The 56,506-nt window shown below is 61.5% G+C and carries 51 protein-coding genes and 2 pseudogenes (1 of these 53 only partly in view); 26 read left to right on the top strand and 27 right to left on the bottom strand.

Features of this window, described 5'->3' with window-relative positions; translation table 11 throughout:
* Nucleotides 1–111: 111 nt before the first annotated feature.
* From DL86_RS18925 to DL86_RS16720, 4 genes are all read left to right on the top strand, one after another.
* Nucleotides 112–780, top strand: a complete 669-nt coding sequence (locus DL86_RS18925) for an acyltransferase (RefSeq protein WP_084572985.1) — start codon at nucleotides 112–114, stop codon at nucleotides 778–780.
* A 230-nt stretch (nucleotides 781–1,010) separates the two neighbouring features.
* On the top strand, nucleotides 1,011–1,994 hold the full coding sequence (gnd, locus tag DL86_RS16730; protein WP_036264071.1) for a phosphogluconate dehydrogenase (NAD(+)-dependent, decarboxylating): 984 nt from the start codon (nucleotides 1,011–1,013) through the stop codon (nucleotides 1,992–1,994).
* Nucleotides 1,995–2,002: 8 nt separating this feature from the next.
* Nucleotides 2,003–2,722 carry a 6-phosphogluconolactonase gene (gene pgl, locus DL86_RS16725; RefSeq protein ID WP_036263706.1) on the top strand — a complete coding sequence of 240 codons (720 nt, stop codon included), beginning with the start codon at nucleotides 2,003–2,005 and terminating at the stop codon, nucleotides 2,720–2,722.
* A 419-nt stretch (nucleotides 2,723–3,141) separates the two neighbouring features.
* Complete coding sequence (locus tag DL86_RS16720; protein WP_036263704.1) at nucleotides 3,142–3,417, top strand: hypothetical protein; 276 nt, start codon at nucleotides 3,142–3,144, stop codon at nucleotides 3,415–3,417.
* 173 nt (nucleotides 3,418–3,590) lie between these two features.
* On the opposite strand, the gene DL86_RS20055 is transcribed toward DL86_RS16720, so the two are convergent.
* Nucleotides 3,591–3,977: a hypothetical protein gene (locus DL86_RS20055; RefSeq protein ID WP_156964717.1), complete on the bottom strand. Its 387-nt coding sequence runs from the start codon at nucleotides 3,975–3,977 to the stop codon at nucleotides 3,591–3,593.
* 82 nt (nucleotides 3,978–4,059) lie between these two features.
* Between DL86_RS20055 and DL86_RS16715 the strand changes: the two genes are divergently transcribed.
* A complete protein-coding gene (locus DL86_RS16715; protein ID WP_202899229.1) occupies nucleotides 4,060–4,356 on the top strand; it encodes a con-10 family general stress protein in 297 nt (98 codons plus the stop codon).
* Between the two features lie 151 nt (nucleotides 4,357–4,507).
* Here the strand turns inward: DL86_RS16715 and DL86_RS16710 are convergent, their stop codons facing one another.
* The 7 genes from DL86_RS16710 to DL86_RS16675 all read right to left on the bottom strand — a co-directional run bounded on the left by DL86_RS16710 (nucleotide 4,508) and on the right by DL86_RS16675 (nucleotide 13,755).
* On the bottom strand, nucleotides 4,508–5,254 hold the full coding sequence (locus tag DL86_RS16710) for a YebC/PmpR family DNA-binding transcriptional regulator (RefSeq protein ID WP_036263702.1): 747 nt from the start codon (nucleotides 5,252–5,254) through the stop codon (nucleotides 4,508–4,510).
* A gap of 514 nt (nucleotides 5,255–5,768) precedes the next feature.
* On the bottom strand, nucleotides 5,769–6,677 hold the full coding sequence (gene rpoH, locus DL86_RS16705) for an RNA polymerase sigma factor RpoH (RefSeq protein WP_036263701.1): 909 nt from the start codon (nucleotides 6,675–6,677) through the stop codon (nucleotides 5,769–5,771).
* Between the two features lie 356 nt (nucleotides 6,678–7,033).
* Nucleotides 7,034–8,872, bottom strand: a complete 1,839-nt coding sequence (glmS, locus tag DL86_RS16700; RefSeq protein WP_036263699.1) for a glutamine--fructose-6-phosphate transaminase (isomerizing) — start codon at nucleotides 8,870–8,872, stop codon at nucleotides 7,034–7,036.
* A 147-nt stretch (nucleotides 8,873–9,019) separates the two neighbouring features.
* Entirely contained in the window at nucleotides 9,020–10,375 is a 1,356-nt protein-coding gene (glmU, locus tag DL86_RS16695; RefSeq protein ID WP_036263697.1) for a bifunctional UDP-N-acetylglucosamine diphosphorylase/glucosamine-1-phosphate N-acetyltransferase GlmU, read from the bottom strand.
* A 259-nt stretch (nucleotides 10,376–10,634) separates the two neighbouring features.
* On the bottom strand, nucleotides 10,635–11,633 hold the full coding sequence (gene galE, locus DL86_RS16685) for a UDP-glucose 4-epimerase GalE (RefSeq protein ID WP_036263695.1): 999 nt from the start codon (nucleotides 11,631–11,633) through the stop codon (nucleotides 10,635–10,637).
* Between the two features lie 373 nt (nucleotides 11,634–12,006).
* Nucleotides 12,007–13,188, bottom strand: a complete 1,182-nt coding sequence (locus DL86_RS16680) for a cation:proton antiporter (RefSeq protein ID WP_210165414.1) — start codon at nucleotides 13,186–13,188, stop codon at nucleotides 12,007–12,009.
* 141 nt (nucleotides 13,189–13,329) lie between these two features.
* Nucleotides 13,330–13,755, bottom strand: a complete 426-nt coding sequence (locus tag DL86_RS16675) for an NUDIX hydrolase (RefSeq protein ID WP_245276411.1) — start codon at nucleotides 13,753–13,755, stop codon at nucleotides 13,330–13,332.
* Between the two features lie 372 nt (nucleotides 13,756–14,127).
* Between DL86_RS16675 and DL86_RS16670 the strand changes: the two genes are divergently transcribed.
* The 4 genes from DL86_RS16670 to DL86_RS16655 all read left to right on the top strand — a co-directional run bounded on the left by DL86_RS16670 (nucleotide 14,128) and on the right by DL86_RS16655 (nucleotide 17,714).
* Complete coding sequence (locus tag DL86_RS16670) at nucleotides 14,128–15,441, top strand: tetratricopeptide repeat protein (RefSeq protein ID WP_162180452.1); 1,314 nt, start codon at nucleotides 14,128–14,130, stop codon at nucleotides 15,439–15,441.
* Between the two features lie 210 nt (nucleotides 15,442–15,651).
* A complete protein-coding gene (locus DL86_RS18920; RefSeq protein WP_051953620.1) occupies nucleotides 15,652–16,260 on the top strand; it encodes a hypothetical protein in 609 nt (202 codons plus the stop codon).
* Nucleotides 16,261–16,508: 248 nt separating this feature from the next.
* Complete coding sequence (locus DL86_RS16660; RefSeq protein WP_036263692.1) at nucleotides 16,509–17,258, top strand: SDR family NAD(P)-dependent oxidoreductase; 750 nt, start codon at nucleotides 16,509–16,511, stop codon at nucleotides 17,256–17,258.
* Nucleotides 17,259–17,396: 138 nt separating this feature from the next.
* Nucleotides 17,397–17,714: an ArsR/SmtB family transcription factor gene (locus DL86_RS16655; protein ID WP_245276410.1), complete on the top strand. Its 318-nt coding sequence runs from the start codon at nucleotides 17,397–17,399 to the stop codon at nucleotides 17,712–17,714.
* Between the two features lie 28 nt (nucleotides 17,715–17,742).
* On the opposite strand, the gene DL86_RS18915 is transcribed toward DL86_RS16655, so the two are convergent.
* Entirely contained in the window at nucleotides 17,743–18,099 is a 357-nt protein-coding gene (locus DL86_RS18915) for a MerR family transcriptional regulator (RefSeq protein WP_051953618.1), read from the bottom strand.
* A 132-nt stretch (nucleotides 18,100–18,231) separates the two neighbouring features.
* A complete protein-coding gene (locus DL86_RS16645; protein ID WP_036263689.1) occupies nucleotides 18,232–19,677 on the bottom strand; it encodes a helix-turn-helix domain-containing protein in 1,446 nt (481 codons plus the stop codon).
* Nucleotides 19,678–19,910: 233 nt separating this feature from the next.
* On the opposite strand from DL86_RS16645, the gene DL86_RS16640 reads away from it, so the two are divergent.
* Nucleotides 19,911–21,542: an isocitrate lyase gene (locus DL86_RS16640; RefSeq protein WP_051953617.1), complete on the top strand. Its 1,632-nt coding sequence runs from the start codon at nucleotides 19,911–19,913 to the stop codon at nucleotides 21,540–21,542.
* A gap of 482 nt (nucleotides 21,543–22,024) precedes the next feature.
* The gene (gene chpT, locus DL86_RS16635) at nucleotides 22,025–22,693 is read left to right on the top strand and encodes a histidine phosphotransferase ChpT (RefSeq protein ID WP_036264049.1); all 669 of its coding nucleotides are present in this window, start codon (nucleotides 22,025–22,027) and stop codon (nucleotides 22,691–22,693) included.
* A 168-nt stretch (nucleotides 22,694–22,861) separates the two neighbouring features.
* Here the strand turns inward: chpT and ctrA are convergent, their stop codons facing one another.
* Entirely contained in the window at nucleotides 22,862–23,563 is a 702-nt protein-coding gene (gene ctrA / locus DL86_RS16630; RefSeq protein ID WP_036264047.1) for a response regulator transcription factor CtrA, read from the bottom strand.
* A 561-nt stretch (nucleotides 23,564–24,124) separates the two neighbouring features.
* Between ctrA and DL86_RS16625 the strand changes: the two genes are divergently transcribed.
* Both DL86_RS16625 and DL86_RS16620 read left to right on the top strand, forming a co-directional pair.
* Nucleotides 24,125–24,532 carry a flagellar export protein FliJ gene (locus DL86_RS16625; protein WP_036263686.1) on the top strand — a complete coding sequence of 136 codons (408 nt, stop codon included), beginning with the start codon at nucleotides 24,125–24,127 and terminating at the stop codon, nucleotides 24,530–24,532.
* A 253-nt stretch (nucleotides 24,533–24,785) separates the two neighbouring features.
* Entirely contained in the window at nucleotides 24,786–25,826 is a 1,041-nt protein-coding gene (locus DL86_RS16620) for a lysylphosphatidylglycerol synthase domain-containing protein (protein ID WP_036264045.1), read from the top strand.
* Between the two features lie 297 nt (nucleotides 25,827–26,123).
* Here DL86_RS16620 and DL86_RS16615 read toward each other — a convergent pair whose 3' ends face one another.
* The 4 genes and pseudogenes from DL86_RS16615 to secA all read right to left on the bottom strand — a co-directional run.
* Nucleotides 26,124–26,414, bottom strand: coding sequence for a hypothetical protein (locus DL86_RS16615; RefSeq protein WP_036263684.1), 291 nt, complete (start codon nucleotides 26,412–26,414; stop codon nucleotides 26,124–26,126).
* A gap of 239 nt (nucleotides 26,415–26,653) precedes the next feature.
* Entirely contained in the window at nucleotides 26,654–27,262 is a 609-nt protein-coding gene (locus DL86_RS16610; protein ID WP_245276409.1) for a Spy/CpxP family protein refolding chaperone, read from the bottom strand.
* A gap of 361 nt (nucleotides 27,263–27,623) precedes the next feature.
* Nucleotides 27,624–27,707: pseudogene (locus tag DL86_RS20890) on the bottom strand (SEC-C metal-binding domain-containing protein); the annotation flags it as partial.
* Between the two features lie 203 nt (nucleotides 27,708–27,910).
* Nucleotides 27,911–30,452: pseudogene (gene secA, locus DL86_RS16605) on the bottom strand (preprotein translocase subunit SecA); the annotation flags it as partial.
* A 496-nt stretch (nucleotides 30,453–30,948) separates the two neighbouring features.
* Between secA and DL86_RS16595 the strand changes: the two are divergent.
* Both DL86_RS16595 and DL86_RS16590 read left to right on the top strand, forming a co-directional pair.
* Nucleotides 30,949–31,824, top strand: coding sequence for a peptidylprolyl isomerase (locus DL86_RS16595; RefSeq protein ID WP_036263673.1), 876 nt, complete (start codon nucleotides 30,949–30,951; stop codon nucleotides 31,822–31,824).
* 425 nt (nucleotides 31,825–32,249) lie between these two features.
* Nucleotides 32,250–32,726 carry a hypothetical protein gene (locus tag DL86_RS16590; protein WP_202899224.1) on the top strand — a complete coding sequence of 159 codons (477 nt, stop codon included), beginning with the start codon at nucleotides 32,250–32,252 and terminating at the stop codon, nucleotides 32,724–32,726.
* A gap of 27 nt (nucleotides 32,727–32,753) precedes the next feature.
* Here the strand turns inward: DL86_RS16590 and DL86_RS16585 are convergent, their stop codons facing one another.
* On the bottom strand, nucleotides 32,754–33,635 hold the full coding sequence (locus DL86_RS16585; RefSeq protein ID WP_156964716.1) for a hypothetical protein: 882 nt from the start codon (nucleotides 33,633–33,635) through the stop codon (nucleotides 32,754–32,756).
* Nucleotides 33,636–34,159: 524 nt separating this feature from the next.
* Nucleotides 34,160–34,960, bottom strand: a complete 801-nt coding sequence (locus DL86_RS16575) for a lytic murein transglycosylase (protein ID WP_036263666.1) — start codon at nucleotides 34,958–34,960, stop codon at nucleotides 34,160–34,162.
* Nucleotides 34,961–35,307: 347 nt separating this feature from the next.
* On the opposite strand from DL86_RS16575, the gene argJ reads away from it, so the two are divergent.
* From argJ to DL86_RS16545, 6 genes are all read left to right on the top strand, one after another.
* Nucleotides 35,308–36,549 (top strand): bifunctional glutamate N-acetyltransferase/amino-acid acetyltransferase ArgJ, encoded by a 1,242-nt coding sequence (gene argJ / locus DL86_RS16570; protein ID WP_036263663.1) that lies wholly within the window; start codon nucleotides 35,308–35,310, stop codon nucleotides 36,547–36,549.
* Between the two features lie 16 nt (nucleotides 36,550–36,565).
* Nucleotides 36,566–36,970: a (deoxy)nucleoside triphosphate pyrophosphohydrolase gene (locus tag DL86_RS16565; protein ID WP_036263661.1), complete on the top strand. Its 405-nt coding sequence runs from the start codon at nucleotides 36,566–36,568 to the stop codon at nucleotides 36,968–36,970.
* 66 nt (nucleotides 36,971–37,036) lie between these two features.
* Complete coding sequence (ftsE, locus tag DL86_RS16560; RefSeq protein WP_036264040.1) at nucleotides 37,037–37,699, top strand: cell division ATP-binding protein FtsE; 663 nt, start codon at nucleotides 37,037–37,039, stop codon at nucleotides 37,697–37,699.
* A gap of 33 nt (nucleotides 37,700–37,732) precedes the next feature.
* Nucleotides 37,733–38,695, top strand: a complete 963-nt coding sequence (locus DL86_RS16555) for a cell division protein FtsX (RefSeq protein WP_036264037.1) — start codon at nucleotides 37,733–37,735, stop codon at nucleotides 38,693–38,695.
* A gap of 31 nt (nucleotides 38,696–38,726) precedes the next feature.
* Nucleotides 38,727–39,113 carry a hypothetical protein gene (locus DL86_RS16550; RefSeq protein WP_036263658.1) on the top strand — a complete coding sequence of 129 codons (387 nt, stop codon included), beginning with the start codon at nucleotides 38,727–38,729 and terminating at the stop codon, nucleotides 39,111–39,113.
* 122 nt (nucleotides 39,114–39,235) lie between these two features.
* On the top strand, nucleotides 39,236–40,117 hold the full coding sequence (locus tag DL86_RS16545) for an EamA family transporter (protein ID WP_036263656.1): 882 nt from the start codon (nucleotides 39,236–39,238) through the stop codon (nucleotides 40,115–40,117).
* A gap of 126 nt (nucleotides 40,118–40,243) precedes the next feature.
* On the opposite strand, the gene DL86_RS16540 is transcribed toward DL86_RS16545, so the two are convergent.
* Genes DL86_RS16540 through DL86_RS16530 form a run of 3 tightly spaced genes read right to left on the bottom strand, consistent with a single transcriptional unit; the run spans nucleotide 40,244 to nucleotide 42,941 of the window.
* Entirely contained in the window at nucleotides 40,244–41,587 is a 1,344-nt protein-coding gene (locus DL86_RS16540) for an ATP-binding protein (RefSeq protein WP_245276421.1), read from the bottom strand.
* A gap of 50 nt (nucleotides 41,588–41,637) precedes the next feature.
* The gene (locus DL86_RS16535) at nucleotides 41,638–42,378 is read right to left on the bottom strand and encodes a response regulator transcription factor (RefSeq protein ID WP_051953613.1); all 741 of its coding nucleotides are present in this window, start codon (nucleotides 42,376–42,378) and stop codon (nucleotides 41,638–41,640) included.
* A complete protein-coding gene (locus DL86_RS16530) occupies nucleotides 42,375–42,941 on the bottom strand; it encodes a MarR family winged helix-turn-helix transcriptional regulator (protein ID WP_051953611.1) in 567 nt (188 codons plus the stop codon). Before DL86_RS16530 ends, DL86_RS16535 begins: the two co-directional genes overlap by 4 nt.
* 354 nt (nucleotides 42,942–43,295) lie before the next feature.
* Here DL86_RS16530 and DL86_RS16520 point away from each other — a divergent pair, with 354 nt between their 5' ends.
* From DL86_RS16520 to DL86_RS16505, 4 genes are all read left to right on the top strand, one after another.
* On the top strand, nucleotides 43,296–44,183 hold the full coding sequence (locus DL86_RS16520) for a branched-chain amino acid aminotransferase (RefSeq protein ID WP_036263650.1): 888 nt from the start codon (nucleotides 43,296–43,298) through the stop codon (nucleotides 44,181–44,183).
* 118 nt (nucleotides 44,184–44,301) lie between these two features.
* A complete protein-coding gene (locus DL86_RS16515) occupies nucleotides 44,302–45,165 on the top strand; it encodes a LysR family transcriptional regulator (RefSeq protein ID WP_051953609.1) in 864 nt (287 codons plus the stop codon).
* A 290-nt stretch (nucleotides 45,166–45,455) separates the two neighbouring features.
* Nucleotides 45,456–45,953 carry a DUF2165 family protein gene (locus DL86_RS16510; RefSeq protein WP_036263647.1) on the top strand — a complete coding sequence of 166 codons (498 nt, stop codon included), beginning with the start codon at nucleotides 45,456–45,458 and terminating at the stop codon, nucleotides 45,951–45,953.
* Between the two features lie 52 nt (nucleotides 45,954–46,005).
* The gene (locus tag DL86_RS16505; RefSeq protein WP_245276408.1) at nucleotides 46,006–46,620 is read left to right on the top strand and encodes a nucleoside deaminase; all 615 of its coding nucleotides are present in this window, start codon (nucleotides 46,006–46,008) and stop codon (nucleotides 46,618–46,620) included.
* Here the strand turns inward: DL86_RS16505 and DL86_RS19500 are convergent.
* On the bottom strand, nucleotides 46,606–49,524 hold the full coding sequence (locus DL86_RS19500) for a chloride channel protein (protein WP_084572982.1): 2,919 nt from the start codon (nucleotides 49,522–49,524) through the stop codon (nucleotides 46,606–46,608). The two genes, DL86_RS16505 and DL86_RS19500, sit on opposite strands and share 15 nt — an antisense overlap.
* A 522-nt stretch (nucleotides 49,525–50,046) precedes the next feature.
* Between DL86_RS19500 and hisN the strand changes: the two genes are divergently transcribed.
* Nucleotides 50,047–50,844, top strand: coding sequence for a histidinol-phosphatase (gene hisN, locus DL86_RS16490; RefSeq protein ID WP_036263646.1), 798 nt, complete (start codon nucleotides 50,047–50,049; stop codon nucleotides 50,842–50,844).
* Nucleotides 50,845–51,132: 288 nt separating this feature from the next.
* On the opposite strand, the gene DL86_RS16485 is transcribed toward hisN, so the two are convergent.
* From DL86_RS16485 to DL86_RS16465, 6 genes are all read right to left on the bottom strand, one after another.
* Nucleotides 51,133–52,536 (bottom strand): NAD(P)(+) transhydrogenase (Re/Si-specific) subunit beta, encoded by a 1,404-nt coding sequence (locus DL86_RS16485; protein WP_036263645.1) that lies wholly within the window; start codon nucleotides 52,534–52,536, stop codon nucleotides 51,133–51,135.
* 4 nt (nucleotides 52,537–52,540) lie between these two features.
* Entirely contained in the window at nucleotides 52,541–52,978 is a 438-nt protein-coding gene (locus DL86_RS16480; RefSeq protein WP_036263644.1) for a proton-translocating transhydrogenase family protein, read from the bottom strand.
* Between the two features lie 44 nt (nucleotides 52,979–53,022).
* Nucleotides 53,023–54,162, bottom strand: a complete 1,140-nt coding sequence (locus DL86_RS16475) for a Re/Si-specific NAD(P)(+) transhydrogenase subunit alpha (protein WP_036263643.1) — start codon at nucleotides 54,160–54,162, stop codon at nucleotides 53,023–53,025.
* A 102-nt stretch (nucleotides 54,163–54,264) separates the two neighbouring features.
* Nucleotides 54,265–54,414 carry an aa3-type cytochrome c oxidase subunit IV gene (locus tag DL86_RS19495; protein ID WP_084572981.1) on the bottom strand — a complete coding sequence of 50 codons (150 nt, stop codon included), beginning with the start codon at nucleotides 54,412–54,414 and terminating at the stop codon, nucleotides 54,265–54,267.
* A gap of 143 nt (nucleotides 54,415–54,557) precedes the next feature.
* Nucleotides 54,558–55,937, bottom strand: coding sequence for an ABC1 kinase family protein (locus tag DL86_RS16470; protein ID WP_036263641.1), 1,380 nt, complete (start codon nucleotides 55,935–55,937; stop codon nucleotides 54,558–54,560).
* Between the two features lie 280 nt (nucleotides 55,938–56,217).
* Nucleotides 56,218–56,506, bottom strand: partial view of a GNAT family N-acetyltransferase gene (locus DL86_RS16465; RefSeq protein WP_084572980.1) — the 3' portion only. The gene runs 290 nt beyond the window's last position; 289 of the gene's 579 nt are visible here — the last part of the coding sequence; the start codon falls outside the window, past its right edge — the gene reads right to left on this strand; its stop codon occupies nucleotides 56,218–56,220.

The following is a 56,506-nucleotide window of genomic DNA, read 5'->3' as shown; positions in this document are numbered from 1 at the left end:
GGAAACTGATCGGGCCGCGTTCGACGCCTTGGATCATCCAGGCGGCTTGGCCTTGCGTGCGTTGAAACGACATTGCTTGGCCCTATTCGGCCGCTGAAAGGATCGTAAGGAATGAAAGCATTCTTAAAAAATGTCCACGAAAGGCTCATACAACGAGGCTGGCATTTGCGGCGCGTCTCGAGAATTGCTTGGGGGCGGACTTTGCTTTCTGCGGCGCGTCATAAGCAAGGGCTGCGGGTTCTCATATTTTCGAAGACGAGAACTCATATTAGAGGGACAATACAAGTCGAAAAAGGGTCGTTGTTGACGGTCAACGAGCCATGGTTCTTCGCGGCAGCGGAGCCTGGCTCTCTGATTATCTTTCCCGGCGCCTCGCTTACAGTGAGAAATGGTCAGTTCAGCTTCAAGTCCGGAGCATTTATCGATATTAAAGATAACGCCAGTCTGATTATCAACGGCGAAGGATATGCCTCCAGAAACCTGCAAATCGAATGCAGGGAACGGATCACGATTGGCTCCGGCGCCGCGATCGGGCCGGATGTGATCATTAGAGACACCGATAGCCATCCGCTCACCGATCCAAACCACAAACTCACCCAACCAATCACCATTGGCGATAAGGTCTGGATCGGCGCCAGGGCCATCATTTTGAAGGGCGTCACGATCGGCGACGGGTCTATCATCGCAGCCGGTTCAATCGTCTCGAAATCGATTCCCAGCAATTGCATCGCGGCGGGCGCGCCGGCGAAAGTCATTCGTGAAAACATATCTTGGAGTTAGCGCATGTCCGTGAGCGGCCGGCGTTTCCCGTGAAGCAGCCATGCTTCGCCGGCGCGTTCGAAACGAAACGTTGGCGACGGCGTTCAGGCTTCGGACCCTTGCGCCGGCGCTTGCCGGCGGATCATCGGCTTGTAGGGGTCGGCGCTTCCGCCTTGGAAGGATCGGCCAGGTTCGGCTTCCCGCCGGACAAAGCTGGAAGCGGGGGCGGCAAATCCAATGAGGATTTTACGATGCAATTGGGAATGATCGGCCTTGGCCGGATGGGCGGCAACATGGCGCGGCGCCTTCACCGCGCCGGGCATGAATGCGTTGTTTTCACCAGAAGTGAAAAAACGGTCGCTGCATTTGTCGCCGACGGCATGACCGGCGCTTCCAGCCCCTCCGATCTCATCGCCAGGCTCGAGCCGCCGCGCGCGGTCTGGATCATGCTGCCGGCTGGCGCCGTCACCGAGGCGACCGTGGCCGAGGTGAGCGGCCTGTTGGAGGAGGGCGATTGCCTGATCGATGGCGGCAATACATTCTACAAAGACGATATCAGGCGCGCCGCGGCCTGTGCGGCAAAGGGCGTCTCCTATGTCGATGTAGGGACTTCGGGCGGCGTCTGGGGACTTGAGCGCGGCTATTGCATGATGATTGGCGGCGGCGCGGCCGCGGTGGATAGGCTCGATCCGATCTTCAAGGCTCTAGCCCCCGGCGCCGGGGCTATTGCGCGCACCCCCAGCCGGGAGGGCCGCGATCCGCGCGCCGAACAGGGCTATATCCATGCCGGCCCGCCCGGCGCCGGGCATTTCGTCAAAATGGTCCATAATGGCATCGAATATGGGCTGATGCAGGCCTATGCTGAAGGATTCGACATCCTGCGCGGCAAAGCCAATCCGGCTCTTCCGGCGCAGGAGCGCTTCACGCTCGATCTCGCCGATATCGCCGAAGTCTGGCGGCGCGGCAGCGTCATTTCATCCTGGCTGCTCGATTTGAGCGCGGCGGCGCTTGCACATGATCCGAATCTTGCCGGTTTCACTGGATCGGTCGAGGATTCCGGCGAAGGCCGATGGACCATCGAAGCGGCAATCGAGGAGGCGACGCCAGCCAATGTCTTGGCCGCCGCGCTTTTCGCGCGGTTCCGATCGCGCCAGGAGCATTCCTTTGGCGAGAAGCTCTTGTCGGCGATGCGTTTCCAATTCGGCGGCCATGTCGAACCAAAGTCTGGAGGCTGAAGCGACGCATGACGCCTGAGCCGATTGTCGATGTTGCGCCCAACGCCGAGGAACTGGCCGCGCGCGCTGCTGCTTGGCTCGCCAAACGCATAACGCTGGCGCCGATGCGTTTTGCGCTCGCGCTATCCGGGGGATCGACGCCGAGGCGGGTTTATGAGCTTTTCGGCGATGCGGACTTCCGCAGCCGCGTCGATTGGCGGAAGGTTCATCTCTTCTGGAGCGACGAAAGATTTGTCCCTTCGGATCACAAGGACAGCAATTTCAAGATGGCTTTCGACGCCATGATCCAAGACCTGCCTCTTTCCGCCGAGCAGGTCCACCCCATACCAACCGATGCCGGGACGCCGCAACGCGCCGCGGCTCTTTACGCGCAAACCCTGCAAGGCTTTTACGGGGGCGCGCGCCTCGATCCGGAGCGGCCGCTATTCGATGTGACGCTGCTCGGATTGGGAGAGGATGGCCATATCGCCTCGCTGTTTCCAGGCTCGGCCGCGCTCGATGAACGCGAGTCCTGGGCGACGGCGGTCATCGGGGTCAAGCCCGAGCCGCGCATTTCTCTGACCTATCCAGCGCTGGAGTCCTCTCGGACTATCCTTTTTCTTATCTCCGGGGCGCAAAAGCGAGACATTCTGGCGCGAACGCTCGCCAATGATCAGGCTCTTCCCGCAGCGCGCCTCGCCACGCGAGGCGCGATCCGCATCTTCGCGGACAGCGCGGCGAAAGGATGATCCCCAAAATTAATCAAGGCGGTCCGCAGGCGATAATGCGCGGCGGCGGGTGGAATGAACCTTCTTGCCGCTGAACCGTTCCAACCTGATGTCAGCCGGTTCGCGCCGTCATGATATTGCGGCATTTGGGTCTAAAGTGCGGAATGGCACGGCTCGCGCCAGGGAACCATGCTGCGGTCATTATTGTGGAAAAGTGCCGGATGCCGCGTTCAAATCAAGAGTTGCGAAACGTTTTGCGGTTCCTTGAGGAGGTTTAGGATTTCTGGCGCCCCTTTGTGTGGCCATTCGACAATTAAGGGCGCAGCTTATGGTCGATGAGGGAGAGCAAGTTCCGATTGAGGATGTTGGGCATTTTTTTTAGGACACGCGCTATAGAATCAAGAATTGCGGTCGGACCGCACCCCTCCAAGGAAAGTTCAATGCACACGCAAAAATTGAGAAATACGATCGTGGCGGCGCTCGCCATTCTAACCGTTTCGAGCGCTCTCGCGGAGGCGTCGGAGCAGTCCGTCGCTTTCGACATGCCATTTCTTGAATGGCTCAGCCGTCAACCTCCGCGTCAGGCGCCCCCGCATCCGAGGCGCCGCGCGATGTGGCGGGAAACCCATGTCGCTCCGCTGCCGCTGCCGCCCCAACGCCTCGCCTGCGTATCGCTGTCCTGCCCGGGCGTCATCATTCTCGGCGTTGGATTTTAAAGCATGATCTCAAGAAGTTGCAGGCTTCTTGAACAAGATCATGTGTTGAAAAGAAGCAATGGAGCGCGTGACTGGTTCGGTTTGAAGCAATCATGTTTTGGAGCGCACCTTCCAAGAAGTTGCGGATTTCCTGGCCGACATCCTGCGTTCCAACCAAGCGACAGGCCGCATAATCAATTCAGCGCGGAGCAATCATGCTTTGGAGCGCGATCCCCAAGAAGCGTAGCCTCTTGGGCTGTGTGATGCGGCCAAACGAAGCGATAGAGTGCGTTCGATGCGTTTGAAGCAATCAAGCTTAAGCGCTGCAATGCCATGTTGTGCAGAGCAGCGGGGCCTTGATTGCCGAGCGACGGAAGGATCGTCCTTTGCCTGGTTTGGCTATGGGCTTGTCTCAATTCGGCGCGGTTACTCAAATGCGTTTTACTGCCAAGTAAAAGCTTGTTGACAAAAAAATCGACCAATAACCATTTAGAACTATTTCCATATTTCCACTGGAGCGTGAAATCTGGCCTGCTTTGAGCGGTGCAGATGGTCTTGTGCGCAAAAATGTGGAAGCTCACACGAACTTGATTGAATTTTCGAAACCTTTACCGCAGCCAAACATTATTTAAAGCAAGTGCACTTTTTGAAGAGAGAAAAACCATGAACGCTTCAACTGACACTTCGAAGAAGTCGACTTCGACGCGTGGCTTCGCATCCATGGATCCAGAGAAGCAGCGCGCTATTGCCCGTAAGGGTGGCGAAAGCGTCCCGCATGAAAAGCGCAGCTTTTCGCAAAACCCAGGATTGGCCGCTGAAGCAGGCCGCAAGGGCGGGCAGAGCGTCAACCCGAACAAGCGCAGCTTCTCGCGCAATCATACGCTTGCTTCGGAAGCCGGCCGCAAAGGCGGTCATGCGTCGCACGGCGGTCCACGCAAGGCGGCGCCCAGCGAAGGCTGACGCGCCCGTGCATTAAGGCGGGCATGGCGCGAGGGCATGATCGGCGAATGCCGATCATGCCCTTATCCGCAATGTGTTTGAACGATCTCTGAAAGCCGGACGCCTGCTTTAGGCTGACGGTTGGTTGCGTCCGGCGCCATTGCAATCTTGTTTAGCCGCTGAGCTTTGCCACCAGCGCGTCCGAAATCTCGAAATTCGCATAGACGTTTTGGACGTCATCATTGTCCTCGAGTGCGCCGATAAGGCGCATGATTTTTTCGCCCGCCTCATCATCAACGGCGACCGTCGTCTGCGGCCGCCAGATGAGGCTCGCCTTGCGTGGTTCGCCGAATTTGGCCTCCAGCGCTTGCGCGACCTCGCGCAAACCTTCCAGCGAAGTGACGATCTCGTGGCCATCCTCGCTTGACTGGACGTCCTCGGCTCCGGCCTCGATCGCGGCCTCCATCATGGCGTCTTCCGAGGCGACTTTGGCTGGGAACTCGATTACGCCGACATGATCGAACATGAAGGACACGGCGCCGGTTTCGGCGAGCGCGCCGCCTGACTTGGTGAAATAGGAGCGCACCTCGCCGGCAGTGCGGTTGCGATTGTCGGTCAGCGCTTCGATGATGACGGCGACGCCGCCCGGCGCATAGCCTTCGTAGCGGACTTCGTCGTAATTCTCGGCGTCGGCGCCCGAGGCTTTCTTGATGGACCGTTCAATATTGTCCCTCGGCATGTTTTCCGCGCGGGCGGCCAAGACAGCGGCGCGCAGCCGGGCGTTCATGTTGGGGTCGGGAAGGCCCATTTTCGCGGCCACTGTGATTTCGCGGGCGAGCTTGGAAAAGAGCTTTGAGCGGATTGCGTCCTGCTTGCCCTTCTTGTGCATGATGTTCTTGAATTGACTATGTCCCGACATCCTTGTCCTGTCTCCGCCTGTCCTGTCCCCAACCCGCATCCGCCAGCGCGCCGCGCCCTGGAGCATGTTCTTATGAGACATCGGATATATCCGATGTCTCATAAGAACATGCTCCAACCCTTTTGAATCTGAGCGATTCCTATTCGATCAGATGTTTCCATCTGATCGGAAAGCGCGCTAGAGCCGGATGATTTTGGACGGAATCGCAACGCGATCTCGTCCAAAATCTGAATCCGCCTCTCATCAAAGAGCTAGAGCATGATGTCGTCCGAAAACCGGTTTCCACTTTTCGGCATCATGCTCTAGGGCGATCCGGCTTTCGCCGCGACGCGCTGCGCAGGTGTATAGGCTGATGAATTCAGGAAATAAAGAACGCCGTCGCTGGGCCCTTCCACTGTCGCGGCGGCGGCATGGGGGCGCGCGGCGCGCCGGAAAGCCAGACCCCAGCGCGACGGCGCGCGGGGCGCCGTCGTTAAGGAAAGGTCTCATGGGCGTCGGATAGGGGATCGGGGGATCAGAGCCCCGCGGTCGGGCTCGCGATCTGTGGTCGCGTTTGCGATTCGATCTTTCCCACCCCAGCCTTCACGGCGGACTGGACCTTTTCGAAAGCGCGAACCTCGATCTGACGCACCCGCTCGCGGGAAATGTCGAATTCATCGGACAGCGCCTCAAGCGTCACCGGATCGTCGCTGAGGCGGCGCGCCTCGAAAATGCGGCGTTCGCGGTCGTTCAAAACGCCGAGGGCATTGCGCAGGGCGCCGAGGCGATTATCGCTTTCCTCCCGTTCGACGAGAATATTCTCCTGGCTGGAGCCGCTATCGACGAGCCAATCCTGCCATTCTCCTTCGCCCTCCTCGCGCAGGGGCGCGTTCAGCGAGGCGTCGCCGGACATCCGCCGATTCATATCGATGACGTCCTGCTCGGTGACGCCGAGCCTATGCGCGATGGTCTTGACATGTTCCGGCCGCAAGTCGCCGTCCTCAAGCGCCGAGATCTGGCTCTTCACTTTGCGCAAATTGAAGAAAAGCTTCTTCTGGCTCGCCGTCGTGCCCATTTTCACGAGCGACCAGGAGCGCAGAATATACTCTTGAATCGAAGCGCGGATCCACCACATGGCGTAGGTCGCGAGGCGAAACCCCTTGTCCGGTTCGAAACGCTTGACGGCTTGCATTAAGCCGACATTGCCTTCCGAGACGACTTCGCTGATCGGCAGACCATAGCCGCGGTAACCCATCGCAATCTTGGCGACGAGCCGAAGATGCGAGGTAACAAGCTTATGCGCGGCGTCAGTATCGGTGTGCTCGCGCCAGCTTTTGGCCAGCATATATTCTTCCTGCGGCTCAAGCATGGGAAACCGTCTGATTTCATTCAAGTAACGAGTGAGCCCACTCTCACCCGAAATCATCGGCAGTGCAGCAGCCATTTAAAAAAACCTCCGTTGCCCTCCCCTTGCGGAAGGCGCAAACATGGCCACATCAACGCGTCGACCATGCTTTACGCTAATATACGGCGCCTGGACCGTTGAGCCGAATTACAAATTGGCAATATTACAGCAGCCTAAAATTCATGCGTCGCGCGAAAAGTCTTTGGCGGCGCATTCTCAATCCTCATCATTATACGAATGTTCCGTTGGAAACGTTTCTGCGGTGGTGAAAAAACAGCGCGTTTTGCGGCCTAGGCCAATATGGCGCGGCGCGCCTGCGCCAGCCTGACGTCTTTTTGCAGAGTTCGCTCGCCGCGCGTCCGCGCCGCCCTCCTGGCGGAAATAGGGGTCGATTCTTATTCGACGGTGACGCTTTTTGCGAGATTTCGCGGCTGGTCGGCGTCTTTGCCCATGACGACGGCGGTGTGATAGGCGATGAGCTGGATCGGCACGGCATAGACCATCGCCGAAAAATCTGGCGCGACCTCCTCCATCACGATCGCGGTCTCGGCCTCCCCCGCCAGATCGCGGGCAAGAGCGCTATCGCCGATGAGGATCAGCCGGCCGCCGCGCGCGGCGACTTCCTGCATGTTGGAGATTGTTTTCTCGAGCACGTCGTCGCGGGGCGCGATGACAATGACGGGCAAGTCGCCGTCGACGAGCGCGATCGGGCCATGTTTCAGCTCGCCGGCCGCATAGCCCTCCGCATGAATATAGGAAATTTCCTTGAGCTTCAGAGCGCCTTCCAGCGCCAGCGGATAGGATGTGCCGCGACCGAGATAAAGCACGTCGCGGACCTTGCTGATTTCGCGGGCGAGGCTTTCAACCGCGCTCTCGCATTTGAGCGCCTGCGCCATCAGTCCGGGGATCGCCATGAGTTCGGCGACCAGCCGCGCCTCGGTCTTGGCGTCGATCGCATTCCGCGCCCGCCCGAACGCGAGCGCGAGGACGGCGAGAACCGCGAGTTGGCAGGTAAAGGCCTTGGTCGAGGCGACGCCGATTTCGGGCCCCGCCAGCGTCGGCGCGACGATATCGCTCTCGCGCGCCATGGTCGAACTGTCGACATTGACCACTGATATGATTTTCTGACCCAGCGCCTTGGCGCGGCGCAGGCAAGCCAAAGTGTCGGCGGTCTCGCCCGATTGCGAGACGAGGAGAGTGAGCCCGCCAACCTCCAAAGGCGGATCGCGATAGCGGAATTCGGAAGCGATTTCGACGTCGACCGGCAGCCGGGCGAATCGCTCGAACCAATATTTGGCGGTGAGCCCAGCGTAATAGGCGGTGCCGCAGCCGCAGATCGTCAGGCGAGTGAGTTTCGCCGCATCGACCGGCAACGCGAAGGGAAGCGCCGCGCGACCGGCCGACATGTCGAGATAATGCGCCAGCGCGCGGCCGATGACCTCCGGCTGCTCGTGGATTTCCTTGGCCATGAAGTGGCGGTGGTTGCCCTTGTCGAGCAAAAAGGCGGAGGCCTGCGTCTTGATCTTGCGCCGCTCCACGGGATGGCCGGCGCTGTCGTGGAACGCGGCTGCGCGATGCGTCAACACGACGAAATCGCCTTCCTCGAGATAGGCGATCGTCCCGGTGAAAGGGGCCAGCGCCAGCGCGTCGGAGCCAAGGAACATTTCGCCGCTCCGATCGCCTTCGCCGTACCCCACGGCCAATGGGGCGCCCCGGCTGGCGCCGATGAGGAGATCCTCCTCGCCCGCAAAGATCATCGCGAAGGCGAAGGCCCCCCGAAGGCGCGGCAGGCTCAGCGTCAGCGCTTCGACGGGAGAAAGGCCGCCGCGCAGGGCGTCGGTCACGAGATGGGCGATGACCTCCGAATCGGTGTCGGTTGAAAACGCATGCCCCTTGGCGCGCAATTCGTCGCGCAATTCGCGAAAGTTTTCGATGATTCCATTATGCACGACGGCGAGCTTGGCGCTGACGTGCGGATGGGCGTTGTTCTCTGTCGGCTTGCCGTGGGTCGCCCAGCGCGTGTGGCCTATGCCGACAGCTCCGGCGAGCGGCTCTTGCGCGAGGCGCTCCTCCAGATTCTTGAGCTTGCCGCTGGCCCGCCGGCGCTCCAGCCGGCCATGATCGAGGGTGGCGATTCCAGCCGAATCATAGCCGCGGTATTCGAGTCGCCTCAGCGCCTCCAAAAGCAGCCCGGCGACCGGATCCTTGCCCAAAATGCCGACGATTCCGCACATTTTTCTCTCCGCCCCGCCGCCGGGGTCATTTCCCGCTGAAGCGCTTCAAAGGCCGCTCCAGCTCTTTGTTTTATGGCATTTTCTTCAGGCCAACCGGAATTGCTTTGCGCGAAATGCTCCCGCCGCGACGCAAAAAGCCCAACCGTCTTATTTGCGGTTTTTTTCCCGATGCGCCTTGGCCCAGCCGGGTTTTTCGACTTGGCGCGCGCGGGCGAGGGCCAGGGCGTCGGGCGCAATATCCTGCGTGATCACCGAGCCCGATCCGATATAGGCCCCGGCGCCGATCCTCACCGGCGCCACCAAGGCGCTGTTCGAGCCGACAAAGGCGTTTTCGCCGATTTCCGTGCGGAATTTGGCGAAGCCGTCATAGTTGCAGGTGATCGTTCCGGCGCCGATGTTGGTCCTCGCGCCAATGCTGGCGTCGCCAATATAGCTCAAATGGTTGATCTTCGCGCCGGCGCCGACCTGGGTCGCCTTGACCTCCACGAAATTGCCGATATGGACCTCCGGCCCGAGCTCGGCGCCCGGCCGCAGCCGGGCGAAAGGCCCGATCGTCGCATGCGCTCCGACCGATGCGCCCTCCAGATGCGAAAAAGAGCGGATCAGGCTCCCCTCGCCAACGCTGACGCCCGGACCGAAGACGACATGCGGCTCGACGATGACGTCGCGGCCCAGCGCCGTATCGAACGACAAGGTCACGCTCGAGGGATCGATCAGGGTCGCGCCCTCCAACATGGCCTTGGCGCGAAGCCGGCCCTGTAAAATCGCCTCGGCGGCGGCGAGCTGCATCCGGTCGTTGACCCCCAAGACCTCGTCCTCGGCGACGCTCAAGGCGCTCGCCTGCAAGCCTTTCGCCCTCGCGAGGGCGATGCAATCGGTGAGGTAATATTCCCCCTTGCTATTGGCGTTGCCGATCGCCTCGAGCAGGGCCAGGGCGCTCTGGCCGGCGAGCGCCATCAGGCCGGCGTTGCACAGCCGCACGGCGCGCTCGGCGGGGCTCGCGTCGCGATCCTCGCGAATGGCAATGAGCGTCCCGCTCTCGACGATGAACCGGCCGTAGCCGGAAGGGTCTTGCGCCTCGAACCCCAAGGCGGCGATGGCGTTTTTCCCGTCGGCCAGCGCCTCGCGCATTCTGGCGAAGGTCTGCGGCCGCACCAGCGGCGTATCGGCGAAGACGACGAGAATATCGTCATAGCCTTCTGCGATCGCTTTCCGCGCGGCGAGCACGGCATGGGCCGTCCCCAGCCGCTTCTCCTGGATCGCAATTTCGGCCCCCGGCGCGATCGCCTTCGCCTCGGCGATGACCGACTCATGATCGGGCCCGGCGACGACGACGATCCGATCGGCGCCAGCCTTCAGAACCGCTGTCAGGACATGCGCCAGCATCGACCGGCCGGCAAGCTTGTGCAGCACCTTGGGCTGCGCCGAGCCCATCCGCGAACCCTCCCCGGCGCCCAGCACGATGGCAAGGCAACTGCGGCTATGTGAATCGGCAGGCGGCATGAAAGGCCTCTTTGCGGCGGAAGCGTCGGATCGTTTGCTGCTCCGCCGGACGTTCTAGAGCGTTTGCCGATCAGATGGAATCATCTGATCGAAAAGGAAGCGCTCATTTTCAAAGGGGTCCGGGCAAAGTCCTCGCTCGCCCCATCTTGGTCGGACGATTGGCGTTATCGAGTCCGGCGAGGAACGAAGTTGGGCGCTTTAACCGGAAGGGCGCGCCATCCGGGCGGGGCCAGCGTCATTGAACCGGAACGAGATTTTATCAGATAGATTCGCCGATGGCTCTATTGTGCAAACGACGCTCCCAATCGAGGGCCTGCTGGACGATTTCGGCGAGATTATCATGTTGGGGCGTCCAGCCGAGTTTTGCCTTGATCCGGTCGGCTCCGGCGACGAGCGCGGCGGGATCGCCGGGCCGCCGGTCCGAAATCCGCACATTGAAATCGACGCCGGAGACGCGCTTGACGGCATCGATGACCTCGAACACCGAAAGCCCGCGGCCGTAGCCGCAATTGCAGATCAGGCTTTCGCCGCCTTCGCGAAGGTAATTCAGCGCCAGGAGATGCGCCGCGACGAGATCGGTGACGTGAATATAGTCCCGGACGCAGGACCCATCCGGGGTCGGATAATCCGAGCCGAAGACCTCCAAGCCCTTGCGCTGGCCCAGCGCAGTCTGCACGGCGACCTTGATCAGATGCGTGGCATTGGCCCCCGACTGGCCAAGGCGGCCCTTCGGATCGGCCCCGGCTACATTGAAATAGCGTAAAATCAAGAACTTGAGGTCATGCGCCCGGGCGACGTCCTGGAGCATCCACTCAACCATGAGTTTGGAGCGTCCATAAGGGTTGATCGGAGCGAGGGGGACGTTTTCGAATACCGGATTGGCGTCGGGCTCGCCATAGACAGCAGCGGTCGAGGAAAAGATGAAATGCTTGATTTTATGGCGCACGGCGCATTCGAGGAGGTTGCGCGCCTTGGATGTGTTGTTGAGATAATAGGCGAGTGGATCGGCGACCGATTCGGGCACGACAATCTTCGCCGCGAAATGCGCAATGGCGTCGATCTGGCGCTCGGCGATAATCTGATCGACGAGAGCCGCGTCGCCGAAATCGCCGACGATGAGGGTCGCGCGCTCTGGCACGGCCCAACGGAATCCGGTCGATAAATCATCGAGAACGACCACGCTCTCGCCAGCGTCGAGTAGCGCCAGAACCATATGGCCGCCGATATATCCGGCGCCTCCTGTGACCAGAACGCTCATGCCGATTTGCCTCAAATGAAAATCGCCGCATCGCAATCAAGGAGCGCGCTATCGCTGCCGCATGACGCCAGCGCAGGCCCGATCCGATCCCGGCTACAATGTCCCATGGTCGCGACAAATGATTGGCGGCCCTGGTCTCGAATATTGGTTTCTGATTAAAAAGCGGCTTGATCTGAAGAAATGCGCTGGTCCGCCACGGCATTCTGACGGCGCGCTAACCTAACCTTGAGAGTATGCGAGAGCGCGCGCGGCTTTGCAATAGGCTATAGATGGCGCTGGACCCGGAAAAGCCTCCGCTAGGCCGATTCCCGGCGATAAATTCGCGCTGAATATTTATTGATTATTGTCTTTAGCCATCAGCATCTCTTACTTTCTATGACGATGCTGGTTTGCGCAGAACCAAAGCGGCCAGCGTCGGAAAGATCATCACGGTCACAACTGCCGCCGCTACGAGAGCCGCCGCCTGGTTCCCCGGTATATGGCCGCGCTGCGCGGCGATGCCGGCGATGGCGACCACCAGCGGCAATTGCGTGCTTGAATGAAGCGCCAGCGCCACGGTTTGATCGCGCGACAGATCGCGGGCATAGAGCAGAAGCGCCGGAATCCCGCGCCCCGCCAGCATGATCAGCGCATAGACCGCGATCATCGCCAAAGCCGTCGGATCGTTGAACAGCGGGCCGATGTTGAGGCGCATGCCCGACGTTAAGAAGAAAATGGGCACCAGGAAGCCGGAGCCGATCCCGTCCAGCCGAACAGCCATAGCCTCGCGTTGTTGCGCGGGCAGCGCCGCCCGAACCACCGCGCCGGCGACAAAAGCGCCGAGGACGAGGTCGATCTCGAATCGATGCGAGAGAACGATAAAAAGAATCAGCAGGCAGATCGCGAGGCGCATCGGAAGCTGGCCGGATGTTCCCATCGTCCGCGCCACGATGGCCGCGAAAGAGCCGCGGCTGACATGGGAGGCGAGCATCACGGCGAAGGCCGCGCACATGGCGAAGGCCACCATGATCAGCGCTTGCGGCTCCGCTCCGCCTTGATGGGCGAGCGCGAGCGGCAAGATGAAGAGCGGCGCCGCCTCTCCGACAGCGCCGGCGGCGAGCGCCATTGGTCCGTAGGGCGGCTCGATGAGCTGCGAATCGCGCAGTATTGGGATCAACAGGCCGATGGTCGTCGTGCAGAGCGCGAGCGTGGTGAGAACCAGCGCCTGCGCCAGTCCCACCGCGACCAGAAGGAGCACGGCGTAAAGTGCGATGCCAGCCGAGATCACCCAGCCCATGGCCGCGTTGCGGATCGGACGGCCGCGCAGCGCGGCGAGATCCATTTCGAAGCCGGCCATCAGGAACAGCATGCCGAGGCCGAAATCCGACAGGAAATCCACGATCGCGTCCGGGTAGGCGAGGCCGAGGATGTGGGGCCCGACGATCGCGCCCAATATGATTTCCAACACGGCGCCCGGCAACGGCAGGCGAGGGAGCAGAGCCGGCAGCGCGGCCGCGACGGCGATCGCGACCGTGACGACGATGAGATTGGCGAGGCTGCCTTGATCCAAACCCACTACCCCCAAGCGGCGGATTGCCTTGATTGCGAGCGCCGGTCACGCAAGAGATCGGACCGCAAGATCCGCCCGGCCGTCGCTCAGCCCAAGCATTCCTGCGCCTTCGATGCAAGGGCGATTCTGAGCGCGGCGAGCCAGGGATTACTTGAGCGGATGAGAGGCGATCGTCGCAACGAATAAAGAAATCAATTGCTGGATGCCTGCATCGGCGAGCGCGTCGAGGGCGGCCGCCGGTTCGAACCATTGCGCGCGCCGTTGATCGGCTTCAGGCCAAACCGCATCTTGTTGCGTCACGTTCAAGGGGAAGACCCGCACCTTGCAAGGGACGGTGGGACTGATTGAATCCATGCGTTTCTCATAAAAGAACGCGCCAATCGATTTCGCGCCGATGGCGCCGCGGACTCCAGCTTCTTCGTAGGCTTCGATGGCCGCGCTTTTGGCGGGCCTCCGGCCTTTGATTGGCCAGCCCTTCGGAATGATCCAGCGCTTGGTCTCGCGGCTCGTGACGAGCATGAGTTCGAGCGCGCCCGATGGCGTGAAGCGATAGGGCAAGGCCCCATATTGCACGCGCGCGCATACCTTCTTTGATCGTTTTCTACGATGCAAAATTGATCGCCTCCTCGCCATCAAGGCCTAACGCGCTCCCGGCGCTTTTTTTCCATCGAGTCGGCGCGGACCGCCCACCGCGGACTTTGGAGCAGCGATGAATTTCTCCGGCCAGGGCGTCAGCGCCAGCATATAAATGACAAGTATTAATATATGTCATAGATTTGCAAATTTAGCGCTGGAGTTATGCGTGGGCAATAAAAGCCGGATTGAAAAAGGAGGCGGATGAGCCGAGACGGGTTGTTCAAAGTAGCTCGTTTTCTCTCCTTTCCGCTTGTGATAGGAAAAGCCAAAAGGCCAATGCGAGAGCAAAAGGCCAAAGGGAGAGAATGCATGGCTAGGAGGCTGATGCTGGCGCTCTTGCTGTCCTGTTGGAGCCCGCTGGCATGGGCGGACGCGGCGTCCGATTGCAACCAGGACAAAGACAATGATCTGAGGGTCAGCGGCTGCACGCGTTTCCTTAAGACCAATCCCGACAATGCCGGCGCTTACGCGAACCGCAGCCTCGCCTATCTTGATAAAAGCGATCTAGACCGCGCCATCGCCGATTCCGCGAAAGCCATCGGCCTTGATCCTAAATCCGCGGCGGCATACCAAAGCCGCGCCTTTGCCTATCTTGGCAAGGGCGATTACGACCGCGCCATCGCCGACGCCGCTAAGCTCATTGAAATCGATCCGAAGCGGGCCTCGGCCTATCAGAGCCGCGCCTTCGCCTATGCCAAGAAGGGCGGCCACGATCAGGCGATCGCAGACTCGACCAAGGCCATCGAACTCGATCCTAAGCTTGCGTCCGCCTATGACAGCCGCAGCATCGCCTATTTCAACAAAGGCGACTTTGACCGCGCCATCGCCGACGCCGGCAGGGCCATAGAACTCACGCCCCATCGCGCGGCGGCCTATCATTGGCGCGGCGCCGTCGCCGCGAAAAAGGGCCATTACGACCAAGCCATCGCCGATGCGAGCAAGGCCATCGAACTCGACCCCAAATATGCCGCAGCCTATGATAACCGCAGCCTCGCCTATTTCAACAAAGGCGATTTTGACCATTGCATCGCCGACGCGGGAAAAGCTCTAGAATTCGATCCCAAGCTCGCTGCGGCCTATAATCGGCGCAGTGCGGCGCACACGCGAAAGGGCGCCTATGACCAGGCGATCGCCGATGCGACCAAGGCGCTCGAAATCAATCCGAGGCTGGCCGCAGCCTATAATAACCGCAGCCTCGCCTTCTTCGATATGGGTGATTTGGAGCGCTCGATCGCCGATGCGAGCAAGGCCCTCGTCCTCGATCCAAAGCTTGCGGTGGCCTATAACACGCGCAGCTTGGCCTACGCGCGGATGGGCGAGGATGCGCGCGCCGTCGCCGACGCGACCAAGGCGCTCGACCTTAATCCGAGGCTGGCGGGAGCCTATAATAGCCGGGGATTCGCTTACGCGAAATTGGGCGACTACGATCAAAGCATTGCCGATGCGAGCAGGGCTATTGAACTCGATCCCAAACTCGCGGCGGCCTACAGAACCCGCGGCTTCGCCTATGGCAAGAACGGCGAGGCGAATAGCGCGATCGCCGATTTCCGCCGCGAGCTGGCGCTGGAGCCAGACAGCCAAAGCGCCAAGGAGGCTCTGAAGCGTCTCGGCGCGAGCCCATGAGGACTGGTTGAACTGTTCAGCTCGTCAACTAGTCGGGAATCAGCGCCGCGTTTCAACCTAATCGCATTTTGTCGCGTCCGAGCGGCGCCACTCGACCAACAGGCCGTCCCTCGGATAGAGAAGGCGCGGCGTCGTCCTTTCAGGGCGGCGCGGTCGCGGAGCGGCGGCTGGCGCCAGTCTGGCGCATTCATGAATGGTGGCGGGGGAAACATGGGTATCATTGGGATTGGCCGGCTGGCGGGCGCCCTGTTCTTGGCGATCGCTCTGATTGGAGGGCGGGCGCAAGCCCAGGACACCAGCCTTATGGATATGAACATGGACATGGGTTGCATGATCATGGCCGGCATGCATGAGTTGCGCGTGTCCGCCTATCAGCATTCATCGGACGCCAGACGGGATGAATGCGAGGAGATCGCGGCGCCAGGACCGGTTTCCATCACGATCAATACGATCTCGCACGAGCTTCGAGATCTGCCGATCGAGATCCGCATGATCCGGGACGTCGGTCCCGACGCCGAAGCCGAAGCCGGCAAGCTCGATCAGATCACGCTCGCCCATTTGCCGCCGAAAATCTATCCAACCGGGGTGGCCACATTCCCAGTCAATCTCGATAAGCCGGGCAAATATGCGATCCTCGTCACAGTTACGGACGAGAAGGAAAAGGGCATGGTGATGACCGGCCGGCACGTGATCACCGTGGAGCAACCGGCCAAGAAATGGATTTTGGTTCTGATCGCTTCCGGCGTCGTGCTGGCGGCGGGAGCGGCCTTCTACATCTGGGACGAGCGGCGCAGGAAGCTGGCCGGCAAGAGCGCTTGAGCCGCTCTTTAACGATTCTTGTCCTGACTCTTGGCCAATTGGCGCTGCTGCGCCGCAAGTCTGTCGGCGAGCGGACTGAAGCGCGCTTATGAAGCCGCCGCGGCAAGGCGCTATCCGCTTTGGAGCGCCGGCGCCTCGGCGCTGTCGGAGGCCTTGAAAGAAGCCGGCGGCGGACCTAAATAAGCCGGGCCAATCGTTCGATAGTTATCGAACTAACGAACGGTCATGGCTTTCACAGGATGAAACACATGAGCAGATTGTCTGGAAAAACAGCGGTTGTGACAGGCGCGTCAAAAGGCATTGGCGCGGGGATCGCAATAAATCTCGCCGCCGAGGGCGCGGCGGTCGTGGTCAATTATGCCTCCAGCAAGGAGGGCGCTGAGCGGGTTGTCGCGGACATCAAGGCTAAGGGCGGCCAAGCGATCGCCGTGCAAGGCGATGTCGCCAAGGCGGATGATGTGGCGAAGATTTTGGCGGCGGCGAAACAAGCGTTCGGGCGGCTGGACATTCTGGTCAATAACGCCGGCGTCTACCAGTTTTCGCCGCTCGACGGGGTAACGGAAGAGAATTTTCACCGGCATTTCAACACTAATGTCCTGGGCCTGCTGCTGGCGACTCAAGAAGCGGCGCGCCAGTTTGGGCCCGAGGGCGGCAGCGTCATCAACATCGGCTCGGTGGCGAGCGCGATCAATTCCCCGCAAACGGTCGTCTATACCGCCACGAAATCCGCGGTCGATGCGGTGACGCGGGTCCTCGCGAAAGAACTGGGGCCGAGGAAAATCCGGGTGAACTCGATCAATCCAGGCATGGTCGAAACCGAGGGAACCAATGCCGCCGGCGTCATCGGAAGCGACTTTGAAAAGCAGTTCGTGGCGCTGACGCCGCTCGGCCGGACTGGACAGCCAGATGACATAGCGCCCATCGCGGCCTTTCTTGCCTCGGACGATGCGCGCTGGGTGACGGGCGAGACGATAGTGGTTTCGGGCGGCTTGCGCTGACGCATCCCTCGCGCGACTCGGATATCGGTCGGCGCAAGAAAGAGCAGACATAATTCCAAGCATTCGCGGACCTCTTGACCAAGGTCAGGCGTTGGAACAAGGAGATCAAGAGCATGATCGCCTCCAGGCGGAGCGATCATGCGAATCGGGTGGCAAATGTTGGAATCGACCGGCGCGACGCTGACGGAGAATCAACTTCTCCGGATCGCGAGAACTTTAGCCGATCGGCGCCGCTATGAGATATTGAAACGTCTCGCCGCGCGCAAGGATGCGCTCGCCTGCGGCGCGGTGCGCGATTGCCTGGACATCAGCCCCGCGACGCTCTCCCACCACATGAGGGAGCTTGAATTGGCGGGACTGGTGGAGGTCGTCCGCGAAGGCAAATTCGCCAGCTATATTTTGCGGCGCGACGTGCTCGAAGCCTTCGTTCAACGGCTGAGGAAGGATCTCGAGTAGCGCCTTGAAATAAACCCCTCCGTCGCGATTAGCCGACCAAACGCTTCCACCAGGACTCACGGGGCCGGCTTGCTTTGGCGAGAAGATCCTTCAGCCCGAGCAGTTCGCTTTCTAGCGCCGCCATTCTTGCCGCAAGTTCGCTCGCCTGCGCCTCTTCGGGAGCCTCTTGCGTCATTGTAGGGGCTAAGGCAGGGGCCAATTCCGGCTCCGCTGCGCCGGCCTCAGCCTTTGGTTGGTAGACGCGAAACAATTCGGCGGGGTCAATCGCATAACCGCCATCGTCGTTTTTTGGCGCCAGGAGACGTCCCGATTGAATTGCTCGTAGGATCGTGCTCTTGCTGGCTCCCGTCGCCCGCGCCGCTTCTCTGAGACTCAAACTGGCCATTGCTTTGCGCCCTTTGGAATCGCTGTTCGCCGATGGTGCGTTGGACAGGGTTAATGAGCCGTAAACAGAGCTGGAGCCGCGCCATTTAGTCGCTTCGCTCAAGTCCGCAGCCGCGCGCCCTGCGCGGGCGCCTCAAACATCCTTGAAGGTGAACGGCGAGATATTGCGCATCGATTCGTCGACGAGCAGGCCGCGCAAGGCCGGCGGCGCGGCGCGTTGCGGGCAGGCCGGGCGTTCGCAGAGGCGGCAATTGATCCCGATCGGCATGGCCTCCAATGCGGCGAGATCGAGGCGCCTGCCATAGACGAGGCGCCGCGCATATTTGATTTCGCAGCCAAGGCCGATGGCGAAGCGGGGCTCGATCGCGCCAAAGGGCGAGATCGAGCGGCGGACGGTGCGGGCGATCGAAAACCACTGCGACCCATCGGGCAGTTCGACCACCTGGGTCAGAATGCGGCCGGGGTCGGTGAACGCGGCGTGGATATTCCACAGCGGGCAGGTGCCCCCGGAATGGGCGAAAGGGACCCGGCTCGAGGAAAACCGCTTCGACACATTTCCGGCGGCGTCCACCCGCACCAGGAAAAAGGGAATGCCTCGCGCAGTCTGCCTGGCGAGCGTCGTCAGCCGATGCGCAACCTGTTCGAAGCTCGCCCCGAACCGGGCGCCCAAGACCTCGACATCATAGCCGACGAGTTCGGCCGCTTCATGAAAGCGGCCATAGGGCATCATCACGGCGCCGGCGAAATAATTGGCGAGGGTGACCCGCAACAGCTTTCGGTTCAGGTCGTCGCTTGGCTCGAGCCGTCCGGCGATCTCGTTCAGGAGCCCGCTAAATTCGGTCAAGGCCAATTGATAGGCCGCCTGGAAGGTCCGGCCCGGCTGATCCATGACTTCGGAAATCATCAATTGGCGGCGATGGTGATCGTACCAACGGAGCCGGTCGCCCATGACTTCCAGCGGCAGCGCGCGGACTCTGATGCCATGACGGGCGCGCAGATGGTCCGACAAGGCGAAGAACAATTCGTGCCCGCCGAGCGCGAGATTGGCCGCGAAAGACTCCGCCGCCTCATCGAGTTCCGGGAAATGGTTGCGGGCGTCTTGCAAGATCGCGCGGACCCGGTCGATCGGGCTCTCGCCGAGAAGGGGTTCGGCCCGGTCGCGATCGGCCCCCGCGAAAACGCCGGCTTCGCTCGCCTCCCGCGCCGCCGCATAGGCGCGATAGAGCCGGAGCATGGCGGCGAGCAGGGCGGGCGAATGTTCGGCCGCATCGCGCAGTTCCGCGCGGGGCACCGCGGCTTCGCGGAACAGAGGATCGGCGAGGATCTGCTCCATTTCGCCGACCGATTGCTCGCCTTCGCCTTCCATGAAGTCGCGCGGATCTATGCCGTAGACGTCGGTGAGCCGGATCAGAACCTGGACGGTAATCGGGCGCTGATTGCGCTCCATCAGGTTCAAATAGCTCGGCGAGACGTCGAGCTCCTCAGCCATGCGCGCCTGGGTGAGCTGACGCTCGCGCCGGAGCCGCTTCAGCCGGGGGCCCGCGAAAATCTTTCTGGAGGCGGTGGCTGGCGCGATCATAAGTAAAGTTCTTTACATACAGACAAAATTTTGGTGTATCAATATTACACCATCACCGTTTCTGGAGCCGCTTCCCTTGTCCATTCTCTTGTTCATACGACAACTTTCGATGTAATAAGAGGCCCATGCCTCCGCTCGACGGAGGGTCTTTGTCAATCTATGTGAATTTGCAGTCCTTGTGAAACCTCTTAATTGGGAGCCGCAAGAATGAGCAAAGCGACGAGGCGCGCGCGATGAACTATCAAAGCCAGGTTCCCCTGTCGGGGCAGTCCACCGAATATCAAAGCCACATTGCCCAGGTGAAGCAGCTCATCGACAGCCAGAATGGCGCGTGGGACGGCATCAACGCCGAGTCCGTGGCTCGGGTGCGGCTGCAGAATCGCTTCCGGACGGGCCTCGACATCGCCCGATATACGGCCGCCATCATGCGCCGGGACATGGCGGCCTATGACGCCGACGCCGCCAATTACACCCAGTCGCTAGGCGTCTGGCATGGGTTTATCGCCCAGCAGAAGATGATCTCCATCAAGAAGCATTTCGGCGCGACCGACCGGCGATATCTGTATCTGTCCGGCTGGATGGTCGCCGCGCTTCGGTCCGAGTTCGGCCCCCTGCCGGACCAGTCGATGCACGAGAAGACGTCCGTGCCCGCGCTGATCGAAGAGCTTTACACCTTCCTACGCCAGGCGGACGCCCGCGAACTCGGCGGCATCTTCCGCGAGATCGACGCCGCCCGCAAGGCTGGCGACAGCGCGAAGGAGCAGACGCTGCTGGCGGCCGTGGACAATTATCAGACCCATGTCGTGCCGATCATCGCCGACATCGATGCGGGCTTCGGCAATGCGGAAGCGACCTATCTGCTCGCCAAGAAGATGATCGAGGCGGGCGCCTGCGCGCTTCAGATCGAAAACCAGGTGTCTGACGAAAAGCAGTGCGGCCACCAGGACGGCAAGGTGACCGTGCCGCATGAGGTCTTCCTCGCGAAAGTGCGCGCCTGCCGCTACGCATTCCTCGAGCTCGGCGTCGAGGATGGCATTATCGTCACCCGCACGGACTCGCTGGGAGCCGGCCTCACCCAGCAGATCGCCGTCAGCCATGAGCCCGGCGACCTTGGCGACCAGTACAACGCCTTCCTTGACTGCGAAGAAGTCACGGCCGGCGAAGGCCGCAACGGCGATGTCCTCATCAACCGCAACGGCAAGCTGCTGCGGCCGAAGCGCCTTGCCAGCAATCTCTATCAGTTCCGTTCCGGCACGGGCGCGGATCGTTGCGTGCTTGACTGCATCACCTCGCTGCAGAACGGGGCCGATCTGTTGTGGATCGAAACCGAAAAGCCCCACATCGAGCAGATCGCCAGCATGGTGGATCGCATTCGCGCGGTCGTTCCGAACGCCAAGCTGGTGTATAATAATTCTCCGTCGTTCAACTGGACGCTGAATTTCCGCCAGCAGGTGTTTGACGGCTGGAAAGCCGCCGGCAAGGATGTCTCCGCCTATGATCGCGCGGCCCTGATGAGCGTCGACTATGACGGCACGGAACTGTCCGCCGAAGCCGACGAGCGCATTCGCACTTTCCAGGCGGACGCGTCGAAGCGGGCGGGCATTTTCCACCACCTCATTACGCTTCCGACCTATCACACGGCGGCGTTGTCGACCGACAACCTTGCGAAAGAATATTTCGGCGCGCAAGGTATGCTTGGATATGTTCGCAACATCCAGCGTCAGGAAATTCGCCAGGGCATCGCCTGCGTGAAGCACCAGAACATGGCGGGCTCCGACATGGGCGACGATCATAAGGAATATTTCGCCGGCGAGGCGGCTCTAAAGGCCGGCGGCTCTCACAACACGATGAATCAGTTCGGTTAAAAGCTTAACTCTTTTGTTCAGAGGAACGACAGGGCGGCCCGGAGCGTGATGCTGCCGGCCGCTCAGCTATTTAGCGAGCATTGGCTTCATATGTCGCCGGCGTCCCCTCCGCGGCCCGCCTCGCCTCCGACAAGAAAATGCGATGATCTCGGCGGCAAAGTCTTGATTTTTGGTCGTCTCTAAAGCCGCTTGGCCGCCCGTAGAGCCCGCTCGGGCTGGAGCAGGGCCTTGCAAGGCGGGGCCCAATGCGAGCGAAAGAGAACGCGCGCTCGTCCCAATGGCCGGATTTCAGCCTTTGTTAACACCTTCGGCGCAGATTGAAGCGGCTTCCCTTGACAGCAACCGGGGCTCTGCAGAGACTTTCACTTCGGCGCCGCGCGATTCGACAAACGCGCGATTCGACAAAATTGCGAAAGCACTTGAGAGCGTTTTTCGGCGAAGTTGATACCGGTTCGATGTTCTCGCCGCGAATGGATGCCATCATGACCGTTTTTGCCCTCGACGCCCTCGATCTGGCGGCCCTGCTTTGTTCCCGAGTCTGCCATGACGTGATCAGCCCGGTCGGCGCCATCGTCAATGGTCTCGAGGTTCTCGAGGAAGAGAAAGACGCGGAAATGCGCGGCTTCGCCCTCGACCTGATCAAGAAAAGCGCCGAGACCGCTTCGGCGCGGCTGCAATTCTGCCGTTTGGCTTTTGGCGCCGCGGGCTCGGCGGGCGCCTCGATTGACACCGGAGACGCCGAAAAGGTTGCGCGCGGCCTTTTTGCCGACCAGCGGACCCGGCTCGATTGGCAGGCGCCGCGTCTCTTGATGCCGAAGAACCAGGTGAAGCTGATCTTGAATCTCTGTCTCATCGCGGCCGGCGCTATTCCGCGCGGCGGCGTCATCACGGTGACGACGCGCGGGGCCGACGAGCAACTCAGCGTCTCGGTGACGGCCCAAGGCGCGAATGCGAAGCTCTCAAGCCAGGCCTCCGACCTTCTCGCAGGGACGCCGGCTCAGGCGGTCGACGCCCAAGGAATCCAAGCCTATTATACGGGGCTCGTCGCCAAGGCGGCGAATATGAGCCTCACGATCGAGGTGGAGAGCGAACTTGTCGCGATCCAAGCCATATCGGCCTCGGCTCCGGCGATCATCGAGGCGGTTGCGTGAGCAAACTGTCCTCTCCTCCCCGTCCATAATTGCGGCGGAACGCGACCGCGAGCGCCTCCCGTGATGGACGATGCGCGATCGCAGGCGACGACGCAGCCTCATTTAGAGAAGAACCGATTTCAATCGGAAGCGATCGAGGGCGGCGGGTTTGGCCGCCGGGACCGCGCCCTACGCCGTGATGCGCTCTTCATCGTCGTTCGGCTCGCGCAGCACATAGCCGCGCCCCCAGACCGTTTCGATGTAATTGCGGCCTTGGCTGGCGTTGGCGAGCTTCTTGCGCAGCTTGCAGATGAAGACGTCGATGATCTTCAGTTCCGGCTCGTCCATCCCGCCATAGAGATGGTTGAGGAACATCTCCTTGGTCAGAGTGGTGCCCTTGCGGAGCGAGAGCAGCTCCAGCATCTGATATTCCTTGCCGGTCAGATGGACGCGGGCGCCGGAGACTTCCACGGTTTTCTGATCGAGATTGACGATGAGATCGCCGGTTGTGATGACCGATTGGGCGTGCCCCTTCGAGCGGCGCACGATGGCGTGGATGCGGGCGACGAGTTCATCCTTGTGGAAGGGCTTGGTCAAATAATCGTCGGCGCCGAACCCAAGGCCCTTAACTTTATCCTCGATCGCCGCGAGCCCGGAAAGAATCAGGATCGGCGTTTTGACCTTGGCGACTCGCAAGGTGCGGAGCACCTCGTAGCCGGACATATCGGGAAGGTTCAGATCGAGGAGGATGATGTCATAATCGTAGAGCTTGCCGAGATCGATGCCTTCCTCGCCGAGATCCGTCGTATAGACGTTGAAATTCTCGGACTTGAGCATCAGCTCTATGCTTTGCGCCGTGGCGCTGTCGTCTTCAATTAATAGAACGCGCATCTGAGGTTCCCACCTTCCCCCCGTCGGTCGCCTGCCGGCGCGCGAGATCGCTTCAGGCGCCATCGCGGCTTGTCTTCAGCCGGTCTCCCTGCGATGGCTTCCTCACTACGAATTTCGTAACCTTAACGGGCATTGGTTAACAAATACATTCCCTTTGTAAGACGGTTGCGAACCTCGCGCCGCTGCCCCCATCGGGATCAGGCTGCTGATTCTCAATACGCCATCCGCGTGACAGACTGGCGCGCGGACCTTGCGCGACGCGGACCTGCGCGGAAGGGGACCGGAGTGTCAGAGCGGATTCTAAGGCGGAATTTACGCGCGGCCGCGCGAATCACTCCCGCCAAGCCTTTCCGCCGCCTTTCGCTCGGGGAGGAATTCGGCGGTCTTCGGCGGCAGTAACGAATGGGCAACTTTACTGCGGCAAACTTTGTCCGGTTGGAGCAACCTCGGCCGCTCCGCGGTTCAAGGCTGTCCCCTGGGGCGTCGCCGGGCCCCGCTTGGGCTTCCGCTGGTTGGACTGGCGGGCTGTTTGAGGCTGAGGGTCGTTTGGAGGTGAAGCACATGAAGCCGCAGGAAACACTGACGCGCCTGAAGCGCTTCCAGGTCGACGAAAAGCGCCGCCGCGTCGCGCAGATCGAATCCATGGTCGCCGAATTCTCGCGGATTGCGCGGGAGCTCGATCAAGAGGTCGCGCTCGAAGAGCAACGCGCGGGCATATTCGATGCCACTCACTTTGCCTATCCGACTTATGCGCGCGCCGCCCGAACCCGCCGGGACAATCTGAATCGCTCGGCGGAGGAATTGCTGGGGCAGCTCGAAGAGGCTCGCCGCCATCTCGAAGAAGCCCTTGCGGACTTGAGCAAAGTGCAAGATTGCGATGTGCGCGAGAGGGGCCTCGAGCCCGCCGCCGAGATCGCCGGCAAGTCGGTCAAGACCTCAGGGATGCGGTTTCGAACTATCGAAGCTTGAACAGCGCATCATTTCCCAGCTATTTCCGGCTTCGGGAGGGCCGGAAGCTCCGGTAGCTCTTGTGCGCGGCCGCTATTTGCCCGTTGGCACTTGCGGTCGAAACGCGCATGGTGCAGGGATTGCCATTGGAGCATCTGCTCCAATTCTTCGAATCTGAGCGATGTCTTTTGATCGGATGCGCCCATCTGATCGGGAAGCGCTCTCGTGCAAGGCCGAGACTCCTGTCGAAGCGCGGCTACCCCTCCGGAGCGTCATGAAGCGCATCTTTGATTTTTTCTGGCCGTTGGTTGGTCTGATCGCCGTCGCTGTTTCGCTCTGGCTCCTTTACCGGGAATTCCGCGGCGCCTCCGTTGGGCCAGAGGTCTGGGAGCACCTCAAATCGATTTCGCCGATGCGTTATCTGCTGGCGATCCTCTCCACCCTCGTGGCCTACGCAGCGCTGGCCTGGTACGACAGAATCGCTCTTCTCCATCTCGGCGTCCGGCATATCTCCTGGGTTTTCATCTCGCTATGCTCCTTCACGACCTACGCAATCGCGCATAATATTGGCGCGACCGTTTTTTCGGGCGGGATGGTCAGATACCGCGCCTATAGCTCGAAAGGACTGACGGCGGCTCAGGTTGCGGTTCTAGTCGCGGTCTGCTCGCTAACCTTCGGCCTCGGCACCATGCTGCTCGGCGGCCTCATTTCCGTGCTCGAGCCCGAACAATTGCAGCGGTTTGGCGGGTTCTTGCCGCAATATTTGAAGTTCTTGGCCGATCCAGCGGCGGCTCGGGCCATCGGCGTCGTGCTGCTGGGCTTGGTCGCGATCTATGTGATCGGCTCGGTGTTCAGGTTCAACCCTCTCATTATTAAAGGGTTTCGGCTGGAATATCCAAGCCCGGCGATTGCCGTCAGGCAATTTATCGCCGCGCCGCTCGAACTTCTCGGCGCGGCGGGCATCATCTATTTCGCTTTGCCGGAGGTGGGCAACCCAGGCTATTTCGTCGTGCTCGGCGTTTTTCTCGCGTCTTTTTCCGCCGCGCTGGCATCCAATGCGCCGGGTGGGCTTGGCGTTTTCGAGCTCTTGTTCATCAACGCCATGCCGGCGACCCCTAAGGTCGAGGTGCTGGCGGCGCTGCTGGTCTTCAGGCTGTTATACCTTTGGATCCCGCTGCTCATTTCGGCGGTCGTCGTCATTCTCTTTGAACGCAGCAAACTCGAGGAAGTGCTTCACCATGAAGTGCATCCGGCGCCAGGCCCGGAGATCAAGCAGCAGGACCAGGCTGATCGCGAGCGGGCCGGCTTTCGCTGAATATCGCGATTCGATGGCTTCCGTCCTTCGCGGGCCGGGCCGAAAGGTTTCCGCAATAAGTCGAAGGCCTCCGGAACCAGGCTCCTAAAGCGTTTCCCGATCGGATGGAATCATCTGATTGAAAAGGAATCGCTCAGATTCCGGGGGGAGCATGTTCTTATGAGACATCGGACATATCCGATGTCTAAAGATCGAAAAGGGCGATCAGCTTTTTTGAGAACATGCTCGAGGCCTTCAACTTGGCGCTGCCGGAGGGAGAGGGCCCCGGCGGCAACGTCGATTGCGGCGAGGCCGCGCTCAGTTGCAGACGCGGACGCGTTGATAGCGGATGATATTGCCATAATAGTCGACAACCGGCTGACTGACGAAGGCGCAGCCCGGATAGCCGTAACCATAGCCATAATAGGGAGCGGATGCGGCGGCGGCGCCAATTGCGAGGCCGGTCGCGATGCCTGCAGCGCCCCATCCCCATCCCCAACCGTGATGATGGAAGCCTCCGGCGACGGCGGGAGTGGAGGTCGTGGCGACGGCGAGGCCGAGGGCGGCGACGGCGAGGCCAGCAGTGAGGGACTTGCGGAAATTGATCATTGCTTCTCTCCTTAGGTCGCCGTTGGTTCGTTCCGGCGATGTTTGGAGATTAGCGGGGGGCTTCTGGGGCCGCTGTGCGACCACGCACGCTCACGCATGACCCCAAAAAGCGCAGAGATCATGCGTAAAACGAGAGATAAAGCAAACGAGATAAAGCGCGATCGCTTCCGGGTGGAGGCGTCACGCCCTATCGTTCCAGCTCCGATCGTTCGGGGAATGATCCTATCCGATTAGCGCGATCACATCACGCCCATCGGACCAACCATCAGGCCATCCGCGATCTTCTTCTGTTCGTCGTTGAACGAAGCGTAGAGCGGATCGAGCGCCGCTTTAATCGCCTGCAAGGTGGCAAGATGTTCGGCGAGCATTTTTTCATGCTTTTCGAGCCGGGCCGGAAGGCTCTCGGAGGTGCTGGCCAGGGCAGGGCCGGTCTTCTTGATTGCACCTGCATCGGGGTAGGCGGTGTCGCCGGCGACGACGGGCTTGGAGGCCTCGGACTTCGTCATGTGGCGCTGCATGCCTTCCATCGACTTTCCAGCTGAGCGGAGGGCGTCGGCGAAGCTATTCCACTGCGCTTGCTGCGCATCGCTGATTTTCAGATCGGTCTTGAGAGACGTGATGCGCTCGTCGGTATGCGCGACCATCTTGGTCATCATATCGTGCATCATCGACTTCATGTTTTCCATGCCGCCGCCCATGCAGGCGTGTTCGTCATGACCCATGCCGCCGTGCTCATGGGCGGGCGGAGCAGGCGGCGCAGCGGTCTGAGCCGACGCCGCGGCTGTTCCGAGCAACAAAGCCGCAGCAATGGAAAGAATGGGCAAAGGACGTGAAATGCGAGCTTTCATGGGTGCGTTCCTCCGTTGAATTTCTTAAGCATGGCGACTTTTGCGCGCAGCGGGACGTCAGCTTCGGACGAGGCGGTCGAGCGGGCGATTCGATATCCGATTTTCATGACCGATGAGAGACGAGCTTTTCGAGAGCGCTCCGCGGATCCTTGCGGCCCTCATGTTTTGGCGTGCTCGAGGCGATCCGCCACGCCGAAGGCGGGCCACAGCTGGCCCATCCTCATTTAGGGAAGAAATTTCGCGCCGGCCTTATCCGCCCCGGCTTCATCGCCATCGCTGCGTCCACCAGTCAGCCTATGCTTGCCGGGAATGGCGCGCGTTGATCCACGTCAAACTTGCGCGGCAATAGCAAAGGCGTCGGTCAGACGATCGCGCCGTGGCAATGTTTGAATTTTTTGCCTGATCCACAGGGACAAGGCTGATTGCGCCCGACCTTGCCATGGGGCGACGGGGCGCCGGCGGTCTCGCGCAGGAGCGCATCGGCGGCGCCCGCGTCGAAAATCTGCTCCGGACCGCGGCCCTCGATGAGTTGCGGAGCCGCCTTTGCGCTGCTTAGAGCGGCGAACGCCGCGCCGGCCGCGCCGCCGTCGTGATCGAACGCCGCAACCTCGGAGGGCTGGATCTGGCTCGGCGGCGGCTCGAAGGCGACCTCGACGCGGCTCAACTGCGATGTCGTGACCTCGCGCAGCCGGGAGATCAACTCGTCGAAAAGCTCGAAGGCTTCGGATTTATATTCGTTCAGCGGATCGCGCTGCGCCATGCCGCGCCAACCGACCACCTGACGCAGATGATCGAGGGTGAGCAGATGCTCGCGCCAAAGGTGATCGAGAGCCTGAAGGATGATCTGCTTTTCGACATAGCGCATGACCTCGACGCCGTTTTTTGCCACGCGGGCGGCGTAGCCTTCGTCGGCGGCCTTTTTTAGCCTTTCATGCATGTCTTCTTCGTCGATGCCTTCCTCCTTGGCCCAGTCGGCGAGCGGGAGAGAGAAATTGAACGCGCCTTCGACCGCATGCTGCAAACCTTCGATGTCCCAGGCCTCGGGATAGGCGTCGCGCGGAATATGTTTGGCGATGAGGTCGTCGACGACCCCATGCCTCATCTCGTCGATCATCTCTTCGAGTGAGTCCTGCGCCATCATCTCGCGGCGTTGCTCGAAGACAACCTTGCGCTGGTCGTTCATGACATTGTCATATTTGAGAATATTCTTGCGCATGTCGAAATTGCGCGCCTCGACCTTTTGCTGCGCTTTCTCCAAGGCCTTGTTGATCCACGGATGGACGATCGCCTCGTCCTCCTTGAGGCCGAGCTTGACCAGCATGGACTCCATCCGGTCGGATCCGAAGATCCGCATCAGATCGTCCTTCAGCGACAGGAAGAATTTCGAGCGTCCGGGATCGCCCTGGCGGCCGGAGCGGCCGCGCAGCTGATTGTCGATGCGGCGGCTCTCGTGCCGCTCGGTGCCGATGATGTAGAGGCCGCCGGCGGCGATCGCCTGAGCCTTGAACCGCTCGACCTCGGCGCGGATTTCAGCTTCCTTCTGGTCGCGTTCGGGCCCGTGCGGGAGATTTGCGCATTCTTGCGCGACGCGCATTTCGACATTGCCGCCGAGCTGAATGTCGGTGCCGCGGCCGGCCATATTGGTCGCGATGGTGATCGCGCCGGGGACGCCGGCCTCGGCGACGATATAGGCTTCCTGTTCATGAAAACGCGCGTTCAGGACCGCGAAGAGCTTCGAGGGCCTGTCCGCCCGGGCCGCCGCATAGAGTTTCTGCAAGGCTTGCGGCTCGGTGAAGTCGATCTGCTTATAGCCCTGCTTTTTCATCGCCTCCGCGAGCTGTTCGGATTTCTCGATCGAGGTCGTGCCGACCAGCATCGGTTGAAGCTTCGCGTTGGCGTCTTCGATCTCGCGCGTGATGGCGCGCAGCTTTTCCTCCGCCGTGCGATAGACTTCGTCGTCCTCATCGATGCGCCGGACCGGCTTGTTGGTCGGAATCTCGACGACGTCCAGTTTGTAGATCTCGGCGAACTCATCGGCCTCGGTGGTCGCCGTTCCGGTCATGCCGGCGAGTTTGCCATAGAGGCGGAAGTAATTCTGGAAGGTGATCGAGGCGAGGGTCACGTTTTCGGGCTGGACCTGGACATGTTCCTTGGCCTCCAGCGCCTGGTGCAAGCCTTCCGAATAGCGCCGGCCCGGCATCATCCGGCCGGTGAATTCGTCGATGATGACGACTTCGCCATTGCGGACGATATATTCCTTGTCGCGCTGGAACAATTTATGCGCGCGCAGGGCTTGATTTACGTGGTGCACGATCGTGACATTGGCCGCCTCGTAAAGCGAACCTTCGGTCAAGATCCCGACCCCGCGCAGCAATTCCTCCATATGCTCGTTGCCCGCCTCGGTCAGATTGACCGTGCGCTGCTTCTCATCGAGATCGAAGTCTTCGGGGCGAACGCCTGGGAGCACTTTGTCGATCGCGTTGTAGAGGTCCGACTTGTCGTCGGAGGCGCCCGAAATGATCAGGGGCGTGCGCGCTTCGTCGACCAGAATGGAATCGACCTCGTCGACGATCGCGTAATTATGGCCGCGCTGGACCATCTGGCCGAGTTCGTATTTCATATTGTCGCGGAGATAGTCGAACCCGAACTCGTTATTGGTTCCATAGGTGATGTCGGCGGCATAGGAGCGGCGGCGCTCCTCGTCCTCGACGCCGTGAACGATAATCCCGGTGGTGAGGCCGAGAAACTGATAGATGGAGCCCATCCACTCGGCGTCGCGGCGGGCGAGATAATCGTTGACGGTGACGACATGCACGCCTTTGCCGGCGAGCGCGTTGAGATAGGTCGCAAGCGTCGCGACGAGCGTCTTGCCCTCGCCGGTGCGCATCTCCGAAATCCCGCCCTCGTGCAGCACCATGCCGCCGATCAACTGGACGTCGAAATGGCGCTGCCCGAGGACGCGCCGCGCCGCCTCGCGCACCGTGGCGAAAGCCGGAACGAGCAGATCGTCAAGTTTCTTGCCGGCGGCGAGTTCTTCGCGAAACTGCACGGTTCGGGCGGCGAGCTCGGCATCCGTGAGCTTCAGCAGTTCAGGTTCGAGGGCGTTGATCGCCGCGACCTTGGGCCGGTATCCCTTCAGCCGGCGATCATTCGCCGATCCGAAAATTTTCTTCGCGAGGGAGCCCAACATTATTCAACGACCTTTCTGGACGCGGCCAGAGCGATTTTCCAAGTTGCGAGAAATCACTCTTACCTTTCTCTTTGTTTATGCTCAAACGCGGCGACCGCCCCGGGTGGCCCCGCAAGCCAGCCCCAAATCCCCGCGCAAGCCCGATATCTTGCGAAGCCGCTGATCGCAAAGGGGCTTTTAGCGATTTCAGGACAATCTCATAGCCATGGCGAGTTCATAAGCATGGCGACGCGCGGTTTTCTGTTTGGTTCGGGAGAGCGGAACACCAATGACCAAACGCGGGACCTCGGCAAGAAATTCTTTTTTGAAAGTCGGCGCGGCCGCGCCGAAAAGCAATCCGTAGAGACCGGCCCGAGAGATAAGATTGGGGTTTGACCTTGTCAAATCCATCCTTCCATGCATCTTTTCGCCCGCCGTCGCGCGGAGATTCAAGCCCGAATTCGCCCGCCGGACCACGGCGGCAGTCTTTTTCTCTTCAGCCCGGAGCTAGAATCGCATGTTCATGAAGCAATCCTCGCGCGCCCTGGCCGCAGGTCTGGCCTGCGCCTTGGCCATGGCGGCGCCAGCAATCCTCGCGGCTTCCCCAACCGCGGCGAAGGTTCTCGCCACGGTCAATGGGAAGGAAATCACCGACGAGGACGTGAAGATCGCCACCGAGGATCTGGGCGCGAGCCTCCCGGCGCAGCTCGAAGGCAAGGCGCGCGAGGCCTATATTCTCGATTTCCTGATCGATGGGGCATTGGTGGCGCAAAAGGCGCAAAGCGATAAGCTCGACCAGGGTCCGGATTTCGCGAAAAAGCTCGCCTATTTCCGCGAGAAGCTGCTGATGGAGATCCTGCTCAGCCAGGTGGCGAAGAGCGCCGTCACCGATGCGGCGGTCAAGGCGACCTATGATGAAGCCGCCAAGGCGCAAAAGCCCGAGACCGAGATTCGCGCGCGCCATATTCTCGTGCCGACCGACGCCGACGCCCAGGCGGCGCTGAAACGGGTGAAGGGCGGCGAGGATTTCGCCAAGGTCGCGAAGGAGGTCTCGAAGGACCCAGGTTCGGAAGGCGGCGAACTCGGCTGGTTCACCAAGGAGCGCATGGTGCCCGAATTCGGCGACGCCGCGTTCAAGCTCAAGCCCGGCGAGTATTCCGAGCCGGTCAAGAGCCCCTTCGGCTGGCATATCATCCAGGTCGAGGAAAAGCGGCAAAAAACCTTTCCGCCCCTTGACGAGGTCAAGGATCAGGTCAGCCGCTATGTGGTGCAGAAGGCGCAAAGCGAGATGGTGGCGCAACTCCGCAAGACCGCCAAGATCGAGCGCACGGAGCCGGCTCCGGAGGCCGCTGCGCCCGCGACTCCCGCCGCTCCGGCCCCAGCCAAGAAATAATCGCACAATAGGATCGGGCGCGGTCGAAGGGTCTTTTGACCTTGACCGCGTCCGCTCTTCAAAAATAGGGGCTAGGCCGAGGTTTGCTCGCTGGCGCGGCTCGGCGCGAGCCATCCGAGCCGCGCGAGGCGGACCAGTTTCAGACGCCAGGGTCTGAAACAAGGCGACTTTGTTTCGTCATCGGGACGCGGCCATCTCGTCGCCCGTTTGCTGACACCGCGGACCGCCTCCAGCTTCATGCATTCGCCTAACCACCCGCCGCAATTTCCTACGCAGATTTTGCGGCCATTGTTCGGGATTGCCCATACGGCCAAACCGGAGCACGATGAAACGGGAATCGGGAACGCGGGGCAAGCCCGGCCCGCAGAGACCTTTTTCGCCCATCGCGCGCCGCCGCCGCGATGATCGTCAGGGAGGAACCGCACATGAAGCCAATCGCTTTTCTTGCAATCCCATTGCTGCTCGCCCCTCACGCCGCAATCGCAGGATCGGCAAGCGGCAGTGGCGCTTTGGCGCTTGCCGCTCTTGTCGCCGAATATTCACCGGACGTGAAGGCGAGCGACAAGATTGTGCTTGGGAAATTCCTGAATGGGAAGAGCGACGCGCCTTATCCATCCGACAAGAAAATCACGGTTGCGTCCGCCGCTGTCAGTTGCCGGGCCAGCAATGTGGACATCACCCAGCACAGCTGCGATCTAACGTTTGGAGCGAAAAAAGTCACGACGAACGGTAGGAAAGCGCACGAACTCTACGCGACGCTCGCCGAGGCGGGGGCGCCGCCGGATGGGGCCGCGGGTTCGATCTTCGAGGCGGTGTCCGATCTTGATTGCACAATCGATCCCGCCGAGGTGAAGCAAAAAGCCGGCGGCGGCGCAAATTGCACATTCGACCCGCCGAAGTGACGGCGAACGCCTTGGTCGCTTGCGCCGTCAATCGCGGCGCAAGTCAGCCCTGCGCCCGCCAACGCTCATTGCGTCTCCAACGCGCCACACGAATTTTGCAGCAGCGGCGAGCCATTTATGTAGAATGCTAATGTAGGGCCACCACCATGGTGGGGGCGCTGCGTCGGTGACCCTCGCAATGTCCGTCACCCATGCATTCGCATTGTTCAGCGGGACCGCGCCCTCGAACGATTCCGACATCGTGCTCAAATCCAGCTTCCAGATGTCGTTGCCGCGCGAGAAGTACAACGTCTGCGGACTTTGGAAACAGAGATTCGTAATTGGACCTTGGCCCAAATGGATTCGCGCCACCGCGCCTGTCACGGCATCCGGGCCCGCTCCGCTGATCTTATAGATGCCGACCTTGCCGCCGATGAAACGGCCGCTCGACAGGTACAAGGCATCGTTGTCTCCAAAGGCAAAATCGCCGGAATAGCTGTAGAAGGTCCAGGCCGGGTTGCATGGGTGCGGAAAGGTCAGTTGAGCGGGATCGATCGTGGTGTAAAGAACGGGGAAATGGGCGCCGCCGGCAGTGGCCTTGAGATAGAAGATATCCACGGGCCGGGGCTTATCGGTCTGGTTGTCGTCCCTGACGGAGCTGAAGTAAATGCGGTCCGCGCCGTTAACGGTCCGGACCCTGACTTTATCGATCCAGGTCGGATGCTCGTAGACTGGCGTCTCGATCTTCAGGCCCAGGGTCTTGCGGATTTCTGGGTAACCTTTGAGCAGCATGAATTCATTGTCGGCGGTGAGCGCAAGCGCCCAAACGTTCTGTGCGCTCTGATGCACTACAAATGGCAGCTGAGACGGATTCGCAGCATCGAATTGGCGGATCGATTCGGATTGGTCGCAAAACGCGAACTTAGTCATGTCTGCCTCAAATTTCCGTTGTTGCTAAAGAATTGTCGCATTCGCAATATTCCGCTCGCTTGTTGGACCGCCGTCGGCGTCGTCGAACGTGAGCATAGCGCAACTCCAAAGAGTGAATTAGCTCATCGCCGAGCAACGGCCCTCCGTCGACGGCAGTTGCTCCGCGCGGCAGTCTCGGCCAACCCAAACGGAGACCGGCGATTCGAATTGGCGGCGATGGCGCGCCCGATGTCCCGTCCGGGCGCATTGGAGACCAAGCGCATCTTCTGGTTTTGATCCAACTCTGATGCTGCAGCCCGCGCGCGACTCCTTGCCTCAAGCGCGCCTGGGGCGTGATAAGCCATAGCGGCGGAAGCGCCGCAACGTGTCCTGTGGCGGCTCTCTTTCGTTCCGCGCGGCTGCGTTCAAGCCGCGGATCGCCTATTGCGGCCGGAGGGGTCGTTAACCGGCTGGTCTCGCGTTGCGCTCGACGCGCAACGAGCCAGATTTCTGATCCAACCTCTTCAGCGTCTTGAAAGCGCGCCTTATTTTCCGTCAATCTGTTGGCCAATAAGCGCGATGGCCCGCTGATAGACCGAAGCGGCGTTCCATGCCTGGATAGCTCCGAAATTGGCTTCGCCGGGCTGGTATCCCGCGCCCGGGCTCCAGCCATGGGCCTTCAGGAAGTTCGCCGTCGAGGACAGCGCATTGGCCGCATTGTCGAGATTTCCGCCGGTGCCGTAGTTCAGGATGTTCTTGGGCAAGAACTGCGTCTGGCCAATCTCGCCATGCATCGAGCCGGGCGAGCTTGCCGAGAGGATTCCGCGATCGATCAATGTCAGGGCTGCGTAGAGCTGGTCCGTGAAATAGGCCGACCGACGGCAATCATAGGCGAGCGTGGCCACAGCCGACAGAGCGTTCTGATTCCCGTGCACGCTCCCAAACCCCGTCTCCATTCCCCAAATGGCCAGGAGCGGCCCCGGCGGAACGCCGTAAGTTTGCTGGATGGATGCGAAGAGGGCCGCATGGGATTGTTTGAGCTTGCGCCCGCGCGCTGCGATAATCGAGCCTCCGCGCTTGGCGAGAAACTGATCCAGCGATAGATGGAAGCTCTTTTGGCCGCGGTCCGCCGAGATGGTCGCCGTCGAATAGTTGGTTCCCAGGAGGGCCGAGACCGCACTGGCGCTGACCCCTCTTCCCCTCGCTTCCTCGGCGAACTGCTTCTTCCAAGCCTCGAAGCCGGCAGCGGTGCTGCCGCATTGCGCGGCGTCCGCTTTGCCGCCCATCCATACAAGCGCCACCAACGCTGCGACGATGACTGTCTTAAGCTGCCGGCCCTTAGTCATTAATAACTCCCCTTACATCTTTGCCTCAGACGAAAAGCTGGTTCGCATTTCCAGCCAAGCTGAGGCGTGATCACCGATTCTCGCGCCATTCAGGATCCGTGCTCTTCACGTCAAAGTCCAGCAGCGCCGCCCGGCTGGACAACCACAAGGGCGTGGGATGTGGAGACGGTTCATCGGATCATAGGGTCGCAGCCGGTCATCCGCCTTAGCCCAGCGTAACGGCGACTCTTGGCGCAACTTGGATGAAAGATTCCCCATAACCGTCCCTCCAGCTTGACGCGGCCCGCCCCCTTCCTGCAAAGCAAGCGCAAAACCCGCGCGACTCAAACCCCAAGGATGCGCATTGCATGGCCGCCGCAATTTCCCCGCTAGCGCCCACATCGTTCCCCGATCTGCCCGGCATCGAGGGCGTGCGCTTTGCTGTCGGCGCGGCTGGAATCCGCTATAAGAACCGCACGGACGTCATGCTGGCCCTGTTCGATAAGGGAACGCAAGTCGCGGGCGTGTTCACCAAATCCAAATGCCCCTCGGCGCCCGTCGATTGGTGCCGCGCCCGGCTGGCAGCGGGGAAGGCCCGCGCTTTGATCGTCAATTCCGGCAACGCCAACGCCTTTACCGGCAAGACTGGGGCGCAGGCGGCCAAATTCACCGCGACGCTCGCCGCCAAGGCCACGGGGGCGCCGGCGGCCGAAATCTTCCTCGCCTCGACCGGCGTCATCGGCGAGCCGCTCGACGCCGCGAAATTCGACGGCATTCTGGAGCGCCTCGCCAAAAAGGCGGCGCCTGGCGGTCTCTTGGAAGCCGCCAAGGCGATCATGACGACCGACACCTATCCGAAGGTCGCGACCGTCAAGACGACCCTCGGCGGCGTCGAGGTGACGCTGGCCGGCATGGCCAAAGGCGCCGGCATGATCGCGCCCGACATGGCGACCATGCTCGCCTTCGTCTTCACCGATGCGCCGATCGCCGCCGCCGCCTTGCAATCCATGCTGGCGAAGGGCGTCCAAGGCTCCTTCAACGCAATCACCATCGACAGCGACACTTCGACTTCCGATACATTGATGTTGTTTGCGACAGGCGCGGCAGAGGCGCGCGGCGCGCCTCGGATCGAAGCCGCCAATGACCGGCGCCTCGGACCCTTCCGCGCCGCGCTCGATGGCCTTCTGCTCGATCTCGCGCATCAGGTCGTGAAAGACGGCGAAGGGGCCCGCAAATTCGTGCAGATCACGGTGGCGGGGGCGGCCTCGCCGGGGGCCGCCAAGAAAATCGCTTTGTCGATCGCCAATTCGCCTCTGGTCAAGACTGCGATCGCCGGGGAGGACGCCAATTGGGGCCGCATCGTCATGGCGGTCGGCAAGGCCGGCGAAAAGGCCGAGCGCGACAAGCTTGCAATCTGGTTCGGCGATGTTCGCGTCGCCCACAAAGGCCTGCGCGATCCCGCCTATGACGAGAAACACGTCTCGCAGATCATGCAGGAGCAAGAAATCGACATTTATGTGGATCTGGGCCTGGGCAAAGGCGCCGCCACGGTCTGGACCTGCGATCTCACCAAGGAATATGTGGCGATCAACGGCGATTATCGCTCATGACCCGTGAGCCATCGCGATGAAGCTGCTGCTCGTCGTCGCCGTCGCGCTGGTTGATGTCGATGGGCGGGTTTTGATCGCGAAGCGGCCCGAAGGCAAGCAACTCGGCGGGTTGTGGGAGTTTCCCGGCGGCAAGGTCGATCCCGGCGAACGGCCGGAGCGCGCCCTCATCCGCGAATTGGAGGAGGAGCTTGGGATTGCGGTTGAAGAGGCCTGCCTCGCCCCGCTCACTTTCGCGAGCTTTCCCTATCCCGACTTCCATCTGCTGATGCCCCTCTATATCTGCCGGCGCTGGACGGGTTTCGTCACAGCCCGGGAGCACCAGGCGCTGAAATGGGTTCGCCCGAGAGAGCTGCGCGCCTATCCGATGCCGCCGGCCGACGCGCCGCTGATTCCAGCCCTCATCGACCTTCTGGGCGGATGATCGCCTGTTTTCCGCCGCCGGACCGGTCTATAAATGCCGGCTGTCGTTGCGCGCGAGGGCTTTCGCTTGGTCCGTTTTGAGAATGTCGGCTTGCGGTATGGGATGGGGGCGGAGATCCTGAAGGACATCACCTTCGCCATCGAGCCTCAGTCGTTTCAATTCCTGACCGGTCCCTCGGGCGCCGGAAAAACCACGCTGCTGCGGCTGATATTGCTGTCGCTGCGGCCGACGCGCGGCTTGATCAGCCTGTTTGGCCGCGACGCTCTGTCTCTCGACAAGGCGACGATCACCGATCTTCGCCGCCGGATCGGCGTGGTGTTTCAGGATTTTCGTCTGCTCGACCATCTGACGACCTATGAGAACGTCGCCCTCCCGCTGCGCGTGCGCGGCAAGGAGGAGGCAAGCTATCGCGCTGAAGTAACCGAGCTTTTGGGCTGGGTTGGGCTCGGCGAGCGCATGCATATCCTGCCGCCGGTGCTCTCTGGCGGCGAGAAGCAGCGCGCCGTGATCGCGCGCGCCTTGATCGTGCGGCCGGAGCTCCTGCTCGCCGACGAGCCGACCGGCAATGTCGATCCGAGCCTGGCGCGCCGGCTGCTCAGGCTGTTTACCGAATTGCACAAATCGGGGACATCCGTCGTCATCGCGACCCATGATCTCGGGCTGATGGATCAGTTCGACGGCGCCCGCCGATTGGTGCTCGGCGACGGACGGCTGCATATTTTTGACTGACCTTAATTCGCGACCCGCGCCATGAGGCGATTGATGAGCATTTTCACAGGCGCGTGGCGGGAGCGGAGCGAGCGGCGCTTGGAGGCGCGGCGCGACATCAGGCCGGACATGGCCTTGGTGCCGGCCTCCTCCATCGCCGGACGGGCGCTGGTCACGGTGATCGCCATCATGACGTTTCTGGCCTCGATCACCGCGGGCGCGGCCATCCTCATCGCCGAGGCTTCGCATGGCTGGCAGGATCAGGTCGCGCGCGAAATGACGATCCAGATCCGGCCGACCGTCGGCCGCGATATCGAGGCGGATGCGGGCAAGGCGGTGGCGATCGCCCAAAAGATGCGAGGCGTCGCTTCCGTGCGCCCTTACACGAAAAGTCAGTCCGAGGCGCTGTTGCAGCCCTGGCTCGGCGCCGGTCTCGATTTGTCCGAATTGCCGGTCCCGCGTCTTATCGTTATTGCGCTTGACCCCGCCGAGCGCCTGGATGTGGGGGCTTTGCGCCGGACGCTCGCCGAATCGATTCCGGGCTCCAGCATCGACGATCACAGGCTCTGGCTGGAGCGCCTCGCGATCATGGCGCGGACCGTCGTCCTCATCGCCGCGGTGATCTTCGCCCTGGTCTTGACGGCGATGATCCTGGCGGTGGCCTTCGCCACGCGCGGCGCAATGGCGGGCAATCGAGAGATCATCGAAATCCTGCATTTCGTCGGCGCCGCCGACGATTTTATCTCGCGCCAGTTCCAGCGTCATTTTTTCCGGCTTGGGCTGCGTGGCGGCGCGATCGGCGGCGGATTGGCGCTTGCCGCCTTCATCGCCGCCGCTGCGCTGTCCTCCTGGTGGCGGGCGACCCCTGGCGGCGATCAGGTGGAGGTGATGTTCGGCGATTTCTCGCTCGGCCTCAACGTCTATGCCGCGATCCTCCTCATCGCCGCTGGCATCGCGCTGGTGACCGCCTTCGTCTCCCGCGTCATCGTGTTCCGGCATTTGCGGGATTTGAATTGAGGCGCGCCCGTCTCCGAAGGACGTTTTCGCTATGAAAAACTTTGTGTTTTGGACGGGCGCCTATAATGGCGGGTTGGCGCTCGCTCTTGCTTTTCCGCCGATCTATCGGGCTTTGGGCCTCAATGTTCCGGCGCCCTTGTGGGGGTGGCTGGTCGGCGGCTTTCTCGCTTTTACCAGCGCGGCGCTGATCCTCTCATCCCGCGATTTGCGCCGCCGCGCCTCAATTGTCTATTGGGAGTCGCTTCTGCGGTATGTCGCCGCGATCCTGCTGATTCCGGCGGGCCTGTTCGGAGACATCGGCTTGATCGCGGCGCCTTTGGGGTTGGGCGATCTCGCGATCGGACTGGTTTATATGTTCGGTCTGCCGAAAGAACTTGGATTGTCGCACCGCGCTTTGTTCTGCGACCGGCTGGAGTGATGCTAAAACGCACCCGTTTCCGTTGTCGTTCTGGCTTGAGAATGCGCGTGCGGTCTCCTTACGTAGCGCGTCGCCTTGGCGAATAGATCAACCGGCGAATTTGACGGAAGGAAGACGGCGCCGTGAGTCCTCGAGACGCCCTGTCGGCCCTTGTCGCAGCTCTGGCGCTGGGCCTCGCGTTTATCGCCATCAAGATCGGCGTCCGCGAGGCGCCTCCGATGCTGCTGACGGCGCTGCGTTTTGCTTTTGCCGCTGTCCCTGCGGTCTTTTTCGTGCCGCCTCCAAAAGCGAAGGCCTGGCTCGTCGCGCTTTATGGGTTGCTGATCGGGGTCGGACAGTTCGGCCTGCTCTTTCTGGCGATTGGGCATGGGATGCCAATCGGACTGGCGTCTCTGGTGATCCAGCTACAGGCTTTCATTACGATCCTTCTTGCATGGATCGCCCTGGGCGAACGGCCAAGCGCGGTGCAAGTGACTGCGGCAAGTCTCGCCCTCTTAGGCATTGTCGTCATCGGTTCGACGCGCCTTGGCGGAGCGAGCCTCTGGCCATTTCTCATGGTGACGGCCGCCGCGCTGTGCTGGGGCGGCGGCAATATCGTGGGCAAGCTGGCGGGTCGAATAGACATGTTCGCTTTCACCATCTGGTCGAGCCTCGCCGCGCCACTGCCGTTGCTGGCGCTCTCGATTTACTTTGATGGGCTGCGAGCGGTCCAAGCGCTTTCTCATCCCAGCTGGGTTCTCGCGCTGTGCGTGGCGGGTCTTGCCTATGGCGCGACGATCCTGGGCTTTGGCCTGTGGAGCCGCCTCCTGGCGCATTATCCGGCGAGCCAGGTTGCGCCTTTCGCATTGCTGATTCCCGTTGTCGGCATGATCTCCGGCTGGCTGTTTTTCTCCGAACCGCTGAGGCCGCTTGAGTTCGTCGGCGCGCTTTTGATCATGGCGGGGTTGAGCTTCAATGTTTTCGGGCAGAGGCTGTTAGCCTACCGCTTCCGCCTGATCGGATGAGGCGATCTGGCTATATCTTCCGTTCAAGCTGAGCTTTGCGAGGTCACGTCGGCTCATGCCCGCTCTATTGGAAAAAGTGCCTTGGCAACCGGACCGCCTGGCTCAATGAAGTTTCGGCTCCGTCCCTCACACCGGCACCCGGACCGTCGCCCGCAAGCCGCCCAACGGACTGTCGGTCAGGCCAATGTCGCCGCCATGCGAGCGGGCGATGTCGAGCGCGATCGCGAGGCCGAGGCCGGTGCCGCCCAGATCCTGGTTGCGCGATTCGTCGAGGCGGAAAAACGGCCGGAACACGTCTTCGCGCGCGCTGGGCGGAATGCCGGGGCCGTCGTCGTCGACATGGATCGTCAAAAAACGCTGGTCGCGGCTGGCTTCGATCGCAATATGTTTGGCGTGGCTCTGCGCATTGCCGATGAGATTGGCGAGGCAGCGCTTGAAGGCGTCCGGCCGGACCGCGACGATCGGATCGCCGGTAAATTCGATTTTCGCGTCATGGCCATTGCGCTCGGCGTCGAGGCGCAGATCCTCGAGAAAATCATGCATGTCGACCTGCGAGGCGCTTTCGCCGGCGTCGCCCCGCGCGAAGGCGAGATAGGCCTCGAGCATCCGCTGCATCTCCTCGACGTCCTTTTGCAGATCCTGGGTTTCGTCGCTTTCGCCCATCAAGGCGAGCGACAGCTTGAACCGGGTGAGGATAGTGCGCAGGTCATGGCTGACGCCATTCAGCATGGCGGTGCGCTGCTCGAAGGCGCGTTCGATGCGCCGCTTCATCTCGATGAAGGCGTTTCCAGCTTGGCGGACCTCGCGCGCGCCGCGCGGCCGGAAATCGGGATCGCGCCCCTTGCCGAAGGCTTCCGCCGCGCCGGCAAGGAGGAGAATCGGCTTGATCTGATTGCGCAAAAAGGCGATGGCGACGATGATCAGGACAAAGGATGCGCCGACCATCCAAAGCAGAAAAATATGCGAATTTGACGCATAGGCCGCGCTGCGATTGGCGACCACCCGCAAGGTCGCGTCATCGAGCTGAATGCGAATCTCGATGAGATTCGAGCGCCCGACCGTATCCAGCCAGAATGGCCGACCGATCTGGCGCCGGATCTCATTCGACAGGGCGGCGTCGACAATGGAGAAGAAGGGCTTGGGCAGCGCCGGCGGCAGCGCGCTCTTGGGTAGGAAATCGGCGTCGATTTTCAGCCGGTCCTGGGCGATCCGCGAGAGGGCGGCGGCGCTGCCTGGCTGCGGATCGGCGCCATAGAGATCGATGAGCGCCGCGATGTCCTGCGTCAGCACGGTTGAAAGCCGGGTCGTGACCAGCTGCCAATGCCGCTCCATGAATACATAGGTGAGCACGCCCTGGAGGATCACCATTGGCGCGATGACGATCAGGGCCGAGCGCGCGTAGAGGCCTTTTGGCAGGATCGCCGCGCCTTTGCGCCAGAGCTCCCGCAACCAGGAGAGGATCTGCTTGATGGCGGCGGGGCGGGACAGGCTCAAGGCGCGACCCCAGCTTGAGCCCTGGCTCACCGGTCGACGAGCAAGCGATAGCCGGCGCCCCGCGCGGTTTGCAGATGCAGCGGATTGGCTGGGTCCCGCTCGATCTTGCGGCGGAGACGGTTGACCTGAACATCGACCGTGCGTTCGTTGCCGGCGGCGCCGGACCCCGCCAGGGCCTCGCGCGGCACCGTCTCGCCGGCGTTTTCAGCCAGAAGCCGCAGCATGTCGCGCTCGCGGTCGGTCAACCGGATGATCTCGTCGCGGCAGCGCAATTCGGCGCGCTCGATATCGAAACTGAAATCGCTGAAGCGCACCACCGTGACCGGTCCTGGCGCCATGCGCGGCTGCGCGCGGCGCAGGATCGAGGCGATGCGCAGCGAAAGTTCGCGCGGTTCGTAGGGCTTGCCGAGATAATCGTCGATGCCGGTCTCAAAGCCGCGCACGCGGTCTTGCGCTTCGGTGCGGGCGGTCAGCATCAAAATCGGAACATGCGCAAGCTCGGATGCGTCCCTTCGCAATCTCGACGCGAAATCGAAGCCATTTTCGCCCGGCATCATGACGTCGAGGACGATGAGATCGAAGGCCAGGCTTTTCAGGCAGGCCATGGCCTCCGCCGCGTCCCCGGCGGTGGTGACGCGATAGCCCTGGTCGGTCAGGAAGCGCGACAGCAAGGCGCGGATGCGCCGATCGTCGTCGACGATCAGAAGATGGGCTGCGTCATCGGCCGGCGCGCCAACCACGGACCCAGCGTTCAGACCAGAAATCACCTTTTTGTTCCCGCATGAGCGGCCGTCCGGTCGGACGCGACCATGGCCGCCACCTTGTCCCGCTCGCCGGCATCGACTATGGCGAGAAGAAAATCGACCGCATCCGAGCGCGCGCCCTCAGGCAGTTGCGCGAAAACGCGGCTGAACCGTTTCGACTGCAACCGCGCGACGTCAAGCGCCAGGGCCTTGCCGCGCGCGGTTGGAAACAATTGGCGCTGGCGCCGGTCGTTCGCGCCAGGATGCGAGACGACGTAGTCCGTGTCGAGCAATTCCTTCAGGACGCGATTGAGGCTCTGCTTCGTGATCTTCAGAATATCCAGCAATTCGGCGATTGTGAGGCCCGGCCGCCGGTTGACGAAATGCAGGACCCGATGGTGCGCCCGGCCCAGGCCGAAGTTCTCAAGGAGCTGATCGGCATCGCCGACAAAATCGCGATAGGCGAAAAACATGAGTTCGATCAGATCGAACCAAGGCTCCCCCCCGGCCGTTCCGTTCGCGTCCGGAACGAGCGGCGCTAGCGCGGCGCAGGGAAGGTCCGCCTTTTTGGAAAGAAATGAGTCCAAGCAAAGGCCCTTATGTCAGCAATATTGACATATTTCAGCAAAATTGTTAGGCGTCAAGGTCTATGCGGCCGCGCCGCGCTCGGTCAACGCCGGATCGATCTTGGCCCTGAATCAATCTTGGCCTCAATCGGTTTTGGTCTGAATAAGTCTTGCGGGAAGGATCTTGCGGCGGCAAGCATTTTGCGGGATTTCAAATCTCCAGCGCCGGTCTAGAGTCCTTTGCGGGATGGTCATGATTGGCCTGTCCTTGTCACGTCGAGGCGGGGCAAAAAGACGGCTTTGAAGCAGGGCCCGGCCGCTCGGCCCGCTTCGATCTGACCGCGGCCCCAACAGAAAGCCCAGGAGGAGCGATCCATGACGGTTTTGTCTTTCGACCAGCGCGACGGCTTTATTTGGATGAATGGGGCTCTCAAAGCCTGGGCGGACGCCAAGCTCCATGTGCTCTCGCACGGGCTCCACTACGCCAGTTGCGTGTTCGAGGGCGAACGGGCCTATGGCGGCCGCATCTTCAAATCGACCGAGCATTCCGAACGTTTCAAGACCTCGGCCGAGCTGCTCGATTTCGAGATTCCCTATTCCGTCGCGGAGCTCGACGCGATCAAGCAGCTCGTCGTCGACAAGAACAATTTTCAGAATTGCTACGTCCGGCCGATCGCCTGGCGCGGCAGCGAAATGATGGCCATTTCGGCGCAGAATTCGACGATCCATGTCGCCATCGCGGTCTGGGACTGGCCGAGCATGTTCGACATCGAGCAAAAGATGAAGGGCATCAAACTCGACATCGCCGAATACCGCCGTCCCGATCCGCAGACCTCGCCCTGCCGCGCCAAGGCAGCCGGACTCTACATGATCTGCACCATCTCGAAACATCGCGCCGAACGGCGCGGCTATGCCGATGCGATGATGCTCGACTGGCAGGGCCGCGTCGCCGAATGCACGGGCGCCAATATTTTCTTCACGTCGGGCGGGGCGATTCACACGCCGATCGCCGATTGCTTCCTTGACGGCATCACGCGGCGCACGGTGATCGATCTCGCCCGGCGGCGCGGCGTCGAAGTGATAGAGCGGCGGATTTTGCCCGAAGAACTGACCGGCTTCGAGGAATGTTTCATCTGCGGCACCGGCGCGGAAGTCACGCCGGTTTCGGAGGTTGGCCCCTATAAATTCACGCCGGGCGCCCTGTCCCGCGCGTTGATCGACGATTATTCCGCCGAGGTCCAGCCCAAGCAGAAAGCCGCTTGACGGAGACGCCCAACCCTGGCGAACTCCGGGGGACGCAACGTGTCCCCCGACCCAATGCCTCCGCTCAACCTAGAACAAAATGCTTTGTTCCGCTCCTGTGAATAGATATTAATTATGCATGGAGCTCCATCAGATCAGGCATTTCGTCGCCGTCGTCGAGACGGGCAGTTTCACCAAAGGCGCGCAGCGCGCGGCGGTCTCGCAGCCCGCGATCTCGGCCAGCATCGCCCGGCTTGAAGCGGAACTCGACGTCAAATTGCTCGACCGGCGGAGTTCGCCGATCGTCCCGACCGCCGCCGGGATGCGTTTGCTCGAGGCGGGCAAGAATATCCTATGCGCCTGCAATAGCGTTAGGGCCGAAATCAAGACAATCGCCGCGCCACAACATCTGAAGCTTGGAATCCTGCAATCTATCTCCAGCTGGCGCGTTTCCAGGCTCTTGAGCTCTTTCCGGCGCGCCAACTCCGGGGTGGCCATCGAGGTGTTCGATGGGACTTGCGAACAATTGCTCGAATTTCTCGATGATCAGCAGCTTGACGCGATCCTTACGATTTTCGATGACGAGGCATTGAAATACGCGAGCCGGGCTCTCTTCAAGGAGCCCTATGTCCTCGCCGTTCCAAAAGAGCATCGCTTCGCGCATCGGCAATCCGTGAAGCTCGCCGAGCTTGACGACGAGCCCTTCATCGTGCGGACCCGATGCGATCGCTACCAGGAGGTCACCAATCTGCTTATTGCGCGCGGCGTGAAGCTGCGCGTCGTCTATCAAACCGATCAAGACGACAGGGCGCTGGCGCTCGTCGCCTCCGGAATCGGCATCTCGCTTTTTCCCGCCCATTTTGATGTGCCGGCGGTCAAGCAGGTGCCCGTGTCGGACCTCGCGCTCGTCCGGACGATTGGCCTTTTGTGGTCTCCCGAACGAGAGGATGGCGACCTCAAGGAATTCATCACATTCGCCGAGAGCCATGCCTGGACGCCATAGAGCCGGATGATTTTGGACGGAATCGCAACGCGATCTCGTCCAAAGTCTTAAATCCGCCTCTCCTCAAAGTGTTAGAGCGTGATGTCGTCCGAAAACCGGTTCCCACTTTTCGGCGTCATGCTCTAGACTAGAGCGCGTCGCGATCGAATGGGCTCCTTCGCTCGAAAACCCCTGAGGGATCGGCCGCGAGGTGATTGCTCTCATGCTGTTTTTGAGGGAGGATCGGGCTGCGCTGCTCGAGTCCGTGCTATGCGGGCGGCGTTCGTCCATGTCCGGGAGGGGGTCCCGCATTGCTCGCCATTCGTCTCGCCAAGATCGGCTGCGCCAGCGCCGTGGCGTTCTATGTGGCGCTGGTCGCCTTTGGCAATGTGTCGGACTATTGGACGAATTTCGCCTTTGTCACGCATGTGCTCGACATGGACCAGATCTTCGCTGGATCCGACATCCGCTGGCGCGCGGTTACCTCGCCGGCGCTTCACCATGCATTCTATATCCTGATCATCGCGGCGGAGATTGTCGTCGCGGGACTGATCGGCCTCGGCGCTTTTGCGATGGCGCGGCGGCTGAAGGCGCCGGCGCAGGCGTTTCACGAGGGCAAGAGCCTGGCGATCGGGGGTCTGACGCTAGGCTTCCTTCTTTATGAGGGGGGCTTTGTCGCTATTGGCGGCGAATGGTTCGGCATGTGGCAGGCGCAAGCGTCCGATGGCGTGCCAAGCGCTTTCCGGGTTCTCATGACCATACTTGGCGTGCTGATTTTCATCTCGCTCAAGGATGAAGAGCTGGCGTGAGGCGTCGAGGGCGCATGCAATTTCGCCAGGGCGTGGCGTTGGGGGGTATGAAATGATCGGGATCTGCCGATGCGGTCCAAGACATGCCGCGAGCCCTGGGTCTGGACATGCGCCGCATGGACAAAGCAATGACCGGCGCTGGGCCTTGTCGCGGCTGCTCGGCGCGGGCCTTGCCGGGGTCGCGCTGATGAATGCGCCGCGTCAGGCCTCGGCGGGGGCGACGCGGATGGCGCCGCTGCCGAGCGATGAGGCTTTCATGCGGTTGGCCATCGCGGAGGCCGCGCTGGCGGATTTTCCCTTCGGCGCGGTTATCGTGCGCGAGGGCGCAGTAGTCTCGACCGGCCGCAATCTGGGCAGGACGACCAATGATCCGACCGCGCATGGCGAAATGGTGGCGATCCGCCGCTTCGTCGCATCGAGGCCAGCCGACGAACTCAAGGGTGCGACTCTCTATACTTCCGGCGAACCCTGTCCCATGTGCATGAGCGCCATCCTGTGGTGCGGCCTCGGCCGGGTGGTCTATGCGGCTTCGATCGAGGAACTCGCGACAAAGCTCGGCCAGATCATGCTGTCGAGCCAGGCGGTCGCGGACGCCGCGCCCTTCGCGAACATCGCCATCACCGGCGGAGTTTTGGCGGACGAGGCCCTGGCGCTATTTCACAACTAGATTGCCGGCGTTCTTGCCGGAGGGCTGGCCGCGCCGCAGAGTCAGTTCGCGCAGCGAATCGTAGATCGGGGCATCGCGCAGCAGGGTTGGAACAAGCATTGCCAGAAAGCACGCTCCCAGCATCGGCAACAACAGGGCGACGCTCGCGGTCATCTCGCAGACAAGCACGATTCCGGTCAGGGGCGCGCGCACGATGCCGGTGAAAAGAGCCGCCATGCCGACGATGGCGAAGCCTTCCGGTTGAATATCGAGATTGGGAAAGGCGAGCTTGCAGGCTTCTCCGAAAAACAGCCCCAGTTGCGCGCCAAGGACGAGCATGGGGGCAAATAGCCCGCCCGGCGCGCCTGCGGCATAGGATGCCGCGCCGAGTCCGAGGCGGAGCAGAAAAACCATCGGAAGGATGGCGATCATCCCTGTCCCGGCGAGGGTCCGCTGCGTGATCTGATCGCCGCCGCCGACGAGATCTGGCGCGAACCAGGCCAGCATCCCGACAGCGGCGCCGATCAGCGCCGCGCGCAGCTCAACCGGCGTTCCGGCGCGCCCTTCAGGGGTCGCGCGTTTTTCTGACGGCAGCCAGTTGGAAATGAGGGCGGCGAATCCGATGGTCAATCCCGTCGCGGCGCCGAGCGCGAAATCGAACCATGCCAGCGCGGCGATGAGGGCGCCGAGCAGAGGCGCGCGCGGCCGCAGGGAAGATGCGCTAAATCGCTCCGCCGCCGCCATCGTTCCAAGCAGGGTGCGATTGTAGAGGATCGCCGCAAGCCCGGCGATCGCGCCAAGGGCGAAGTAGAGCGGCCGCGTCTCGGCGCCGGCATAGGCCAATGTTGGGACGCTGAAGTCCGGCGCGCCGCCAAGAAGCAGGCGGGCGGTCGATATGGCGGCGGCGGCAGCGCCAAGCGCTGCGATCGCGATGCGGGGCTCAAATCGCTTGACCAGTTCCTCAAGCACGAAAATCGCGCCGGCGATCGGGGCCCCGAAGGCGGTGGCGAGTCCCGCGCCAGCGCCGGCGGCGAAAAGCACCCGGTTGTCCGGCCAGCCGCGCCGGAAGATCTTGCCGACAAGATGGGCGATGCTCGCTCCCATCTGCACGCTGGGTCCCTCGCGGCCAAGCGCCAGCCCGGAGCCGATCGCGAACAGTCCGCCGAGGAATTTCACCGGAATCAGACGAAAGGGCGCCTGGGGGAGGTCCCCATTCAGCACGGCTTCGACATGCGGGATGCCGCTCCCCGATGCATAAGGCGCGTATTTGCGGACCAGCCAGGCCGCGAAGGCGACAGAGGCGGCGCAAGTGGCGATGAGGAATAAGAAGCCGGAAAGGCTGTGGCCATGCGCCCAAGCGATTAATCCATTGCGCCAATGGTCCGCCTGCTCCAGCGACAGTCGGAACAGCGCTCCAAGGAGGCCCGATGCTACGCCAACAACTGGCGCAAGAATGGCGAGCGCCAGCAGACTGCCTTCGCCCTCTCGGAAACCGGCGATGGGGGCAGGCTGGTCAACGCTTGCCTGCGCAGCTGTCTCGACGAAAGGCGGCGGCGTGGGGGCGGGAGCGTCGTTTCGATCCTCAAGCAAGTACAGATAGGGCTTCATCGGGACATCGCCGAGCGCCGGCTTGATGGCGGCCCAGCGGATGACTTCCGGTCGCCTCGTCCAGTCGGCGAGGACGGGATCCCGGTCCGTCCATGACGACGCCACTCCGGCGGAAGCGCTGGCTTCGATCAAAGCCAGCTCCGGGCAGAGTCCTTTAGGTGAATTGGCAATGGATTCGACTATGGAGGCGAACAGGCTCGCCGGCAGAAATTGCTCGGCGAGCATCAGCTTGGCGAGGCGCGCCGGATCGATGGCGCCGCCATATCCGCGCTCGGCGGCCACGCGGAGCCGCAACGTCAGCGCATTCAAGAATCTTTTGATCTGCCGTGGGTTTCCCTTCGTTCCGGCGGCCAGCGCGGGAGCGATGTCCTGCGCCATGGCGACGATCTGGCCGCGTCTCTCGATGCTTGCGCCAGGAGCGGCGTCGAAGTCGATCGCCGCGTCCCAGGGCCGGCTGAGCGCGGTCCTGCCGAGGGCGCGCAGCTTTGCGAAGGCGTCGGATGTCTCGCCGAGCTCCGCGCCGAGCAGCAGCAGAGCGGCATAGACCTCGGTCTCGGCCGCTCCGAGCGGTGGGATCCTGAAAGAAGCCTGTAACAGCTTTTCGAGATAGGCGCGGGAATAGGGCTTGGCCGACCCTCCCGCTGGCGCGTCGGGGAACGAGGCGCCGACCGCATTCTCGAGCGCCTGCGCATCGGCGCCGATGATGAAGGCGACCTTGTCCAAGACCGCTAAGAGCCGCACGGCCTCAAGCGTCTCGGCGGCGGCTTTTGGCTGGCAATAATCGAGATCGTCGATAAGCACGACCAGCCGCGCGATCCCAGCCTCGCCGATAAGCGCGGCTAAGGCTTTGCGCAATTCACGGATCTCCTGCGACAGGCCGCGCCCCTCTATCGGGAGCGTTGAGGCATGCGGCGCGTTGCCGCAGCTCACATTAGACAGCTTGAGCCGCGCAATGCAGCCTTGAACCGATTGCGCCGTCTCCGCTGCCTCCGCCTGGTGGCCAAGCTTGTTGGTAAGGCCGACCGCGATGCTTTCAACGAGCGCGGTCCCGGCCTCCTCCGACGCGGACGACAGCCAGCAATTGAAGGAGATGCAGAGAACATCCTGCCGGCTCTCCAAAATTGCCTCGACCATCGCGAGGATGCTCGATTTGCCGGCGCCCCAGGCGCCATGGACGCCGATGGCGATGGAACGGTCCGAGGTCTCGATGATGAGCTGGACGATCGCGCGGGCGATGGCTTCGGCAATGAAGAGGTCGAGCTTGGTCGCGGCGTCGCTCAAGAAGGCGGGCGGGGATGATTTCGCTGCGTCACCCATCAAGCCGCCTCGTCTGGATGCGCACAGGGGAAGCGGCGCAAAGGTCGCCGCCTGCTCCCAACTAAGCCGCGAGGGTAGGGAACTCCTGGCGCGACTGCAAGGCCGGGCGGTCTCAAGCCGGCCCGTCAATCGCCGTTCCAGAGTCCTCGACAAACCGAGCGCATTGGGCTTTAAGAAGCCGGCGCGGCGAAGACCGCCCCAAAAAGAAAGAGGCCGCTTGCGTTGTCACAAGCGGCCCAAGTCTAGGGAGGAAACGCCCAAGGAGGGCATCGGCGGCAACAACGTTGCCGCACTGCAATAATATGCACGTGCGCCGCACAAAAAGCAAGGCCTGCTGACCTATTTTTTTCGAGGCGCATAAGAGAACGTTAAGTCTATGTTTTTATATGATTTCTTGTGTTCTAGCGCGAGCGTTGCCGCGTCGCCCCTGGGTGACTTCTTTCTATCCAGGGCGAACAGATCAGAAACGAATGCAGCGGGATTTCTAAGTCTTCGCCTGTCGTCGGCGAGAAGGGCCCGCCTATGACGGCCGTGGATTTTGCCGCGTTCGTCGAGAAGCTCGCCGACATTGCCGGCGACATGATTCTCCCTTTTTTCCGCACAGCGCTCGGCGCCGAGGATAAGAATGTCGGCGGCATGTTCGATCCGGTCACCGAGGCGGACCATGCGGCCGAGGCGGCGATGCGCCGCCTGATTGAACAAACTTTCCCGCACCATGGCATTATCGGCGAAGAATTCGGCTCGGTTCGAAGCGATGCCGAATATGTTTGGGTTCTCGATCCGATCGATGGCACAAAAAGCTTCATCGCGGGCATGCCGATCTGGGGGAGCCTGATCGGGCTCCTGCACAATGGCGCTCCGACCTATGGCATGATGGTTCAACCCTTCACCAGGGAGCGGTTTATCGGCGATGGCGCGGGCGCGGTCTGGCGCGGTCCCGGCCTCAATCATGCGATTGTCGAACGCAAGCTCGCGACGCGGATCTGTTCGAACCTCTCCAAAGCAACATTGATGACGACGTCGCCGCTGCTCTATTCGGACACGAAGCTTGCAGCCTTCCGGCGCGTCGAGGCCAAGACGCGGCTGTCGCGCTATGGCGGCGATTGTTACGCATTCGCGATGCTCGCCGCGGGTCACGTGGATTGCGTAATCGAATCCGGCCTCAAGACCTATGATATCGCTCCGCTGACGCCGATTATCGAGGGCGCCGGCGGGATCGTGACCGATTGGGACGGCGCCAGCGCGACCGGGGGCGGAGATATCGTCGCTTGCGGCAGCCCCCGGATTCACGACGAGGTGCTGAAGCTGCTGCGCGGGTAAAGCATGATCCCAAAAAGTTGCAGACTTTTTGGACAAGATCATGCGTCGAGAGATGATCCCACAAAGGTGCGGACCTTTTTGGACAGGATCATGCACCGAAACAATGGCCTGAAAAGCGCTCGCTGCGGACTTTTGGGGAGCGAAGCGGCCTTTGCGCAGAAATATCAGCTCATAAAAAAGATCTCTTTCATGTCGCCATGAAAGAGATCCATGAAACCGGGCCTTGGCTTGAGCAGCGTCAGGCTGAGACTTGCTTGCGGCGGGAGGCGCATCCTGCCGCGTCTTGTCTCACTCCAGCGACCGCAAAACCGAGTCGGCCACTTTCTTGGCGTCTCCGAAAAGCATCAAAGTGTTGTTGCGGAAGAACAATTCATTCTCGACGCCGGCGTAGCCGGACCCCATGCCGCGTTTGACGAAGAGCACGGTCTTGGCGTTTTCGACGTCGAGGATCGGCATGCCGTAGATCGGCGAGGTGGGATCGGTCTTGGCGGCCGGGTTGGTGACGTCATTGGCGCCAATGACGAGAGCGACATCGGCTTCCGCGAACTCGGGATTGATTTCCTTGAGTTCGAACACTTCGTCATAAGGCACGTTCGCTTCGGCGAGGAGAACGTTCATATGCCCGGGCATCCGACCGGCGACGGGATGAATCGCATATTTGACGTCGACGCCATCCTTTTTGAGAACGTCGGCGATTTCGCGGACCGCATGCTGCGCCTGAGCGACCGCCAATCCATAGCCTGGCACGATGATCACTTTTTTCGCTTTTTTCAGAATTTTGGCGGCCTCTTCGGGCGAGCCTTGCTTGACAGGGCGCGCCTCGGCCTCGCCGCTCGGCGGCGGAGCGGCGGTTTCACCACCGAAGCCGCCGAGAATGACGGAGATAAAGGAGCGGTTCATTCCCTTGCACATGACATAGGAGAGGATCGCGCCGGAAGAGCCAACAAGGGCGCCGGTGATGATCAGCGCCAGATTGCCGAGAGTGAAGCCGATGGCGGCCGCGGCCCAGCCCGAATAGGAATTCAGCATCGAGATCACGACCGGCATGTCGGCGCCGCCGATCGGGATGATAAGGAGCAGGCCGAGCGCGAAGGATACGAGGACAATCAGCCAGAAAACGAAATGCGATTCGCTCGCCATGAACGCCACGGCGAGGATGGCGAGCAGAACGCCGAGCCCAATGTTGATCGCGTGGCGGCTCGGCAGCAGGATCGGCTTGCCGGACATGCGGCCATCAAGTTTCATGAAGGCGATGATCGAGCCGGTGAAGGTGATAGCGCCGATCGCCGCGCCGAGCGCCATTTCGAAAAGGCTTCCGGCATGCATCGCGCCTGGCGTCCCGAGGCCGAAGGCCTGCGGCGCGTTGAGGGCGCTGGCGGCGACAAAAACGGCGGCCAGACCAACCAAAGCGTGGAACAGCGCGACGAGTTGGGGCATCGCCGTCATCTGGATGGTGCGGGCGCGCCAAACGCCAATGGCGCCGCCGGCGGCGATCCCGAGGATGACCAGGATGAGGGCGAAGAAGCCGGCGGGCAGCTGGTAGGCGAGCGTCGTAACGATCGCTATGCCCATGCCGATTACGCCGTAACGATTGCCTTGCCGCGCGGTTTCCGGCGAGGAGAGGCCGCGCAACGCCAGGATGAAGAGCACGCCTGAAACGAGGTAGAGAAAGGCCGCAAGACTAGCGTTCATCGATTCAGCCCTTCTTCTTAAACATGGAGAGCATCCGCTCGGTGACGAGGAAGCCGCCGAAAATATTGACCGATGCAAGGACGAGCGCGATGAAGCCGTAGAAGCGCGCCGCCCCGGCGCCTTCATCGGCATTGGCGCCGACATCGACGCCTGCCGAGAGCAAGGCGCCGACGACGATGACCGAGGAGATCGCATTGGTGACCGACATCAGCGGCGTGTGCAGCGAGGGCGTCACCGACCAGACCACGTAATAGCCGACGAACACGGCGAGGACGAAGATCGCCAGCCGGAAAACAAATGGATCGATGGCGCCGCCGCTCAGCGCCGACGCGCTTGCGGCGATTTCATCGGCGTAAGCTTGCGCGGCGTCGGCCGCCTGGCGCGCAGCCGTTGCCGCCGCCTTCAGCTTTTCCAGCGCTTGTAGGTCGATTTCGGTTGCCATCTCGTCCCCTCCTCCTTGGACTTCTGGTTGGTAGTGACCCCGGATCAGCTCGCCGCTTGGAAGCTTGGATGCGCGAGCGCGCTTTCCTTGGTGAGCAAGGTCGCCTTGACGAGTTCATCATCCCATTTGATCGCAAGCGAATGGCTCTGCGGATCGATCAGGGTCTCGACGAATTCCAAAAGGTTCTTGGCGTAAAGCGCCGAAGCGCTCGCGGCCAGGCGGCCGGCGAGATTCAGATGGCCGACGATCTTGACCCAGTTTTCCGTGACGATCGTTTTGCCGGGCTCCGCCAATTCGCAATTGCCGCCGCGCTCGACCGCCAGATCGACGATGACCGAGCCGGGCCGCATCGAATGGACCATATCGGCCGTGATGAGAACGGGCGCCGGGCGTCCGGGAATGAGCGCGGTCGTAATGACGATGTCCTGGGCGGCGATGTGAGAGGCCGTCAGCGCCGCCTGTTTCGCCTTGTATTCGGGCGACATTTCCTTGGCGTAGCCCGCCGCCGTCTCGGCCTGTTTGAATTCTTCGTCCTCGACCGCGATGAATTTCGCGCCTAGCGACAAGACCTGCTCTTTCGTCGCTGGCCTGACATCGGTCGCCGTCACGATGGCGCCGAGCCTGCGGGCGGTGGCGATCGCCTGCAACCCGGCGACGCCGACGCCCATGATGAAGATTTTTGCTGGGGGAATGGTGCCCGCCGCCGTCGTCATCATCGGGATGGCGCGACCATATTCGGCGGCTGCGTCAATGACCGCCCGATAGCCGGCGAGATTGGCCTGGCTCGATAGGACGTCCATCGCTTGCGCGCGCGTGATGCGCGGCATCAGTTCCATGCCGAATGCGCAAACGCCTTCCGCAGCCAAGGATTGCAGCTCGGACACATAATCATAGGGGTCCATGATCGCGATGACCGCGGCGCCTTGCTTTGCGCCGGCGATTTCGCTCGCAAGCGGCCGCCGGACCCGCAAGACAATATCGGCGTCGCGCACGGTCGAAGCGGCTTCGGGCTCGATTTTTGCTCCCGCTTGCGCATAGTCTTCGTCGGCGATGCCGGATCGCTCTCCAGCCCCGGCTTCAACGGCGACTTCCGCGCCAAGGCCAATGTATTTCTTTACGGTCTCGGCGGTCGCGGCGACGCGGCTCTCATCAGGATCGGTTTCGGCGAGGACGGCGATGCGCATAGAAAACTCCGAAATTTCATCGAGTTTCTGATCCGGATTGGTCTTGCCGGCTCAGCCCCGGAGCGGGGCCGATTCCGGCGAACGCATTCCCATGCGCCCTGGTCAGATCGTGACCAACGCCAGCAATATGAGGATACCGATAGCGCCGATGGCGCTGTATTTGATAAGCTTCAGGAAAAGCTGGTAGGTCTTTTCGTGTTCGTCATAATCCATCGCGGGATGACCCGCGGGGTGAGCGTGATCTTCGGCCATGGCGCGCCTCTCTAGCGGAGTTTAGATTGAGCAACCTTTCGCAATGATTCTCCTACCACGCAAGGGGGCGGCGACACAAAGTGCTAAATTCTTGTGCGGAGGCGGCATGTCAAGAAAGCGCCGCGGCGGCGTGCAGCGGGGGCTCATGCTGGTCGCTTGAGGCCGGCGGCGCCGAGCGCGGCGGCTTGGCGTTCGTTTAGGGCGTCTTCCTGGAATTTGCCGATCGCTTCATTGAACAATCGGTAAAAATTGAGCCGGGCGTTGAGATGAAGAAAGGCGCCGCCAAGCCCGATCGCCGCCCGATCCATGAACACGAATTCGCGCGGCACGCGAACCGGTCCTCTCCGCTTCAGCGCTTGATGCACCCGAAACGCTTCCTTGCGGCCATAATGTCCAGGCGCGACGCCATCGGCGACCGTGCGCAAGCGGTCATCAAGCAAGGGGCCATAGATGAAGCGCGCCCAAATGTTCAAAATTTCGGCGAGTTCCTTGGTGAGGCCGTGAAATCCCCAGGTCTCATAGGCGTGGAAGGTGCGGTCGAAATCATTGTGCAATAATCCTTCATAGAGATCGACGACGCCACCAACGAATTTCGCCGTAAAGATCCGGACGCAGCCATAGTCGAGAAGGTTGATGCCGTAGGCCGCCATACCGCCAGAACCCTGGCTCGGCTCGCCGAAGACGGTGTAATTGCCGAGGTGCGGATCGCCGTGGATGACGCCAAACTGGCTGAAGGGGACCCACCAAGCCTTGAACATGGCGCCCGCGATGCGGTTGCGCGAAGCTTCGTCCGCGCCAACAAATTTCAGCAGCTTTTGGCCTTCGAGCCAGTCCATCGTCAACAGCCGCCCGGTCGAGAGGTCTTGCCGCACGCGCGGCACGCGGACGGCGTCGATTTTATTCAGCATGCCTTGATAGAGCGCGGCATGTTTGGCTTCGCGCTCATAATCGAGCTCCTCGCGCACGCGGTCGCTGATTTCCTGGGTTATTTCGCGCGTGTCGATGATTGGGTTGAGGCGCCGGTGCAGGGCGAACAGGACGTCAAGTTGGGTGAGATCGGCTTCGACGGCCGATCGCATATCGGGATACTGCAATTTGCAGGCGACATCCGCGCCATCCTTGGCGATCGCGCGATGCACCTGGCCCAGCGAAGCCGCCGCCGCCGGATGATAATCGAATGCGTCGAAACGGGAGAGCCAATTTGGTCCGAGCTCCGCCTGCATCCGCCGCTTAACGAAGGCCGCGCCCATCGCAGGAGCTTCGCATTGCAGCTTCTGCAATTCCTCGACATATTCCGGCGGCAGCAGGTCGGGGATGGTCGACATCATCTGGGCGACCTTCATCATCGGTCCCTTCAGACCGCCGAGCGCTTGCGTCAAGGCCGCCGCATGCGCCGCATCGGCTCCTCGCGCGCCGAAAAGGCGGGCGCCGGCGATCCGCGCAGCAACGCCGCCGACATTCGCGCCGACGCGGGCATAACGCGCGGCGCGGGCGGAAAAGCGATTGGCTTCATCGTCTTTCATGAAATCTTGCTCAATCCGATCAAGCGGGACGCCAGCGGCGTGCGATTTGGGACGGGATTATCGGTTAGCCAAGATTGCGTCCACGATCTAACGCGATCTCGCTTGGAGCGCGCCGCGAGAGAGTCGCTCGCATTGCGACTGGGCCGTCGCTGGCGAAGCCGTCGGCGCGCTTGTCGGCGGAGGCATCCACTAATCGGGAGAAGGCATTAGGCTAAAATGAGCGCGAAAGGCCGCCGCCATTTAGCCCTGCGCCTTGAATTGGGTTGGGAGGAAAGAGTTTTCAAGACGATCTTAATTCAGCCTCGGCAAAGGCCGGGAGCTCGGCAAGGGTCACCTTGACCCGCACGGCATCGGCTCCTTCCGCGATTTCCGTCTTGAAGCCGAGTTCTTGCGCCATTTGCAGCATCGCAAAATTATCGCGCAATATGTCGCCGGTGACGGCTTCGAGGCCGCGTTGGCGCGCGCATTGCAGAATTTCCGTCATCAGTCGATATCCGAGGCCATGCTGCTTGAGGTCTGAGCGCACCATGATGTCGAATTCGGCGGTATCCAGCGCGTTGGGATCCTGA

It is taken from the genome of Methylocapsa aurea, from assembly GCF_000746085.1.
Lineage (GTDB): Bacteria > Pseudomonadota > Alphaproteobacteria > Rhizobiales > Beijerinckiaceae > Methylocapsa > Methylocapsa aurea.
Note: the sequence above shows the minus strand (reverse complement) of the source record. Positions and strands in the feature narration are given on the sequence as shown.

Excerpts from the sequence above, each read along its gene's own strand:
- DL86_RS18925 (WP_084572985.1), top strand. The coding sequence starts at position 112 with ATGAAAGCATTCTTAAAAAATGTCCACGAAAGGCTCATACAACGAGGC.
- gnd (WP_036264071.1), top strand. The coding sequence starts at position 1,011 with ATGCAATTGGGAATGATCGGCCTTGGCCGGATGGGCGGCAACATGGCG.
- pgl (WP_036263706.1), top strand. The coding sequence starts at position 2,003 with ATGACGCCTGAGCCGATTGTCGATGTTGCGCCCAACGCCGAGGAACTG.
- DL86_RS16720 (WP_036263704.1), top strand. The coding sequence starts at position 3,142 with ATGCACACGCAAAAATTGAGAAATACGATCGTGGCGGCGCTCGCCATT.
- DL86_RS16715 (WP_202899229.1), top strand. The coding sequence starts at position 4,060 with ATGAACGCTTCAACTGACACTTCGAAGAAGTCGACTTCGACGCGTGGC.
- DL86_RS16710 (WP_036263702.1), bottom strand. The coding sequence starts at position 5,254 with ATGTCGGGACATAGTCAATTCAAGAACATCATGCACAAGAAGGGCAAG.
- rpoH (WP_036263701.1), bottom strand. The coding sequence starts at position 6,677 with ATGGCTGCTGCACTGCCGATGATTTCGGGTGAGAGTGGGCTCACTCGT.
- glmS (WP_036263699.1), bottom strand. The coding sequence starts at position 8,872 with ATGTGCGGAATCGTCGGCATTTTGGGCAAGGATCCGGTCGCCGGGCTG.
- glmU (WP_036263697.1), bottom strand. The coding sequence starts at position 10,375 with ATGCCGCCTGCCGATTCACATAGCCGCAGTTGCCTTGCCATCGTGCTG.
- galE (WP_036263695.1), bottom strand. The coding sequence starts at position 11,633 with ATGAGCGTTCTGGTCACAGGAGGCGCCGGATATATCGGCGGCCATATG.
- DL86_RS16670 (WP_162180452.1), top strand. The coding sequence starts at position 14,128 with ATGGCTAGGAGGCTGATGCTGGCGCTCTTGCTGTCCTGTTGGAGCCCG.
- DL86_RS18920 (WP_051953620.1), top strand. The coding sequence starts at position 15,652 with ATGGGTATCATTGGGATTGGCCGGCTGGCGGGCGCCCTGTTCTTGGCG.
- DL86_RS16660 (WP_036263692.1), top strand. The coding sequence starts at position 16,509 with ATGAGCAGATTGTCTGGAAAAACAGCGGTTGTGACAGGCGCGTCAAAA.
- DL86_RS16655 (WP_245276410.1), top strand. The coding sequence starts at position 17,397 with ATGCGAATCGGGTGGCAAATGTTGGAATCGACCGGCGCGACGCTGACG.
- DL86_RS18915 (WP_051953618.1), bottom strand. The coding sequence starts at position 18,099 with ATGGCCAGTTTGAGTCTCAGAGAAGCGGCGCGGGCGACGGGAGCCAGC.
- DL86_RS16645 (WP_036263689.1), bottom strand. The coding sequence starts at position 19,677 with ATGATCGCGCCAGCCACCGCCTCCAGAAAGATTTTCGCGGGCCCCCGG.
- DL86_RS16640 (WP_051953617.1), top strand. The coding sequence starts at position 19,911 with ATGAACTATCAAAGCCAGGTTCCCCTGTCGGGGCAGTCCACCGAATAT.
- chpT (WP_036264049.1), top strand. The coding sequence starts at position 22,025 with ATGACCGTTTTTGCCCTCGACGCCCTCGATCTGGCGGCCCTGCTTTGT.
- ctrA (WP_036264047.1), bottom strand. The coding sequence starts at position 23,563 with ATGCGCGTTCTATTAATTGAAGACGACAGCGCCACGGCGCAAAGCATA.
- DL86_RS16625 (WP_036263686.1), top strand. The coding sequence starts at position 24,125 with ATGAAGCCGCAGGAAACACTGACGCGCCTGAAGCGCTTCCAGGTCGAC.
- DL86_RS16620 (WP_036264045.1), top strand. The coding sequence starts at position 24,786 with ATGAAGCGCATCTTTGATTTTTTCTGGCCGTTGGTTGGTCTGATCGCC.
- DL86_RS16615 (WP_036263684.1), bottom strand. The coding sequence starts at position 26,414 with ATGATCAATTTCCGCAAGTCCCTCACTGCTGGCCTCGCCGTCGCCGCC.
- DL86_RS16610 (WP_245276409.1), bottom strand. The coding sequence starts at position 27,262 with ATGAAAGCTCGCATTTCACGTCCTTTGCCCATTCTTTCCATTGCTGCG.
- DL86_RS16595 (WP_036263673.1), top strand. The coding sequence starts at position 30,949 with ATGTTCATGAAGCAATCCTCGCGCGCCCTGGCCGCAGGTCTGGCCTGC.
- DL86_RS16590 (WP_202899224.1), top strand. The coding sequence starts at position 32,250 with ATGAAGCCAATCGCTTTTCTTGCAATCCCATTGCTGCTCGCCCCTCAC.
- DL86_RS16585 (WP_156964716.1), bottom strand. The coding sequence starts at position 33,635 with ATGACTAAGTTCGCGTTTTGCGACCAATCCGAATCGATCCGCCAATTC.
- DL86_RS16575 (WP_036263666.1), bottom strand. The coding sequence starts at position 34,960 with ATGACTAAGGGCCGGCAGCTTAAGACAGTCATCGTCGCAGCGTTGGTG.
- argJ (WP_036263663.1), top strand. The coding sequence starts at position 35,308 with ATGGCCGCCGCAATTTCCCCGCTAGCGCCCACATCGTTCCCCGATCTG.
- DL86_RS16565 (WP_036263661.1), top strand. The coding sequence starts at position 36,566 with ATGAAGCTGCTGCTCGTCGTCGCCGTCGCGCTGGTTGATGTCGATGGG.
- DL86_RS16555 (WP_036264037.1), top strand. The coding sequence starts at position 37,733 with ATGAGCATTTTCACAGGCGCGTGGCGGGAGCGGAGCGAGCGGCGCTTG.
- DL86_RS16550 (WP_036263658.1), top strand. The coding sequence starts at position 38,727 with ATGAAAAACTTTGTGTTTTGGACGGGCGCCTATAATGGCGGGTTGGCG.
- DL86_RS16520 (WP_036263650.1), top strand. The coding sequence starts at position 43,296 with ATGACGGTTTTGTCTTTCGACCAGCGCGACGGCTTTATTTGGATGAAT.
- DL86_RS16515 (WP_051953609.1), top strand. The coding sequence starts at position 44,302 with ATGGAGCTCCATCAGATCAGGCATTTCGTCGCCGTCGTCGAGACGGGC.
- DL86_RS16505 (WP_245276408.1), top strand. The coding sequence starts at position 46,006 with ATGATCGGGATCTGCCGATGCGGTCCAAGACATGCCGCGAGCCCTGGG.
- DL86_RS19500 (WP_084572982.1), bottom strand. The coding sequence starts at position 49,524 with ATGGGTGACGCAGCGAAATCATCCCCGCCCGCCTTCTTGAGCGACGCC.
- hisN (WP_036263646.1), top strand. The coding sequence starts at position 50,047 with ATGACGGCCGTGGATTTTGCCGCGTTCGTCGAGAAGCTCGCCGACATT.
- DL86_RS16485 (WP_036263645.1), bottom strand. The coding sequence starts at position 52,536 with ATGAACGCTAGTCTTGCGGCCTTTCTCTACCTCGTTTCAGGCGTGCTC.
- DL86_RS16480 (WP_036263644.1), bottom strand. The coding sequence starts at position 52,978 with ATGGCAACCGAAATCGACCTACAAGCGCTGGAAAAGCTGAAGGCGGCG.
- DL86_RS16475 (WP_036263643.1), bottom strand. The coding sequence starts at position 54,162 with ATGCGCATCGCCGTCCTCGCCGAAACCGATCCTGATGAGAGCCGCGTC.
- DL86_RS19495 (WP_084572981.1), bottom strand. The coding sequence starts at position 54,414 with ATGGCCGAAGATCACGCTCACCCCGCGGGTCATCCCGCGATGGATTAT.
- DL86_RS16470 (WP_036263641.1), bottom strand. The coding sequence starts at position 55,937 with ATGAAAGACGATGAAGCCAATCGCTTTTCCGCCCGCGCCGCGCGTTAT.